Consider the following 51,082-nt stretch of genomic DNA (forward strand, 5'->3'; position numbering starts at 1 on the left):
GTTCAGCCCCAGCCCAAAGCCAGCCGGTGCTGAGCCGGACGGAGCCGAGCCCACCCCAGCCCCGAAGCCGCCCCCCCGGGCCCCGCCCCGGATGCCCCTGACCCCGTACAACCGAGAGCCTCGAACCGGAGACCGTGACTACTACCGCCTCCCACCACCTCTCACCCGCCTTCCCCGGCCGCGCCCCCTGGGGCACCGCCAACAAGCTGCGTGCCTGGCAGCAGGGTGCCCTGGAGAGGTATGTCCAGGAGCAGCCGCGCGACTTCCTCGCCGTCGCGACGCCCGGCGCCGGCAAGACGACCTTCGCGCTGACGCTCGCGTCGTGGCTGCTGCACCACCACGTGGTCCAGCAGATCACCGTCGTCGCGCCGACCGAGCACCTCAAGAAGCAGTGGGCGGACGCGGCGGCCCGGGTCGGCATCAAGCTCGACCCGGACTACAGCGCCGGGCCGCTGAGCCGCGAGTACCACGGCGTCGCCGTCACCTACGCCGGTGTCGGCGTGCGCCCCATGCTGCACCGCAACCGCTGCGAGCAGCGCAAGACCCTGGTGATTCTGGACGAGATCCACCATGCCGGGGACAGCAAGTCGTGGGGCGAGGCTTGCCTCGAAGCCTTCGATCCGGCCACCCGGCGGCTCGCGCTCACCGGTACGCCCTTCCGGTCCGACACCAACCCCATCCCCTTCGTCACGTACGAGGAGGGGAACGACGGCATCCGCCGGTCCTCCGCCGACTACACGTACGGATACGGCAACGCGCTCGCCGACGGAGTCGTGCGGCCCGTCATATTCATGAGCTACAGCGGCAACATGCGCTGGCGCACCAAGGCCGGTGACGAGATCGCCGCCCGGCTCGGCGAGCCCATGACCAAGGACGCCATCTCGCAGGCCTGGCGCACCGCGCTCGACGCCCGCGGCGACTGGATGCCCAATGTGCTGCGCGCCGCCGACCAGCGGTTGACCGAAGTCAGGAAGGCCATCCCGGACGCCGGGGCGCTCGTCATCGCCTCCGATCAGGATTCCGCCCGCGCCTACGCCAAGCTGATCCGCGAGATCACCGGCACCAAGGCCACCGTCGTGCTCTCCGACGACACCGGCGCCTCCAAGCGGATCGACGAGTTCAGCGAGGGCGACTCCCGGTGGATGGTCGCCGTCCGCATGGTGTCGGAAGGCGTCGACGTGCCGCGCCTGGCCGTCGGCGTGTACGCCACCACCATTTCCACCCCCCTCTTCTTCGCCCAGGCAGTCGGCCGTTTCGTGCGGTCGAGGCGGCGCGGCGAGACCGCTTCCGTTTTCCTGCCCACCATTCCGATGCTCCTCGGCTTCGCCAATGAGATGGAGGTCGAGCGCGACCACGTGCTCGACAAGCCGAAGAAGGACGGCGAGGAAGAAGACCCGTACGCCGACTCCGAACAGGAAATGGACGACGCGAACAAGCAGCAGGACGAGGACACCGGGGACGACATGCTCCCCTTCGAGGCCCTCGAATCCGATGCCGTCTTCGACCGGGTCATGTACAACGGCGCCGAATTCGGCATGCAGGCCCACCCGGGAAGCGAGGAGGAGCAGGACTATCTCGGCATTCCCGGGCTCCTCGAACCGGACCAGGTGCAGATGCTGCTGCAGAAGCGGCAGGCCCGGCAGATCGCGCACAGCCGGCAGAAGCCGGCCGAGCAGGCCGATCTGCTCGAAATGCCCGCCGAGCGGCGCCCCGTCGTCTCGCACAAGGAGTTGCTCGAACTCCGCAAGTCGCTGAATACGATGGTCGGCGCGTACGTCCACCAGAGCGGCAAGCCGCACGGCGTCATCCACACCGAGCTGCGCCGGGTGTGCGGCGGCCCGCCGAGCGCCGAGGCCACGGCCGGCCAGCTCCGCGAGCGGATCAAGAAGGTCCAGGAGTGGGCGACCCGCATGAAGTAGCGGGTGCACACGGCGAACGGGGCCCGGCGTGCGATGCCGGGCCCCGTTCGATCCCATGGGTACGGGATGCGTACGAGGACCGGCCCCCACGGACGCCCCTCGGACGACTGCCACAGTAATGTCCCGGTAAATCCATTCCGGTCGCCCAAGGTCCTCGCTAAGACGGACTTAGGTCCCGAACCTGAGCGAACGGGGATCAAATTCGTCGCCCATGGACATTATTTGTCCATCCGTTGGGGTCGGTTCGCCCATTCCATGGGGCTCGGAATTCTGCTCGCGCCCGGATTCTGGACGAGGTCTTCCGCTGAGCGGTGTCCGCTCGCTACTGTCCCGGCCATGCAAACGCCCCGTGGCAGCGTCGCCGCGGAGCGCAGCCGGTGCCTTGGCCTCGCCGGCGGGCTCTGCGCGCGATGCCGATGGGACCGGTGCCGCGAACCACGGAGAGTGCCGCCGCGACTCACCACTTAAGGAGTGGGTGTCGTGACCGCGGAGACCTCCCAGACGCTCGACCGGGGACTACGCGTCCTCAAGCTGCTCGCCGACACCGACCACGGTCTGACGGTCACCGAGTTGTCCAACAAACTCGGCGTCAACCGCACGGTCGTCTACCGCCTGCTCGCGACCCTGGAGCAGCACGCCCTCGTACGACGTGATCTGGGCGGCCGCGCCCGGGTCGGGCTCGGGGTGCTGCGCCTGGGCCGCCAGGTGCATCCGCTGGTCCGCGAGGCCGCGCTGCCCGCGCTGCGCTCGCTCGCCGAGGACATAGGCGCGACCGCCCACCTCACCCTGGTCGACGGTTCGGACGCGCTCGCGGTCGCCGTGGTCGAGCCGACCTGGACCGACTACCACGTCGCCTACCGGGCCGGGTTCCGCCACCCCCTGGACAAGGGCGCGGCCGGCCGGGCGATCCTCGCCGCCCGCCAGGCCGGGGGCCTCGCGGAGCCCGGCTTCACCCTCACCCACGGCGAGCTGGAGGCCGGCGCGAGCGGGGCCGCGGCGCCGCTCGTCGGGGTCACCGGGATAGAGGGGAGCGTCGGCGTGGTGATGCTCGCCGACGCCGTACCCGAACGGGTCGGGCCCCGGGTCGTGGACGCGGCCAGGGAGGTCTCCGACGCCCTGCGCTGAGCCGGAGCCCCGAGCCGATGCGGCCGCCGCCCGGATCCCGCCCGGGCCCGTGCCCCGGGCGGCCGGGTGCGTACGGATAGATTGGAGCCGTGCTCACTCGTCACCCCCGCCTCCGTAACCTCGCCATCGGCGCCGCTCCGGTCGTGGCGCTGCTCGCCGTCGCCTGCTTCGCGCCGCTGCCGTTCGCGGTGGCGCAGCCGGGGCCGACCGCGAACGTCCTGGGCGACGACGAGGGCAAGCCGGTGATCACCATCTCCGGCGCGCCCACCCGCCCCACCAGCGGGCAGCTGCGGATGACCACCATCGTGGCGACCGGGCCCAACGCGGACGTCGGCATCTCCGACGTCGTCGACGGCTGGTTCCGCACCGACCGGGCCGTGATGCCCCGCGACTCGGTCTATCCGGGCGGCGGCAGCGAGAAGGAGATCTCCGCGCACAACCAGGCGGAGATGAAGCAGTCGCAGGACTCCGCGACGGTCGCGGCCCTCGGCTATCTCGGCCTCAGCCCCGACAAGGTCAAGGTCGATCTGCACCTCGCCGACGTCGGCGGCCCGAGCGCCGGGCTGCTCTTCACCCTCGGCATCATCGACAAGCTGAACGGCAACGGCTCCGGCGGCGACCTCACCGGCGGCCGCAACATCGCCGGTACGGGGACGATCACCGGCGGCGGTGACGTCGGCGCGGTCGGCGGGGTCGCGCTCAAGACGCAGGCCGCGGCCCGGGACGGGGCGACCGTATTCCTCGTGCCGAAGGCGGAGTGCTCGGACGCCCAGTCCGAACTGCCCAGGGGGTTGCGCCTGATCCCCGTCACTACGCTGAAGGGTGCGGTGTCCGCGCTCCAGGCGTTGCAGAAGGGCGCCCCGGTTCCGTCCTGCTGACGGCGCCCGCGTCCATGTCCTTCCAGGCCGGGAGGACCAGCGGGCTCAGCGTGGCGAGCAGATAGACCCCGCCGACCGAGAGCAGTGCGCCGCGCACCCCGGCGGCCTCCACGAGGAAGCCGGCCGCGAGCCCGCCGAGCGGCATCGCCAGTTCGCAGCCCGCCGTGAGCACCCCGGCGACCCGGCTGCGCAGCTCGTCCGGCACCTTTTCGTAGATCACCGTCGTGAGGATCGGGTTGAGCGCGCCGCTCGCGAGCCCGGCGATCAGCATCGTGACGGCCAGGGGCAGCGTGCTGCCGGTCAGCGCGGCGACCGCGTACCGGGGCGCCCCGCACAGCAGCACGCAGACCGTGAAGACCGTACGGCGCGAGAAGCGGTGGCCGACCACGCCGTACAGGAGCGCACCCGACAGGCCGCCCGCCCCGAACAGGGAGGCGAGCAGGCCGAGTTGGGTCGCGCCGCCGAGCTCCTGCTCGGCGTGGACGGGGAGCAGTACGGCGTTCCAGCCCTGGTCGGTGCCGTTCATCAGCATCACCATCGTGACCACCGCGAGCAGCAGCCGGGTGCGCGCCAAGTAGCCGTATCCCTCGCGGAGTTCGGCCTTGTAGGTGCGCGCCGAGACCGGTGGCGCGTCACGCCGGGGGCGGGCCGCGCGGACGTCGCGCAGGCCGACCGCGACGAGCACCGCCGAGACTGCGAAGGTCGCGCCGTCGACGAGGAGTACGTTGCCGGCGCCGGTCAGCGCGATGAGCACGCCGGCCAGGGCCGCGCCGGTCATCCGGGCGCCGCGCGAGACGGCGTCGTACACGCTGGCCGCCCGCGCCAGGGTCGTACCGGACTGGCGGGCGAGGTCCGGCAGGAGGACGTAGCGGGCGGTGACGCCCGGGGTGTGGGCGAGGCCGCCCAGCGCCATCAGGGCGCACAGCAGCCAGAATGCGAGGAGCCCGGTGCGGTGCAGGAGCGGGATCGCGGCGACCGCGAGCCCGCAGACGACGTCGGAGCCGACCGAGACCCGGCGGCGGCCGACGCGGTCGATGACCGGGCCGCCGATCAGGGCCGAGACCACGATCGGCAGCGTCGCACAGAAGGCGACGACCCCGGCCCGGCCCGCGCTGCCGGTGGTCTCAAGGACGAACCACGGCACCCCGATCAGGGTGAGTGAACTGCCGCTCGCCGAAACGGCGTTGGCGGCCAGCACGGCCGCGAGCGGCCTCCTGTCGCGGTGTCCCCCCGGCCCGCTCATGCGAGGCGGGCTTGCCGGTGCGGTGGCTGCTGCGTCAGGCGGAGGCCCAACTCGACCAATATCCAGCCCAGTTGGGTGCGCAGCGCGCGGGGCTCGCGGGGGAGTGCGGCGCGGGCCTCCGACTCCAGCTCGGCGGCGCGCAGGTGGTGCAGCGCGAGGTGGGTGTCGCTGTGCATGGCAGCGGTCCTTTCAGTGGGACGGGTGGGAGCGCGGGAAGGAGTGCAGGTGGACGCGGACCTGGGCGCCGTCGCCCGCCTCGTCCGGGGCGATCGTGCGGTACGTCTCGACGACCGCGTGCAGCTTCTCGTTGAGCTCGTGCAACTGGGCCGCGGAGAGGTTGAGCGTGAAGTCGCTCAGGTCGCCGCTGGTGGACCAGGGCTCGGGCCAGTCGTGCCTGGTGGCGAGCCAGGTCGAGAGCTCCTGGGTGTGGATGTTCGCGATCTCGTGCAGGAACAGGTTGGCCGCGCCCCGCACCTCGGGATCGGTGCTGGTGTGCAGGTCGTCGGCGAACGAAGTGCCGTTGTGCATCGCCTTCCACCAGCGCTCGCGGCCCTTGCCGCGGCCCGGGTCGTCCTCGACGAAGCCGTGCGCGGCGAGCTGGCGCAGGTGGTAGCTGGTCGCACCGCTCGACTCGCCGAGGCGTTCGCCGAGTTGGGAGGCGGTGGCCGGGCCGTCGTGGCGCAGTGACTTCAGGATCCGGATGCGCAGGGGGTGGGCGAGGCCGCGCAGGGAGCGGGCGTCGAGGATGCGCTCTCCGGCCGCGTTCTGGGGGTGCTTGCCGGGGGGCCGCTCGGTGTCGGGCTTCTTGCTCTCGGGCATGGCCCAAAGGTAGCGATGCAAAGAGAGTGTTGCAACACTTTCTTTGCATCAACTTCTTTGCATGAGGTTCTTCGCAAGTCGTGCCGGACCGGCCCGCTCACCCCTTCTTGACGAACCCCTCCTGGATCAGCCAGTCCAGCGCCACGTCGTGCGGGTCCTGGCCCTCCACGTCGACCTTGGCGTTCAGCTCCCGGGCCACCTGCGTGGTGAGCCTGGCGCTGAGCGGGTCGAGGAGGCCCGCGATCGCCGGGTACTTCTCGTACGTCTTGCTGTGCAGCTCGGGCGCCGCGTTGTAGTTGGGGAAGAAGTGCTTGTCGTCCTGGAGGGTCGCCAGGTTCATCGCCTTGATGCGGCCGTCGGTGGTGAACACCTCGCCGAGCAGGCAGGAGCTGGACTTGGACACCTGCGTGTAGATGATCCCGGCGTCCATCTTCTGGATGTTGGAGGCGGGGATCGACATTCCGTACGCCTTCTCCATGCCGGGCAGCCCGTCCTCGCGGGACGCGAACTCGTTCTCCACGCAGATCGTCACCGCCGACGGGTCCTTCTTCGACAGGGCGGCCACGTCGGACATCGTCCTGAGGCGGTACTTGGCGTTGTTGGCCTGGCTGATGCCGAGGGAGTAGGTGTTGTTGAGGGTCGACTGGGGGAGCCACGTCACGCCGTTCTTCAGGTCGGCGTCGCGCACCGCCGCCCACTGCGCCCGCGGATCGGTGATCGGCTTGGCGTTGCCCTGGTAGGTGATCCACGCCGTGCCCGTGTACTCGTACATCGCGTCCGCGTCGCCCTTCACGATCGCCTCGCGGGCGCTGATCGAGCCGGGCAGGTTCGTACGGTCGAGGACCTCGGCGCCGGCCGCCTTGAAGACCAGGCCGACCATCTGGCCCAGGATGATGTTCTCGCTGAAGTTCTTCGAAGTGACCGTCAGGGACGCCCCCTTGAGGGGCAGGCCCTTGCCGACCGAGCCGGGCACCACGTCGTCCACCATCGGCGAGCCGGACTTGAGCCCGCAGCCGGACACCGCGGCGAGCAGCGCCAGGCTGCCCCCGGCGGCGGCCAGCGCCGTACGGAGGTGCCGCATCACCGGGCCTCCAGTCCGCGCGGGGTCAGCGCCACCTCGGCCAGCGAGGCCAGCCAGTCCACGAGCAGGGCGAGCGCCACCGTCAGGATCGAGCCGAGGACCAGGACCGGCATGCGCTGGGTCTGGATGCCGGAGGTGATCAGGTCGCCGAGGCCGCCCCCGCCGCCGAAGGTGGCGAGCGTCGCGGTGCCGACGTTCAGGACGAGCGCGGTGCGCACCCCGGCGAGGATCAGCGGTACCGCGAGCGGCAGTTCGACCTTGCCGAGGGTGCCGAGCGCCGACATGCCGATGCCGCGCGAGGCCTCCACCAGCTGCGGATCGATCGCCTTGAGCCCGGCCACCGTGTTGGACAGCACCGGCAGCACGGCGTAGACCACCATGCCGATGACGGCCGTGCCGGGCCCGATGCCCAGCCAGATCACCAGGAGCGCGAGGAGGCCGATGGCCGGGGTGGCCTGGCCGATGTTGGCGATCGCGGTGACCAGCGGCGCCGCCCGGCTCACTCCGCGCCGGGTCAGCGCGATGCCCAGCGGGATCGCGATGACCAGCACCCAGAACGTGGAGATCGCGGTCAGCTTCACGTGCTGCCACAGCCGCAGTTGGACGTTGCCGTTGTCGAGGGAGTTCTTCGCGATCGAGTCCAGGTGGACGTTGGTGATCCAGAAGTACGTGATCACCAGGACCACCGCGATGACGAGCGGCAGGAACACCAGCTTCTGCCAGGTGATCCGGCGGGCCGGCTTCCCCGGCGCCGGGCTCGCCTCCTCCTCGGGCTCGGCGAGCGCGTCGGTCAGCTCGTCGCGGAAGGCGTGCCCCTTGACCTCGTGCTCGCCGGGCGGGCGCTCGGCCGGTGCGGGGCTCTTGGGCGTCATGACTCCTCCGCACCGCCCTCCAGCTCCTGTTCGGTCTGGTGGTGGCGGAGCTCTTCGAGGTCGTGCTGGTGCTCGATGGCCGCGAGCCGGTCGGCCTCCAGGAGCTCGTGCACGGAGTTCATCAGCGTCTCCATGTCGACGACGCCGATGTACTCGCCGCGCCGCCCGGTCACCGCGACCCGGCCGCCCGAGTCGATGAGCACGGCCTCCAGGGCGTCGTGCAGCGTCGCGTCCCGGGTCACCGTGTCGTGCACCAGCTGCCCGGCCCGCGCGAGCGAGCCCTTGGCGCGCATCAGGTCGCCGCGCCGCAGCCACTTGTAGGGCCGGTTCCTGCGGTCCAGCATGAGCAGCTCGTTGTGCGGGCCGCTGCGCAGCTTGTTGAAGATCGACTGGAGCGGGTCGTCGACGGTGACCGTGGGGAACTCGGCCATCTCCACATCCCGTACGCGGGTGAGGTTGAGCCGCTTGAGGGCGGCGCCCGCGCCCACGAACCCGGACACGAAGTCGTCGGCCGGGTTGGTCAGGATGGCCTCGGGCGTATCGAATTGAGCGATGTGTGATCGTTCGCGCAGAACGGCGATTCGATCGCCCAGTTTGATCGCTTCGTCGAAGTCGTGCGTGACGAAGACGATCGTCTTGTGCAGCTCGTGCTGGAGGCGGATCAGCTCGTCCTGGAGGTGGTCGCGGGTGATCGGGTCGACCGCGCCGAACGGCTCGTCCATGAGCAGGACCGGCGGGTCGGCCGCCAACGCCCTTGCCACGCCCACCCGTTGCTGCTGTCCGCCGGAGAGCTGACGCGGATAGCGGCCGTGGAACTCGCGCGGGTCGAGCCCGACCAGGTCGAGCATCTCCTCCACCCGGTCCTTCACCTTCGACTTGGACCAGCCGACCATCTTCGGTACGAGCGCGATGTTCTCGGCGACCGTCATGTGCGGGAAGAGCCCGGACGACTGGATCGCGTACCCGACCTTGCGGCGCAGCTTCACCGGGTCGATGTCGGTGACGTCCTCGTCGTTGATCCGGATCCGGCCGGAGGTCGGCTCGATCAGCCGGTTGATCATCTTGAGGGTGGTCGACTTCCCGCAGCCCGACGGGCCGACGAAGATCACGGTCTCGCCCGCCTTGATCTCCATGTTGACGCTGTCCACCGACGGGTTGGGGTTGCCCGGGTACCGCTTGGTGAGGTTCTCCAACTGGATGGAGGCGCCCGAGGCGGCGGCGCCGCCCGGCTCGGGCTCCGTCCGCTCGGGCGCGGATCGTTCGGGCGCGGATCGTTCGTGCTCGGATCGAGCGCCCGCGTTTCGTTCGTACTCGGATCGTTCGTGCTCGGATCGCTCAGACACGGATCCCCCTCGGGATGGTGAGACGGCCGACCAGTACGTACGCCGCGTCGAAGAGCAGGGCGAGCACCACGATGCCGAGGGTGCCCGCGAGCACCTGGTTGATGGCGTTGGCGCTGCCGAGCGAGGCGATCCCGCGGAAGATCTCGTTGCCGAGCCCGGGGCCCGAGGCGTACGCCGCGATCGCCGCGATGCCCATCAGCATCTGCGTCGAGACCCGGATGCCGGTGAGGATCGGCGGCCAGGCCAGCGGGAGTTCGACCCGCAACAGGCGGGCGATGCGCGACATCCCGATGCCCTTGGCCGCGTCCACGAGCGAGGGATCGACGCCGCGCAGGCCCACGATGGAGTTCCGGACGATCGGAAGCAGCCCGTACAGCGTCAGGGTCACGACGGTGGGCGCCACGCCCAGGCCCACCAGCGGGATCAGCAGACCGATCATGGCGAGCGAGGGGATCGTGAGGATCGACGAGGTCGAGGTGATGGCCAGGCCCGCCGCCCAGCCGCTGCGGTACGTCACCACGCCGATCACGATGCCGAGCACGGTCGCGATCACCATGCACTGGAACACCGCGCTCGCGTGCTGGAGGGCGTCGGTGAGCAGTTGCTGGTGCCTGCTGGACAGGTAGTCCCAGAAACCCACGCGTGCTCACCCCTGTCGGTCCCCGGTCAGGCACCGCCGGGGACGGAGTCCTGAGCCGCCTGCTCCACCAGCGGGATGATCCGCAGCGGGACCGGGTTCTCCATGACGATCGCCGTGGAGGCCCGGACGATGCCATCAAAACCGACAACCCGGTCGATCACACGCTGGAGATCGGCGTTGGAGCGGGCCACCAGGCGGCACAGCATGTCGCCGTGCCCGGTGGTCGTGTGCAGCTCCAGGACCTCGGGCACGGTCGTCAAATGGGCCCGTACGTCCGCCCCCTGGCCCTGTTTGATCTCCAGGGTGGCGAAGGCGGTGACCGGGTAGCCGAGCGCGGCCGGATCGACGTCCGGGCCGAAGCCCCGGATGACTCCATTCGACTGAAGCCGGTCGAGCCGCGCCTGGACCGTGCCGCGTGCGACCCCGAGCCGCCGCGACGCCTCCAGGACCCCGATCCGGGGCTCCCGCGCGAGCAGCACGATCAGCCGCCCGTCCAGATGATCGATCGACATCGCCGCCTCCGGATGGTCATCATGTACAGAACGCCTCCCCATACTGGCCAGTCGCTGTACGGATTGCCCAGTGAAAACGCGAACTATTGCGCAGCTTGCCGGACCGAGGGACTCTGCCGCCATGACTGAGACCATCCACCACACCCCCGAATCCGCGCGGCAGGCCGACCCCTTCCCGGTGAAGGGCATGGACGCGGTCGTCTTCGCCGTGGGCAACGCCAAGCAGGCCGCGCACTACTACTCGACGGCCTTCGGCATGAAGCTGGTCGCCTACTCCGGACCGGAGAACGGCAGCCGCGAGACCGCCAGCTACGTGCTGACCAGCGGCGCCGCCCGCTTCGTGTTCACCTCCGTCATCAAGACCGCCACCGACCGCGGCCGCTTCCTCGCCGAGCACGTCGCCGAGCACGGCGACGGCGTGGTGGACCTCGCCATCGAGGTGCCGGACGCGCGGGCCGCGTACAAGTACGCCACCGAGCACGGTGCCACCGGCCTGGAGGAGCCGCACGAGGTCTCCGACGAGCACGGCACCGTCGTCCTGGCCGCGATCGCCACGTACGGCAAGACCCGGCACACCCTGGTCGAGCGCTCCGGCTACACCGGCCCCTACCTGCCGGGCTTCGTCGAGGCCGCGCCGATGGTCGAGACCCCGAAGAGGTATTTCCAGGCGATCGACCACTGTGTGGGAAACGTCGAGCTCGGCAAGATGAACGAGTGGGTGGCGTTCTACAACAACGTCATGGGCTTCACCAACATGAAGGAGTTCGTGGGCGACGACATTGCCACCGAGTACTCCGCGCTCATGTCGAAGGTCGTCGCCGACGGCACCCTCAAGGTGAAGTTCCCGCTCAACGAGCCGGCCATCGCCAAGAAGAAGTCGCAGATCGACGAGTACCTGGAGTTCTACGGCGGCCCCGGCGTCCAGCACATCGCGCTCGCCACCAACGACATCGTCGCCTCGGTGAAGGCCATGCGGGCCGCGGGCGTGCAGTTCCTGGACACCCCCGACTCGTACTACGACACCCTCGGCGAGTGGGCCGGCGAGACCCGGGTGCCGGTCGAGACACTGCGCGAGCTGAAGATCCTGGTCGACCGCGACGAGGACGGCTACCTCCTGCAGATCTTCACCAAGCCGGTCCAGGACCGCCCCACCGTGTTCTTCGAGATGATCGAGCGGCACGGTTCGATGGGCTTCGGCAAGGGCAACTTCAAGGCGCTCTTCGAGGCGATCGAGCGCGAGCAGGAGAAGCGCGGCAACCTCTGACCTGCAACTGGTCACGTTCGTACGGTAATTGAGTTACCGTCATCAGCCTGCGGCCCCACGGACCTGACCCGTGGGGCCGCGACTCTTGTTCGCCCGCCGCCCCGCCCGCCCTCGCGAAACTCAGTGGCGCCGCTTCGAGGGCTTGCGCGGCTTGGTCGGTCGCTTCGGCCCCGAGTTCGCGCTCGTCCCCGAATCCGAGGACGAGGAGCCCGCGCTGGAAGAACCGGAGCCCGAGCCGGAGCCGGAGCTCGATCCCGAGCCGGAGCCGGATCCCGATCCCGAACCCGATCCCGAGTCGGAGTCCGAACCCGCCTGGGCCGCGGCCGCCACATAGCCGTACATGTCCCTCGGGCCGCCCTCCGGCGGCTCGCCGAGCGCCGCCAGCGCCTCCTTCGCCTTCGGCGCGAGCAGCGGCGAGAAGTACGGGTTGGTGCGCAGCGCGTCCTGGAGGTGGCGGCGGGCCGCGCCCGACTGGCCGAGCTCCCGCTCGATGATGGCCTGGTGGTAGGAGAACAGGGCGTCGCGCACCCCGGAGTCGGTCGCCTTGCGCGCGTGGACCAGCGCCTCCTCCGTCTCGCCCGACCGGTACATCGCCCAGCCGAGCGCGTCCTCGCTCGCCGCGCTCGGATGCGCCCGCCACTCGGCTTCGAGCCGGTCGAGCGCGAGGTGCGTGGCGCCGTGGTCGGTTTCGAACCGGCCGAGCACCAAGGCGTCGTCCACCCCGTTGGCGCCGTCTTGCGCGGCGAGCTCGCGCAGCTTCTCGAACCAGGTGTGCGCGTCGCCGTCCAGGCCCTGGGACTCGTACAACTCGCCCAGTTCCAGGAGGTATTCGGGGCGCGGCAGAACGGCGATCGCCGCCAGGTAGTCGCGCTGGGCGTCCGCTTTTTGGCCGAGCGCGGCCTTGGCGCGGGCCCGGCCCGCGAGCGCCGCGTGCGTGCTCGGATCGGTGCGCAGCGCCGCGTCGTAGTGGGTGATCGCCGCCTGCGGCTCGCCCCGCTCCCACGCGAGATCGCCCACCGCCACCAGCGCGGCCGCCTTCTGCAGGGGCGACGTGGCGTGCCCGACCGCCTCGTCGAGGGCGGCCGAGGCGTCCTCGCGCCAGCCGTGCTCGCGGTAGACCTCGGCCGCCTGGGCCAACGCGGCCGAACCGCCCCGGAGTTCGAGCAGCTGCTCCACCGCCTTCGCCGCGGCCTTCGCGTCACCGAGCCCGTTGTACGCCTCGATCAGCGGGGGGTACAGCGTCCACCGGCCCGCCCTGCGGGCGCGTACGCCCTCGGCCAGGGTGCGCGCCGCGGCGTAGTCGTGCCGGGCGTTGGCGAGCGCCGCGAGACCGATCTCGGCGTCCAGGTTGTCCTTCGGCCGCACCTGGAGCGAGCGCTTCAGGGCCGACTCGGCGCGCGGGTAGAACGAGGAGTCGGCGGCCCGCACGCCCCGCTCCAGATAGGCGGAGCCGAGCACCGCCCACGACGCGTCGTCCGTGGGATGGGTGCGCACCCAGTCGGCCCGGTCGGTGATCAGCGCCGTCAGATCGCCCACCGAGGCGGGTGCCCCGGCGGCCACCGCCGTCAGGGCCCGCGCGGCCGGGCCCAGGGCGGGCGGCGGAGCCTTCGGTGCCTCGCCCTCCGGCCTGATCAGCAGCACGCCCCCGACCAGCACGGCCGCCGCCATCGCCACCAGGACGGCCCGCTTCAGGGCCCGCGGCGGCCCGGACGGCGGCGAGGTCCGCTGGGCCGCGGCCGAGGCGGCCAGCCAGGCCGCCCGGCGTGCCGCGTCCGCATCCTGTTCGGTCTTCGCGATCTCCATGGCGCTCACTGTGCGTCAATAGGAAGAGCGCACCGGTCCCGCCCGACCGACCGGGGAAAGGGTTCACACCGATGGCCCCGGGTGCCAGGCTGAAGGCATGGACGATCTTCTCGAACGGCTGCGCGAGGAACTCCCGGCGGACGCCGTCATCACCGACCCCGACATCACCGGTTCCTACGCCCACGACATGGCGAGCTTCTGCGCCGCGGGCAGCCCGGCCGTCGTCGTGCTGCCCCGCACCGTCGAGCAGGTCCAGCACGTGATGCGCACGGCGACGGCGCTGCGCGTGCCCGTCGTGCCGCAGGGCGCGCGCACCGGCCTGTCCGGCGCGGCCAACGCGAGCGAGGGCTGCATCGTCCTGTCCCTGGTCAAGATGGACCGCATCCTGGAGATCAACCCGGTCGACCGGGTCGCGGTCGTCGAACCCGGCGTCGTCAACGCCGTACTGTCGCGCCAAGTCCAAGAGCACGGGCTCTACTACCCGCCGGATCCCTCCAGTTGGGAGATGTGCACCATCGGCGGGAACATCGGCACCGCGTCCGGCGGCCTGTGCTGTGTGAAGTACGGGGTGACCGCGGAGTACGTCCTCGGCCTCGAAGTCGTGCTCGCCGACGGGCGGTTCATGAGCACCGGGCGGCGCACCGCCAAGGGCGTCGCCGGGTACGACCTGACCCGGCTCTTCGTCGGCTCCGAGGGCAGCCTCGGCATCGTCGTGAAGGCGGTCCTCGCGCTGCGCCCCGCGCCGCCGCCGCAGCTCGCGCTCGCCGCCGAGTTCCCGTCCGCCGCGGCCGCCTGCGACGCCGTCGTACGGATCATGGAGCGCGGCCACACCCCGTCGCTGCTCGAACTCATGGACCGCACCACCATCCGGGCCGTCAACCGCATGGCCAACATGGGTCTGCCCGACAGCACCGAGGCACTGCTCCTCGCCGCCTTCGACAGCCCCGACCCGGCCGCCGACCTCGCCGCAGTCGGCGAGCTGTGCACGGCCGCGGGCGCCACCCAGGTCGTCCCGGCCGAGGACGTCGCCGAGTCAGAACTCCTGCTCCAGGCAAGGCGGTTGTCGCTCACCGCGCTCGAAACGATCAAATCCGCCACGATGATCGACGACGTGTGCGTGCCGCGCTCCAAGCTCGCCGCGATGCTCGACGGCACCTCCGCGATCGCCGCCAAGTACGAGCTGACCATCGGCGTCTGCGCGCACGCCGGCGACGGCAACACCCACCCCGTGGTCTGCTTCGACGCCGCCGACGAGGACGAGTCGCGGCGCGCCCGCGAGTCGTTCGACGAGATCATGGCGCTCGGTCTGGAACTGGGCGGCACCATCACCGGCGAACACGGCGTCGGCGTACTCAAGAAGGAATGGCTGGCCCGCGAGCTCGGTCCGGTGGGTATCGAGATGCAGCGCGCGGTGAAGCACGCCTTCGACCCGCTCGGCCTGCTGAATCCGGGCAAGCTGTTCTGAACGCGGGCCCTCACGCACCCTCCTCCGGCCGGGACTCGTCGGAGGGCCACGGGTCGCGCAGCCACAGCTCGTCCGCGCGGCCGGTGGCCGGCGCGAGCAGCTCGGCCAGGCCGTCGTCGATGCCGAGCTGTTCGGTCTCGGAGCCGGGCGGCACCACCCGGAGCGTCCGCTCCAGCCACGCCGAGACCTGCGCGGACGGCGCTTCGAGCAGCGCGTCGCCGTCCGGCGAACTGAGCGCCATCAGAACCACGCTGCGGCCCTCGACCTTGGTCGGCCAGATCCGCACGTCGCCGTGCCCGCACGCCCGGAACACCCCCTCGACCAGGAGCTCGCGCGCGAACGTCCAGTTGACGGGGGTCTCCGAGCCGATGTGGAAGGTGATGTGCACGGCGTACGGGTCGTTGGTGCGGTAGGTGAGCCGGGCCGGCACGGGGATGCTGCGCTCGGGCGACAGCACCAGTTTGAGCTCCAGTTCGCGTTCCACCACGGTGTGCATGAGGGGTCTCTCTTCCTTTTCCCTGTACGGGGCCCGGGAGTGGGCCGTACAGGGTGAGAGCGCGTTCCCCCGCGGTCATTACGCGACTTCGGGAAGTTTTTTCCGAAGAGCTTTTTTGAGCGCTGTGGCGTTCCTCGGGGCGCCGGCCCGTCCTACGGCGGGCCCGAGCCGTTGAGCCAGCTCGCGCCGTACACCGCCGAGCCGAGCGCGAGGACGGCGACCACCCCCGCCGCCCGCGCCGCGCGCACCCGGGACAGCGCGAGCGCCACCGGAAGCAGCAGCGGGAACGCGGGCAGGAGCAGGCGGGGCTTGGAGCCGAAGTAGCCCGAGGAGCACAGCGCGAGGGCCATCACGATGCCGGTGTAGACGAGCAGCGGGAGCGGCTGTCGCCCGCGCACGCAGGCCCAGTACGCCCAGAGCGCGAGCGCCGTGCCCGCGATCAGGCCGATTCCGGCGAGCACGACGGGCCAGCCGCCGAGGTGCGCCACGATGAACTTCCCGTACGCCAGGCCCCCGTCGAAGCCGTTGCCCCACTCGGCCTGGACGTCGAGGTAGGCGAGCGGGCCGTCCCGGCGCAGGCCCACCCACAGGATGTAGCCCGCGGCACCGAGCGGGGCGATCAGCGCCCCGGCGAGCAGCCGCGCCCCGATGTGCCGGGTGCGCCGCGCCTCGACGGCGGCCCCCGCCCACAGCGCGGCCGCGACCGCGAGCCCCACCGGGCGGGTGAGCCCCGCGAGCGACGCGAGGAGCCCGGCCTCGATCCACCGGCGCCCGAGGACCGCGTACAGGGCCCAGGCGGCGAGCGCGACGAAGAGGGCCTCGCTGTACGCCATCGACTCGACGATCCCGACCGGGACCGCCGCCCACAGCGTCACCAGGAGGAGCCCGGCCCGATGCCCGTAGAGCTGATGGCCCATCAGATACATGCCCCAGGCGGCGGCGAGTCCCGCGAGGCCGCTGACGAGCAGGCCCGCGTCACCCGGGCCGAGCGGGCTCACCGCGGCGACGGCCTGCTCCAGCCAGGGGAGCAGCGGGAAGAACGCCATGTCGGACAGGACGCGGCCGTCGGGCGCGGTCAGCGTGAAGTCGTAGCCGGACTCGGCGACCCGCACGTACCAGAGCGAGTCCCAGCGCGCGGAGAGCAGCTCGTGGGCGTCGCTGTCGTTGACGCGGGACCAGATGGCGAGGACCAGCAGGCCGAGCACGCGGATCGCCGCGAACGCCGCGACGGCCGTCCAGGCCCGCCGTAACGCGGACGGCTGCGCCAGAGAACCGTCGGCCGGTTCGTCGTGACCGGTTCGGCCGGGCCCCACGCGCATTGCTCACTCACTTTCCTGACCGGCCGGGCCGGGTGCACCAGTTCGATCCGCCACGACTGTACGCACTGGTGGGACCCCGAAGCGCGGCCCGGTCCCCGGGTGCGGCGCGGCGCGGCGCCGTAGCCCGTACGCGGGCTTCCTCCCCGGCTTCTTCCTACCGACCCCGGGTTCTTCGTTAATGTCCTCCTGGAACAAGCGGAAGCGGCCGGTCGGTGTCAGGGCCGGGCGGCGTACCGCGGCAGAGATCAAGCGTGCTGGATCGGAACGGAGTTGGGGACATGGCGGCGGTTCCTCCTGACAGCGGCGGGAGCGTAGCCCGGGAAGGGTATTACCCGGACCCCTCCATTCCCGGATATGTCCGGTACTGGAACGGGGTCTCCTGGGTGCCCGGCACGAGCCGGCCCGCCCCCGCCCCGGGCGAGGCGCAGCCCACCCCGCCGCCGGGCGCCGCTCCCGCGCCGGCCCCCTCCCTCGCCGCCGCGCCGCCGGTCGGGCCGGCGCCCGTGGAGGAGACGGGCCCCGTCTTCCTCGACGAGCCAGAGGCCTCGCCCGCGCCCGCCGCGCAGGGCCCCGGCGCCCGGCCGCAGCCCGCCTGGCACGCGGACGCCGCCCATCAGTCCGGCTTCGGCGGCGACCAGGACCACCGGGTCTCCTGGGGGCAGCCGGTCGATCCGCGCGGGCTGCCCGAGGCGGCCGACCCGCGCCGCCTTCCCGACCCCCGGCGGCCCGAACCCGTACGGCCGACACCCCCGGCGGCCCCCGCGCGGCCCGGCGGCTCGGTGCCGCAGCAGCAGTCCGGGCGGCTCGCGGGGGCGATGCCGCCCGCCGCCGTCGAACCGCCGCCCGCGCGGGCCCAACTGCCGGCCCCGGCCGACCCGGTCCGCCCCGCGCCGCCGACCGGCCGCGCGGACGGCCCGTACGCCGCTCCCGCCCAGGCTCAGCCGCAGCAGCCGCCGCAGGCCCGGCTCATGCAGCCGGGCGCCGCGCAGCCCGCTCCCGCACCGCCGTATCCCGCGCAGCCGCATCCCGCCGTGCCCGGTTCGCCCATGACGGCGGGGCCCGGAGGAGGGGCCGCGTCCTGGGCGCAGCAGGTGCACCAGCTCGCTCAGCCCGACCCGCAGGCGGCCGAGCCGGTCGTGCCGTGGAAGCCGCCGGTCGCCGACCCGTTCCTCGCGGCCGCCCAGGCGCAGGCCTCGGCCAGGCCCGCCGGGCTCGGCAGGCGCCTGATCGCGCGGCTCGTCGACACCGTGCTGCTCGGCGGCGCCGTCGCGGGTCTCGCCGTACCGCTGGTCTCGGGGGTCGTCGACCACATCCAGGACAAGATCGACGCGGCGAAGCTGTCGGGGCGGACGGTCACCGTCTACCTCCTCGACGGCACCACCGCGGGCTTCCTCGGCATCGTGCTCGGCGCCTTCCTCGTCCTCGGCCTGCTGTACGAGGCGCTGCCCACCGCCAAGTGGGGCCGCACGCTCGGCAAGAAGCTGTGCGGGGTGCAGGTGCGCGGCATCGAGTCGTACGAGCCGCCGACGTTCGGTCAGGCGGTGCGCCGCTGGCTGGTCTACGGGGTGCTCGGGCTGCTCGCGGTGGGCGTGGTCAACGTGGCGTGGTGCCTGTTCGACCGTCCGTGGCGCCAGTGCTGGCACGACAAGGCGGCCCGTACGTTCGTCGCGCAGGGCTGAGGGAGCACTTCTGGCGGGATCCGCTCGGACCCGTACCCCGAACGGCGTCCGTACCGTTGCGGGGGCCCCGCGCGCGCGGTGCACTACCGGCATGAGCACCGATCAGCCGCCGCCCGGTCAGCCGCCCGAGGACGACCCGTTCCGCAAGAAGCCGTCAGAGCCTCCGCAGAGCGGTTCTCCCTACGGCACGCCGCCGCCCCCGGTCGGCGGAGGTGGGGGTGGTCCGTACGGCGGGCCGCCTCCCCCCGGTGGCGGCTCGCCATACGGCAGCGCCCCGCCACCGCCCTCCGACCCCTACGGGGGCGGGTACGGCGGTGTCGACCCGCTGGCCGGAATGCCGCCGCTCGCCGACTACGGCAAGCGGTTCCTGGCCCGCTTCATCGACTTCCTGATCATCGCGGTCCCGCTCGGCCTGATCGAGTGGGGGGCCAGCAACCGGTTCGTCATCTCCACGAGCAACAGCGACTCCGGCACCGACGTGGTCAGCAAGGCGTACTCCGGCAGCGGGCTGCTCTGGCTGCTGATCTCGCTGGTCGCCTACATCGGCTACGACACCCTGATGGTGTCCAAGTCCGGTCAGACGCTCGGCAAGAAGTGGCTGGGGCTGCGGGTCGCGATGCTCAACGACGGCAGTGTGCCCACCACCAACGCGGCGCTCGCCCGGGCCGCTGTGCTGTGGGCGCCGTTCGTGATCTGCTGTTACTGCCTGTGGGACATCATCCTGATCATCACGATCGTGGCGGACAAGCCGTACCGGCAGGGCTGGCACGACAAGGCCGGCAAGACGGTGGTGGTCTCAACCACGCAGTGAGTGCTCGCGCGCGGGCCGTTCAGAGGTGACGGGAACGCGCAGGGCGGCGGAAGTCTCCACGACGGCCGCACGGTTCACCGGTGCCGCACCAGCGGCCAGGACCGTGCGGTCGTTGGCGTTCGCGTCCGCCCGCGCCCGGCGGGGCAGCGGCATGGGGACCGTGACGGCGACGAGCAGGCCGAGCAGCAGGGCCGCGAGGACTATGACGGCCACTCCGACCCCGGACTCGGTGCGCGAGAGCAGCAGCATGGCGACGGTCGAGAAGACGACGGTGGCCGAACCGTAGGAGAGCTGTGCGGCAGTGGGACGCGGCATGGCGGTATCCGTCCTCATGGTTCGGATAGGGGTGGGCCTCTCAACCGTTCTCAACCGGCGGACCTGGCAGCCGGATCGCACTGTCAAGCGACTCTACGACGGTCCATGCCCGAGCGGAACTGTTGGTAAGCGTGACCTAACCCACGGTGCCGTTGCACAGGGGGCGCACGGAGTCATTCGGCGATGCGGCACCGTCCGAATGGCGAGACGTGCGCACCGGTTGTCCCGGTCTGTTAGCACAAATGTCACGTTCGGATAGCGGAACTCGCTTTCTGCATAATGTACTTGGCACGAACAAGTCAAGATCTGTCTTTTCTTTGGTAACTCCGGTCCAATGTCGTCACTTGAGACGCGTGTCGTGCACCGGAACCAGCCCCTCACCCCCCGGTTCCTGCCGGCCGCGGGGGAGGAAAACATCAAGTGACCAGCAGCAGGAAGGCGGCAAGAGCCGCCGCCGTGCTCGTGGCTCTCGCCACGGCCGGCGCCACGGGCTCGGCATACGCCACGGCCCAGGCGGACTCGAAGGCTCCGGCACCCGTCGTCCGCCAAGACCCGTCCACGGCCAAGGGTCAGGAGCACAACCTCAAGGGCCCGTTCAGCGACCAGCAGGCCCAGCAGCGCCAGGCGGCGCTGGAGCAGGTGATCTCCGGCAAGAAGAAGGTCGAGAAGAAGGACGGCTCCGACGTCGTCAAGCTCGACGACAACAAGTACGTCGAGCTCGGCCGTCAGAAGACGGACAAGATCTTCACGATCCTGGTGGAGTTCGGCGACCAGGTCGACAACACCACGATGTACGACCCGGACGGCCCCGACGGCCCCAAGCCGCCGCAGCCGAAGTACGGGGGCACCCCCGGCCCGGCGCACAACCAGATAGCCAAGCCCGACCGGGCGAAGGACAACTCCACGGCCTGGCAGGCCGATTACAACCAGAAGCACTTCCAGGACCTGTACTTCGGTACCGGCCAGGGCGTCAACTCGCTGAAGACGTACTACGAGAAGACCTCCTCAGGGCGCTACTCGGTCGACGGCCAGGTCACCGACTGGGTCAAGATCCCGTACAACGAGGCCCGCTACGGCTCCAACTACTGCGGCCAGACCAACTGCGCCAACGTGTGGGACACCGTCCGCGACGGCGTCAACGCCTGGGTCGCCGACCAGAAGGCCAAGGGCCAGACGGACGCGGAGATCAAGGCGACCCTGAGTCAGTACGACCAGTGGGACCGCAACGACTACAACAACAACGGCAACTTCAACGAGCCCGACGGCTACATCGACCACTTCCAGATCGTGCACGCGGGCGAGGACGAGTCGGCGGGCGGCGGCGCCCAGGGCACCAACGCCCTGTGGGCGCACCGCTGGTACGCGTACGGCACGGACGCCGGCAAGACCGGCCCGGCGAACAACAAGGCCGGCGGTACGCAGATCGGCGACACCGGGATGTGGGTCGGCGACTACACGATGCAGCCGGAGAACGGCGGCCTCGGCGTCTTCGCCCACGAGTACGGCCACGACCTCGGTCTGCCGGACCTCTACGACACCACCAACACCGCCGAGAACTCGGTCGGTTTCTGGTCGCTGATGTCGGCGGGGTCCTGGCTCGGCACCGGCAAGGACTCCATCGGAGACATGCCCGGCGACATGACCGCCTGGGACAAGCTCCAGCTCGGCTGGCTCAACGCCGAGACGGTGAAGGCCGGTACGGACAAGACGGTCAAACTGGGTGTCTCCGAGTACAACACCAACGACAAGCAGGCGCTTGTCGTGGAGCTGCCCAAGAAGGAAGTCACCACCACCGTCGTGAAGCCCGCCGAGGGCTCCAAGCAGTGGTGGAGCGGCATGGGTGACAACCTCAACAACACCCTGACCCGCAGCCTCGACCTGACCGGCAAGTCCAAGGCGTCCCTGGACCTTTCGGGCTGGTGGGACATCGAGAAGGACTACGACTTCCTGTACACCGAGGTCTCCACGGACAACGGCGCCAGCTGGAACGCGATCGACGGCACCGCCGACGGCAAGGCCATCACCCGCGACTCCAGCGACAAGCCGGCCCTGACCGACGCCTCGGGCGCGTACAAGAAGCTGTCGTTCCCGCTCGACAAGTACGCGGGCCAGAAGATCCAGCTCCGCTTCCGCTACCAGACGGACGGCGGCGCGGGCGGCAAGGGCTTCACGGCCGACGCGATCACCGTCAGCGCGGACGGCGCGGCCGTCGTGACCGACGGCGCCGAGGGCGACGACAACGGCTGGACGTCGAAGAACTTCACCCGCATCGGCGGGTCGTTCACCAACGACTACCCGCAGTACTACATCGCGGAGAACCGCCAGTACGTCTCGTTCGACCAGACCCTCAAGGTCGGCCCGTACAACTTCGGCTTCTCGGGCACCCGCCCGAGCTGGGTCGAGCACTACCCATACCAGAAGGGTCTGCTCATCTGGCTCTGGGACACCTCCCAGAAGGACAACAACGTCTCGGCCCACCCGGGCCAGGGTCTGATCCTGCCGATCGACGCGCACGCCAAGCCCCTCAAGTGGGCCGACGGCACGCTGCTCCGCAACAAGGTCCAGCCCTTCGACGCGCCCTTCAGCTGGTACCCGACGGACAGCTTCACGCTGCACAAGGCGGACGTCGCCACGAAGATCAACTCCCAGATGGGCGTGCCGATCTTCGACGACCACCACGGCACCTACTGGTACGCCGAGAACCCGACCGGGAGCGTCAAGGTTCCTGACACCAAGACCCGGATCTCGATCGTCAACCAGCCGCTGGACGGCTCGACGGTCACCGTGAAGGTCGGCTCCTCGATCAAGTAATTTTAAAAACCGCAGGTCAAACCATGATCGGCCGTCGCCCTCTAGCGGGGCGGCGGCCGATCGTGTTTAGGTGCGTCCTACGAGTCCTTATTGACAGCGGGTCCAACGCGTCGTCTTACAGGGGGAGTGGTCCGGCATGCCCGGCGGAGGTTTCTGCAAGCTGCCAGGGGGCAGCGTGGTCGTCGCGCTCACGCTGCCGAACCCGGCCGCGCCCGGCACCAACGTGCGCGTCCTGGTGCACGCCGTCAACCGAGCCCGCGCCCTGACCAGGCTGCGGAACCTCGGTCTGCGGGCGGTCTACCTGCGCGGCCAGACCGAGCCGCCGACGCTGGACGAGATCACGGCCGTCCTGCACCATCCGGACGGCCTGCTGTGGCGCACGGCCCCGGAGACGACGGAAGAGCTCTGGCACCCGATACGCGCCCTGCTCAGGTAGGCGGGCTCGCCTAGACGACGGGCTTGCCCGACAGCTCGACCCCGGCCGCCCGCATCTCGTCCAGCGCCAGCGAGGTGGTGTGCTCCGCCACCCCCGCCGTCAGGTCGAGCAGCACGTGCGTGGCGAATCCGGCCCGCACCGCGTCCAGGGCGGTCGCCCGCACGCAGTGGTCGGTGGCGATGCCCACCACGTCGACCTCGGTGACCTGCCGGGCCCGCAGCCAGTCGGCCAGCGAGACGCCGTTCTCGTCGAGCCCCTCGAAGCCGCTGTACGCGGCCGCGTACGCGCCCTTGTCGAAGACCGCGTCGATCGCCCCGCAGGCGACCGCCGGCGCGAAGTTGGGGTGGAAGCCCACGCCCTCCGTGCCGGCGACGCAGTGCGCGGGCCAGGAGTGCTCGAAGTCGGGGGCGTCCGAGAAGTGCGCACCCGGGTCGATGTGGTGGTCGCGGGTCGCCACCACGTGGCGGTAGGCGGACCCGGCCGCCTGGCCCACCAGGTCGGTGATCGCGGCGGCGACGTCCGAGCCGCCCGCGACCGCGAGGGAGCCGCCCTCGCAGAAGTCGTTCTGGACGTCCACGACGATCAAGGCGCGGTGCATGTCGGCTGTCCTTCGGTCTGCGGGCCCGGGGGTCTGCGGGCTGTTCCTTGAGCGTAGAGACTTCGTTCGGCGCGCGGCAGGGGGCAAACGGGGGCGGAAACCCTGCCGCGCGCGGGAGCCGTCGGGCTCCGACTTACGGCTCAGACGTACTCGGTCGGGATGACCGGCTCGCCGCGCGACAGCTGGCTCGCCGACATCGGCAGGGCGGCCAGCGCGTCGATGTGCCGCTCACGGGCGCTGTCCAGCGGCTCGCGGGCCACCACCGAGCCGCCCTTGACCAGCTCGACCAGGAGCTGGCGGTCGGCGAGCGCGGTCGGTACCGCACCGGTGCCGATGACCTCGGCCTCGGCGATCCCGTACGCGTCCGAGCGGCGCGCGGCCCACTTGCGGCCGCCGATCGAGGTCTTGGCGCCGAGCGACTTCTTGGCGACGGGGACCAGCGGGGCCTTCGGGTCGGCGGACTGGGCGCGGGCGACCAGCTTGTAGACCATGGAGCAGGTCGGGTGCCCGGAGCCGGTGACCAGCTGGGTGCCCACGCCGTACGCGTCCACCGGGGCCGCGGCGAGCGAGGCGATGGCGTACTCGTCGAGGTCGGAGGTGACCACGATCTTGGTGTTGGTCGCGCCGAGCTCGTCGAGCTGCTGGCGCACCCGGTGGGCGACCAGGAGCAGGTCGCCGGAGTCGATGCGGACCGCGCCGAGCTCGGGCCCGGCGATCTCGACGGCGGTGCGCACCGCCTCGGCGACGTCGTACGTGTCGACCAGCAGGGTCGTGCCGCGGCCGAGCGAGTCGACCTGGGCCCGGAAGGCGTCCCGCTCGCTGTCGTGGAGCAGGGTGAAGGCGTGCGCGCTGGTGCCGACGGTCGGGATGCCGTAGCGGAAGCCTGCCGCGAGGTCCGAGGTGGAGCTGAAGCCGCCGACGTAGGCGGCCCGCGAGGAGGCGACCGCGGACAGCTCGTGGGTGCGGCGCGCGCCCATCTCGATGAGCGGGCGCCCGCCGGCCGCGGCCGACATCCGCGAGGCCGCCGCCGCGATCGCCGAGTCGTGGTTGAGGATCGACAGGATCACGGTTTCGAGCAGCACGCACTCGGCGAAGGACCCCTCGACGCGCAGGATCGGCGAGCCCGGGAAGTAGACCTCGCCCTCGGGGTAGCCCCAGATGTCACCGCTGAAGCGGTACGAGGAGAGCCAGTGCAGGGTGGGCTCGTCGACGATCCCGTTCTCGCGCAGGAAGCCAAGCACGCCCGCGTCGAAGCGGAAGTTCTCGACGGCGTCCAGGACACGCCCGGTGCCGCCGACCACGCCGTACCGGCGGCCCTCGGGCAGCCGGCGGGTGAAGACCTCGAAGACCGAGCGCCGCCCGGCCGTGCCGGCCTTCAGGGCGGCCTGGAGCATCGTGAACTCGTACTGGTCGGTGAAGAGCGCGGTCGACGGCACGTCCACCGGCAGCCCGAGGTCCGGGGCATTCACAGCGAGCCACCTCGCACTTTCGTCCGGGCCGGGCACACGCCGGCCGGGGTTTGGGGATCGCCCCCGAAAGAGGGGGCATGTGGGGGATGCTACCCCGAATACTCGTCACTCTGACGATTTCTAGGGGCCCGTTTGTGCGATGACCCGTTCCGGGTGGCAGCATGGAGGCCGTGGCTGTGATGTCCGGGGCGCCCCGGACCCCCGGCAGGCTGTGATTCCCGGGGGTCGGCCCCCGGACCCCCGGCAGAAGAGACGAAGGTCGCCCAGAGTCGTGAGTGTTGCCCCCGTAGAGATCGAACGCCCCGAGTCGGCGGAGTCGAGCCGGCCCGTCGCCGAACCCGACGTGCCCTGGGTGACGCTCGTGCACAACGACCCCGTCAACCTGATGAGCTACGTGCAGTACGTCTTCCAGTCCTACTTCGGCTACTCGAAGGACAAGGCCCACAAGCTGATGCTCGACGTGCACCACAAGGGACGGGCCGTGGTCTCCAGCGGCAGCCGCGAGGAGATGGAGCGGGACGTGCAGGCGATGCACGGCTACGGGCTCTGGGCGACGCTCACCCAGGACCGCGGCTGATGGCCGGGCACTTCGAGGCCCTGCCCCGCGGCGGCGCCGCCGTCGCGCTCGACGAGGTCGAGATCGCCATCCTGCGCTCGCTCGCCGTCCAGCTGCTCGAACTCATCGGGCCCGGCGACGAACCGGCCGAGGACGCGGACCCGCTGGCCGCCCTGTTCGCCGAGGGCCCGAGCGAGCCGCCCGCCGACCCCGCGCTCGCCCGCCTCTTCCCCGAGGCGTACGCGAGCGAGGAGAGCGATGAACTGCGCGCCAAATCGGCCGAGTTCAGGCGCTTCACCGAGAACGACCTGCGCGCGCGCAAGCGCACCGACGCCCTCGCGGTCGTGCACGGCCTCGACGCGCTGAGCCCGAAGGGCGACGGCGGAGCCGTCCTCAAGCTGACCGCCGAGGACTCCCAGCACTGGCTCGGCGCGCTCAACGACCTGCGCCTGACCATCGGCACCCGCCTGGAGATCACCGACGAGGACGAGAGCGGCGAGCTGTACCGGCTGCCGGACGACGACCCGCGCAAGCCGATGGTGATGGCCTATTTGTGGCTGGGTGTGCTGCAGGAAACACTCATCGAAACGCTCATGCCCTGACTGATCGACCGGAAGATGGCTGTTCGCTCAGCGGACGCTCAAATCCGTATAACGATCCTGTCACCACATCGACCCCCTTTGTCATATTGCGGGACCTTTGTCCGCTTCTTCCTGTGGTGTGCGCCACAGTGGCCGATAGGGATCACCCATAAGGCCGTGATAAATCTTCACGACCACCCGGGGACGCCACCCATGTACCCGGGGGCGCTTCGGCCGGCTGACCGCCGGTGGCACTCCATCCACATCCGGGGGGATCAGGACCTGATCCGTCGCTTCGTGACCGAAGCGCGCGGGTCAGCATGGAGAAAGGCGCACCACCATGACCTCAGCGCAGGTCGACAAGCACGACGACCGTCCTGCCGGCAATGAGGCCGCGGGGACCGCCCACGGTCCGGGCGAAGGCTCGGGCGAGGGATACCAGCGGGGCCTCGGGGCCCGGCAGATCCAGATGATCGCGATCGGCGGTGCCATCGGCACCGGCCTCTTCCTCGGCGCGGGCAAGGCCATCTCGAAGGCCGGCCCCAGCCTCATCCTGGCCTACGCCATCGCGGGCCTGGTCATCTTCTTCATCATGCGCGCCCTCGGCGAGCTGCTCATGTACCGCCCGGTGTCGGGCTCCTTCTCGGAGTACGCCCGGGAGTTCGTCGGCCCGTTCTGGGGCTTCGTCACCGGCTGGACGTACTGGCTCTTCTGGGTCGTCACCGGCATCACCGAGGTGACCGCGGCCGCCCAGTACATGTCCTTCTGGACCCACGGCAGCATCCCGCAATGGGCCTACGCGCTGATCTTCACGCTCATCCTGTACGCCGTGAACCTCATCTCCGTGAAGCTCTTCGGTGAGCTGGAGTTCTGGTTCTCCATGGTCAAGGTCACCGCGATCGTCGGCATGATCCTGATCTGCGCCGGCATCCTCACCGTCGGCTTCTCGGACGCCGCGGACACCGCCACCGTCGCCAACCTGTGGAACGACGGCGGGTTCTTCCCCAAGGGCATCGGCGGCACGCTGATGACCCTGCAGATCGTGATGTTCGCCTTCCTCGCCGTCGAGCTGGTCGGTGTGACCGCGGGCGAGTCCAAGGACCCCGAGAAGACCCTGCCCAAGGCCATCAACACCGTGCCGTGGCGCATCGCCGTCTTCTACATCGGCGCCCTGATCATGATCCTCTCGGTCGTCCCGTGGCACGAGTTCCAGCCGGGCGTCAGCCCCTTCGTCGCCGCCTTCCAGAAGATGGGCCTCGGCATCGGCGCCGGGATCGTCAACTTCGTCGTGCTGACCGCCGCGCTCTCCTCCTGCAACTCGGGCATGTACTCCACCGGCCGCATGCTGCGCGACCTCGCGCTCAACGGCCAGGGCCCGAAGGCCTTCACCAAGCTGACCAAGAGCGGCACCCCGCTGATCGGCACCACGGTCTCCGCGGCGCTCATGCTGGTCGGCGTGTGGATCAACTACGTGGCGCCCGGCAAGGCCTTCGACTACGTGGTCTCCTTCGCCACCATCTCCGGCATGTGGGCCTGGATCATGATCCTGGTCTGCCAGATCCGCTACCGCCGCCTGGCGAACATCGGCGCCCTGCCGCAGTCCAGCTTCCGCGCCCCCGGCGCCCCGTACACCAGCTGGTTCGCGCTGCTCTTCATCTTCATGGTCATCGTGATGATGGGCATCGACAAGGACTCCCGCGTCTCGCTGTACTGCGCGCCGCTGTGGGCCCTGATCCTGGGCGTCTCCTACCTCGTCCTGAAGGCCAAGAACCCCGAGAACAAGGCGTTCGCCAAGCGCAGCTGATCCGCTGACCAGCACGTTCTCACCATGCGGGCCGTCTCGTATCGCACCTCGATACGGGACGGCCCGTCTGCTTATCCTTGCCGACATGCTGACCATCACCCAGGCCCTGTACGACCAGCTCGTGGCGCACGCCCGCGCCGACCACCCCGACGAGGCGTGCGGTGTGGTCGCGGGCCCGGCGGGCACCGGCCGCGCCGAGCGCTTCATCCCGATGCTGAACGCGGCCCGCTCGCCCACGTTCTACGAGTTCGACTCGCAGGACCTCCTGAAGCTGTACCGCGAGATGGACGACCGCGACGAGGAGCCGGTGATCGTCTACCACTCGCACACCGCGACCGAGGCGTACCCGTCCCGTACGGACGTGACGTACGCGAACGAGCCGGGCGCGCACTACGTCCTGGTGTCGACGGCGGACACGGACGGGGCGGGGGAGTTCCAGTTCCGCTCGTACCGGATCGTGGACGGCGTGATCACGGAAGAAGACGTGAAGGTCGTCGAGGCGTACTGACGCGTACCGCCGCGCGCCGACGCGCACGGACCGACACGTACTATCTGTACGCAATCTTGATTATTCGGGCGGCAGGACCCAGGAAGCCGGTGTGAATCCGGCACGGTCCCGCCACTGTGACCGGCCCCGTGGACACCCCGCGGCGCCGGAAGCCAGGAACTGACCTGCCGCCTTCTCCCGACGACAGGGGACGTGGAAATCCCCTTGGAGGAGCTCAGTCATGCTCTGGCGCCGCGCGGCCCTGGCCGCCGCCCTGCTGTTCCCGCTCGCCGCGTGCACGACACAGGCGCGGCCCGAGGCCCGGGGCGGCCCGGCCCCCGGCTTCCCGTACACGGTCACCAACTGCGGGGTGACGACGACGTTCACGGCGCCGCCGAAGCGGGCGGTGACGATGAACCAGCACGCCACGGAGGTGATGCTGGAGCTGGGCCTCGCCAAGTCCCTTGTGGGGACTGCCTACTTGGACGACAAGGTGCTGCCGAAGTACGCGGCGGACTACCGCTCGGTCCCGGTCCTGGCCGCCGAGTACCCCTCGTACGAGAAGCTCCTGTCGGCCGCGCCCGACTACGTGTACGGCGGCTACGCAACCGCCTTCGCGGCGAACGAGGGGCGCGGGCGCGAGGCCCTCGCCAAGAGCGGCATCAAGTCCCGCCTGAATGTGGAGAACTGCCCCAAGGGCGCCTCGACGACGATGGACGAGGTGTACGAGGAGGTCCGCGAGGTCGGCCGGACGTTCGGGGTGCCCGAGCGGGCGGAGTCGTGGGTGAAGTCGGCCGAGGCCACGAACGCGAGGACGGCGGCGGCCCGGAAGGGGCGGGCGCCGGTCTCGGTCTTCGTCTACGACAGCGGGGACAAGACGGCGTTCACGGTGGGCGGCAAGGGCATCGGCAACGACATCGTGACGAGGGCGGGCGGCCGCAACGTCTTCGCGGACGACCTGAAGGACAAGTCCTTCGGCGACGCGGGCTGGGAAAGCGTGGTGGCCCGCGGGCCGGAGCTGATCCTGATCCTGGACTACGGCGGCACGAGCGTGGAGGCCAAGAAGCAACGCCTGCGCGACGACCCGGCGCTGGCGTCCGTCCCGGCCGTCAAGAACAACCGCTTCGCGGTCCTGCCGTTGTCGGACATGGTGACGGGGGTCAGAGCACCGGACGCGGTGGCGAAGCTGGCGGGGCAGCTCCGCCCGGGGGCGGGGGAGTGAGCGGGGTGACCCCGCGTTGGCGGTACCCCCTCGTGCTCGGGGGGCTCGCAGCCGTTCTGGCCGCCGGCGTCGTCGCCGGGCTCGCGCTCGGCTCGGTGCGGATACCGGCTCACCAAGTGCTCGGGATCGTCACCGGTTCGGCGGAGCCCGGCCCGTACCGGACCATCGTGCTCGACGTGCGGCTGCCCCGCGTCGTGCTCGGGGCCGTCACCGGGGCCGGGCTCGCCGTCATCGGGACCGTGCTGCAGGCCCTCGTGCGCAACCCCCTCGCCGACCCCTTCCTGCTCGGAGTGTCCAGCGGGGCCTCCGCCGGCGCCGTCGCCGTGATCGTGCTCGGGGTGGGGGCCGGGGTGGCCACCACCGTCGCGCTGCCCGCCGCCGCCTTCGCGGGGGCGCTCGCGGCCCTGGTCCTCGTGTACGCACTGGCCAGGCGCGGCGGTTCCATGACGGGCGGCCGCCTGGTCCTCGCCGGGGTCGCCGTCTCGTACGTCCTGTCCGCGCTGACCAGCCTGATCCTGGTGACCTCGGCCAGCGCCGAACACGTGACCGAAGTCCTGCACTGGACGCTCGGCGGACTCGGCGGCGCCCGCTGGGACATGCTCGCCCTGCCCGCCGGCGCCCTCGGCGTCGGCACCCTCGCCCTGATCGCCCTGGCCCGCCCCCTGGACCTGCTGCTCGTCGGCGAGGAGGGCGCCACCGTCCTCGGCCTCGACACCGGCCGCTTCCGCGCGGCCGTCTTCGTGCTCGCCTCCCTGCTCACCGGGATCCTCGTCGCGTACAGCGGAGCCATCGGCTTCGTCGGCCTGATGGTTCCGCACGCCGCGCGCATGGCCGTCGGCGCCGCCCACCGCACCCTGCTCCCGGTCGCGGCCCTCGGCGGCGCCGCCTTCCTGGTCCTCGCCGACCTCGCGGCCCGCACCGTCGCCGCCCCGCAGGACATCCCCGTCGGCGTGCTCACCGCGCTCACCGGCGGCCCGTTCTTCCTCTGGATGCTGCGCGGCCGCGGGGCCGGCGCGGAAGGCAGCCCCGCATGACGACCCTGCGCACCGAATCGCTCTCGTACACCACACCCCAGGGCCGCGAACTGCTCTGTGGCATCACCCTGGACGCCGCCGACGGCGAGACCGTCGCCCTGGTCGGCCCCAACGGCAGCGGCAAGACGACCCTGCTGCGCTGCGTCTACGCGACCCTGCGTCCCACCACCGGCCGCGTCCTGCTCGACGGCGCCGACCTGCACGCGATGCCGGTGAAGGCCCGCGCCCGCCGCATCGCGACCGTCCCGCAGGACGCCGACGCCGGCGGCATCGAGCTGACCGTCCGCGAGATCGTCGCCATGGGCCGCTCCCCGCACCACCGCTTCTGGGAGGCCGACACCGCCGCCGACGACACCCTCGTACGCGAGGCGCTGGCCCGCGTCGGCATCGCGGACCTCGCCGCCCGCCCCTTCCCCTCGCTCTCCGGCGGCGAACGCCAGCGCGCCCTGGTCGCCCGGGCCCTCGTACAGCAGCCGGACGTCGTCGTCCTGGACGAGCCGACCAACCACCTGGACATCCGCTACCAGCTCGAAGTCCTGTCCCTGGTAAGGGAGTTGGGCACGGTCAACCTGCTCGCCCTGCACGACCTGAACCTCGCCGCGTACTACTGCGACCGCATCTGCGTCCTGGCGGCCGGCCGCATCGTCGCCGCGGGCCCGCCCGCCGACGTCCTCACCGCGGAACTCCTGCGCGAGGTGTACGGAGTGAACGCCGAGGTGAGCCGCCACCCCGTCACCGGCGCGCCCACCGTCGTCTACCTGCCGCCCGCAAGGGCCGCGACCACACCCTGACCGCATCCTGAGCGGAATCCGTCCAGGATGCGAGATCACATTCCGGGAAGCGGACCGGGAATCTATACGATGACCCCATGGTTTCGAACGACGTGAGCGACAAGACGCCGAGCAGCGGCCCCGCCCTGCTGCTCGTGGCGCGGCTGCACGTCGACCTGTGCCGCCTCGCCAGCGCGATCTGTACGGCCCGCGCAGCCGCCGTCTGACGCCGCGCGCCCCCGCATCAACGCACCACCGCACGCCCGACGGCGTGCGGCGCGCGGACCCGAGCCCGAGCCGCGCCCACCTGCCTCTCCCTTTAGATCAGGAGCCCACGCCATGGCCATCGAGGTCCGCATCCCGACCATCCTCCGCACCTACACCGACGGCGCCAAGGCCGTCGAAGGCAGCGGCGCCACCCTCGCCGACCTGTTCAACGACCTCGACGCCCGGCACACCGGCATCCGCGAGCGCATCGTGGACGGCGACAACCTCCGCCGCTTCGTGAACGTGTACCTCAACGACGAGGACGTCCGCTTCCTCGACGGCATCAACACCAAGCTCGCCGACGGCGACAACGTGACGATCCTGCCCGCGGTCGCGGGCGGTTCCGTCTGACATGCGCTACGACTCCGCCCTCGCCGCGGTCGGCGACACCCCGCTGGTCCGCCTCCCGCGCCTGTCCCCCTCGGACGACGTACGGATCTGGGCCAAGCTGGAGGACCGCAACCCGACCGGTTCGATCAAGGACCGGCCGGCTCTCCACATGGTCGAACAGGCCGAGAAGGACGGCCGGTTGACGCCGGGCTGCACCATTCTCGAACCCACCAGCGGCAACACCGGCATCTCGCTCGCGATGGCCGCGAAGCTCAAGGGCTACCGCATCGTGTGCGTGATGCCGGAGAACACCTCCCAGGAGCGCCGCGACCTGCTCGCGATGTGGGGCGCGGAGATCGTCTCGTCCCCGGCGGCGGGCGGCTCCAACACGGCCGTACGGGTCGCCAAGGAGCTGGCCGCCGAGAACCCGTCCTGGGTGATGCTCTACCAGTACGGAAACCCGGACAACGCGGGTGCCCACTACGCCACCACGGGCCCCGAGATCCTCACCGACCTGCCCTCCATCACCCACTTCGTGGCGGGCCTCGGCACCACCGGAACGCTGATGGGCGTCGGCCGCTACCTGCGCGAGAACGTCCCCGGCATCCAGATCGTCGCGGCCGAACCCCGCTACGACGACCTGGTCTACGGCCTGCGCAACCTCGACGAGGGCTTCGTGCCCGAGCTGTACGACGCCTCCGTGCTGACCACCCGCTTCTCGGTCGGCTCGGCCGACGCGGTCACCCGCACCCGCGAGCTCCTCAAGGAGGAGGGCATCTTCGCGGGCGTCTCCACGGGCGCCGCGCTGCACGCGGCGATCGGCGTCGGCAAGAAGGCCGTCAAGGCGGGCACGCCGGCGGACATCGTCTTCGTCGTCGCCGACGGCGGCTGGAAGTACCTGTCGACCGGCGTCTACACCGCGCCCACGACCGAGGCCGCGATCGAGACCCTGCACGGCCAGCTCTGGGCGTGACGGCCCGCAGGAAAGGGACCGGGGGCCGTCACCCCGCCAGGTGGCGGACCTGGTCCCACAGGGTCGGGTCCACCACGCCCACCCGGCGGCGGAACGCCCACACCCCGACCTCGCGCAGCTCGTCGGTCTCCAGGAAGCTGGGCCGTCCGTGCGCGTCGGCCACCGTGCCGGGCGGCAGCGGAATGACCCCGGCCCGCTCGTCGTGGTACTTGCTGGTGATCTTCGCGACGGTCACCGCGTCGCCCCGCACCCGCAGCACCAGACACGGACGGTCCTTGCCGCCCGGAACATCCTCGTAGGGCACCTCGGCCCACCAGATCTCCCCGGCCTTCGGCAGCCGCCCCGTGCCCCGGCCCGTCCCCGCCGGGCGGCCCGGCGGCCGGGTGCGCCCACCGGGCCTGCGCGCGGAACGCCCGCGCCCGTCCATGGCGGCCGCGACCAACGCGAGAGCCACCACGGCTCCCAGCGCCAGCCACCACGACGTGTCCATATCCCAGACGTTACCGGCGCACCACCCACCGCGCGCGCTCCATGCCAACGCCATCCGAACCGGTGACAGCGCAGGTGAGTTCCCCCACAACGGCCCGCTCCAAAGGAGCGAGGGGCCTTGTGGCGCCTTACGCTCGACGAACCGCAGCCCTTCCCCGCGGCCGCCCCGCAAGCCCCGTCCGCCCCGTCGGCCCCCCTCAACGACAGGCTTCGCCTGGCCCCGCTGATTCCGGAGGTTCACGCTCCATGAAGCTCACCGTCGTCGGCTGTTCCGGGTCGTTCCCGTCCGCGGAATCGGCCTGCTCCAGCTACCTCGTCGAGGCAGACGGCTTCCGGCTGCTCCTCGACATGGGCAACGGAGCCCTCGGTGAGCTGCAGCGCCACATCGGCCTGTACGACCTCGACGCGATCTTCCTGTCGCACCTGCACGCCGACCACTGCATCGACATGTGCGGCTACTTCGTCGCCCGCTACTACCGCCACGAGGGCGGCCGCTGCGCGCCGATGCCGGTGTACGCGCCGGAGGGCGCCGAGCAGCGCCTGACCACCGCGTACGCGGACACGCCCTCCGCGTCCTCGATGAGTGAGGTCTTCGACTTCCACACCCTGAAGCCGGGCACCTTCGACATCGGCCCCTTCTCGGTGCGTACGGAGCGGGTGTGCCACCCCGTCGAGGCGTACGGCATCCGCATCGAGCACGGCGGCAGCACGCTGGTGTACTCCGGCGACACCGGGGTCTGCGCCGCCCTCGACGAACTGGCCGAGGGCGCCGACCTGTTCCTGTGCGAGGCCTCCTTCACGTACGGCAAGGAGGACATCCCGGCGCTGCACCTCAACGGCCGCGAGGCGGGCCAGAGCGCGGCGCGCGCCGACGTGGGGCGCCTGGTCCTCACCCACATCCCGCCGTGGACGGACGGCGAGGTCAACCTGGCGGACGCCCGAGCGGTCTACTCCGGCCCGACGGAACTGGCCGCGCCGGGCGCGGCGTACGAGGTCTGAGCTCCTCTTCTGCGCATGCGAAAGGCCCCCGGAACCTTGCGGTTCCGGGGGCCTTCGTGCGAGGTGGTGAGGGCTACGCCTTCGTGAGGTCCTCGACCTCTTCCTCGGGCTCACGGCCCGGGGTGGGAATGTTGAACTTCGTGATCGCGAACCGGAAGACCACGTAGTAGATCGCCGCGAAGACCAGGCCGATCGGGATGATCATCCAGGCGTTGGTGGCGAACTTCCAGTTGAGCACGTAGTCGATCGCACCGGCCGAGAAGGTGAAGCCGTGGTGCACGCCGAGCGCCCAGGTCACAGCCATCGACACGGCGGTCAGGACCGCGTGGATCACGTAGAGGACCGGCGCGATGAACATGAACGCGAACTCGATCGGCTCGGTGATGCCGGTGACGAACGAGGTCAGCGCGAGCGACATCATCATGCCGCCGACGGCCTTGCGGCGCTCGGGACGGGCGCAGTGCGTGATGGCCAGGGCCACGGCCGGGAGGGCGAACATCATGATCGGGAAGAAGCCCGTCATGAACTGACCGGCCGTCGGGTCACCGTGCATGAAGCGCTGCACGTCACCGTGCCAGACAGCACCGGAGGAGTCCGTGTAGCTGCCGATCTCCTGCCAGGCGACCGTGTTCACGAACTGGTGCATGCCGACCGGCAGCAGGGCGCGGTTGACCACACCGAAGATGCCGGCGCCAACGGCACCCAGACCCGTCATCCACTCGCCGAACGAGGTGATGGCGTCGCCGATCGGGCCCCAGATCAGGCCGAACAGCACACCCATGGCGGTGCCGATGAAGGCCATGAGGATCGGGACGAGGCGGCGGCCGTTGAAGAAGCCGAGCCAGTCCACCAGCTTGGTGCGGTGGAAGCGCTGCCACACCACGGCCGATATCAGGCCCATGATGATGCCGCCGAGGACCTTCGGGTCGTTGTAGACCGCCGGAACGTCGACGCCCTTGTTCTGCGTGGTGTTGATGACGGCGTCGTGCACGGGGAACGCGGTCAGCACGTTCTTGTAGACCAGGAAGCCGACGAGGGCCGCCAGCGCGGTGGAGCCGTCGGCCTTCTTCGCGAAGCCGATCGCGACACCGATGCAGAACAGCAGCGGCATGTTGGAGAAGACCGCGTCACCGGCGGTCATGAAGACCTTGGCGACCGTGTTCCAGCCCAGGCCGTCCTTGCCGAAGACATCGTCCTGGCCGAGCCGGAGCAGAATGCCAGCAGCGGGCAGCACGGCGATCGGCAGCTGCAAGCTGCGCCCGATCTTCTGCAGACCCTGGAACAGGCCGGAGCCCCGCTTCTTCGCGGGCGCCGCCGTAGCGGTGGCCGTACTCATCAACATCCTCCAGTAGGCAAGGCGCCGCCCGGGGGCATGGGAAACTACGGGGGGACGGCGGCGTCTCGGGGGAACGCGGTCAAGCCCGCGTGGTCTACACCATTGAGTGGTGTAGACCAGTTGTAGCACGGTGAGGGTTAGATAAGGAACCTTCGTTTTTTGTGGCCTGAGCCATACCCGGCAATACGGGCAAGACCGACTCCGCGCCGTCTCCCCGCCGTGACCTTTCCGTAGCCCCGCCGCGCCCGAACGGCCCGCGAAACGACACACCAAAGCCCCCGGACCGGGCGGGTCCGAGGGCCTTGCTGAATAGAGCGGAGAGGGGATTGCGGAGAAGGGCTACGCCTTGATGTTCTCCTTCTCCAGCTCGTCCTCCTCCGGCTCCCGCCCCGGCGTCGGCAGGTTGAACTTGGTGATCGCGAAGCGGAACACCACGTAATAGACGGCGGCGAAGCACGCTCCGATCGGAATGATCATCCAAGGCTTCGTCGCCAAGCCCCAGTTGATGACGTAGTCGATCAACCCGGCCGAGAAACTGAAGCCGTCCTTGACGCCGAGCCCCCAGCTCACCGCCATGGAAACGCCGGTGAGCACCGCGTGGATCACGTACAGCAGCGGCGCGATGAAGACGAAGGAGTACTCGATCGGCTCGGTGATGCCGGTGACGAGCGAGGTCAGGCCGACCGAGAGCATCATGCCGCTCACCTCCTTGCGGCGGTGCGGCTTGGCGCAGTGCGCGATCGCCAGGGCCGCCGCGGGCAGCGCGAACATCATGATCGGGAAGAATCCGGTCTGGAACTGGCCGGCCGTCGGGTCGCCCGCCAGGAAGCGCGGGATGTCGCCGTGCACGACCGTCCCGTCCGGCTTGGTGAAGTCGCCGAACTGGAACCAGATGAAGGTGTTCAGGAACTGGTGCAGGCCGATCACCAGCAACGCACGGTTGGCGACACCGAAGATGCCGGAACCGGCGGCTCCCAGGTCGACGAGCCACTTGCTGAAGCTGGTCAGCGCGTCACCGACCGGCGGCCAGACCCACAGACACAGCACCGAGAACACGATCGCGACCCCGGCCATGATGATCGGCACGAGCCGACGCCCGTTGAAGAACCCCAGCCAGTCCACCAGCTTCGTACGGTGGAAGCGCTGCCAGAAGTACGCGGTCAGCAGGCCCATCACGATGCCGCCGAAGACCCCCGGATTCTGGTACGTGGCCAGAACGGCCGAGCCGTCCTTCGCGACACAGGCGCCCGCCGCGAGCTTCGCACCGGCGGCGCAGTCCTTCGGGAACTGCTGGAGTACCCCGTAATAGACGAGGAATCCGGCCACCGCCGCGAGCGCGGTCGAGCCGTCGGCCTTCTTCGCCATGCCGATCGCGACGCCCACGCAGAACAGCAGCGGCAGCCCGAGCGCGCCGTTGAGCAGAGCGCCGCCCGCGCCGTTGAACACCTTGGCGACGTCGTTCCAGCCGAGTCCGGTCTTGCCGAACACGTCGTCCTGGCCCAGCCGGTTGAGGATGCCCGCCGCGGGCAGCACGGCGATCGGCAGCTGGAGGCTGCGGCCCATCTTCTGCAGCCCCTGGAACAGCCCGTTCCACCACTTGGGCTGCGGTACTGCGGCCGCGCTGCTCGCACTCATCGGCAACCTCCAGGCTTGCGGAACAAGCCGTCTCGGACGGTCGTTGCACACTGGTGTAGACCAGTTGCGGTATCGTCCGGAGAGGCCCCTCGCGGGACATGGCTCCGGTGATCGCCATCCTTGGCCAGGCAGAATGCGCTCGCGCGCATAGCTGGGCCAAACGTGGGTTAACGTGACAAAGCGGACCTACCGTGGGCCGACACAGCGTTCTTCAAGAACCAGGAGAGACACATGGCCAGCAAGGCTGAGAAGATCGTCGCCGGCCTCGGCGGTATCGAGAACATCGAAGAAGTCGAAGGCTGCATCACGCGCCTGCGCACCGAGGTCATCGACCCGAGCAAGGTCGACGAGGCCGCCCTCAAGGCCGCCGGCGCCCACGGCGTCGTCAAGATGGGCACCGCCGTCCAGGTCGTCATCGGCACCGACGCCGACCCCATCGCCGCGGACATCGAAGACATGATGTGAGCGACCCGCTCAACGAAAGGCCCCTCCCGAACCGGTAGGGGCCTTTCGCGTACGCACGGGAACCCACCCCCAGCCCATCACCTAGGCTCATAGCCATGTCTCGTATCGACGGCCGCACCCCCGAACAGCTCCGCCCCGTCACCATCGAACGCGGATGGAGCAAGCACGCCGAGGGCTCCGTCCTCATCTCCTTCGGCGACACCAAAGTCTTCTGCACCGCCTCCGTCACCGAAGGCGTTCCGCGCTGGCGCAAGGGCAGCGGCGAAGGCTGGGTCACCGCCGAGTACTCCATGCTGCCCCGCTCCACCAACACCCGCGGCGACCGCGAATCCGTCCGCGGCAAGATCGGCGGCCGCACCCACGAGATCTCCCGCCTCATCGGCCGCTCCCTGCGCGCTGTCATCGACTACAAGGCCCTCGGCGAGAACACCATCGTCCTGGACTGCGACGTCCTCCAGGCCGACGGCGGCACCCGCACCGCCGCCATCACCGGCGCCTACGTCGCCCTCGCCGACGCCATCACCTGGGCCCAGGGCAAGAAGCTCGTCAAGCACGGCCGCCAGCCGCTCACCGGCACCGTCAGCGCCGTCTCCGTCGGCATCGTCGACGGCGCACCCCTCCTCGACCTCTGCTACGAGGAGGACGTACGCGCCGAGACCGACATGAACGTCGTCTGCACCGGCGACGGCCGCTTCGTCGAGGTCCAGGGCACCGCCGAGGCCGAGCCCTTCGACCGCAAGGAGCTCAATGCGCTCCTCGACCTGGCCACCGGCGGCTGCGCCGACCTCACCGCCCTCCAACTCCGCGCCCTGGCCGCGGTGTCCGGAGAGTAAAGAAGCAACCAAGGGGCACGCTTCCCGCGTCACCACGAGTACGGGCGCACGGGCCAACCGTGCGCCCGTCCGTCACTTCCGGAACCCCTTCCGGAACTCTTGGGGGAGGACCCGACCGATGCGCCGAACCGTGCTCGCCGTCGCCACCGCAGCCCTGGCCGTCACCGTCACCGCCGGATGCGGCGCGGTCGACAAGGCGATCGACTGCGTCAAGACCGCGGACGCCATCGGCAACAGCGTCGACAACCTCGGCAAGGCCGTCGGCAACGCCACGGACAACCCCACCCAGGCCGACCAGGCGCTCAACGACATCGACAAAGAACTGTCGTCCCTGAAGAACAAGACGGACAACGCCGACCTCTCCAAGGCCGTCGACGACCTCAACAAGGCCGTCGGCAACGTCCGTACGGCCATCAAGAACGGCGACAACACCCCCGACATCAGCGGCGTCACCAGCGCCGCCAAGGAAATCGGCAAGGTCTGCACGCCGTAGGGCTCAGGTCGGCCGGATTCCTCGCTCCCCCGATACTGGGAGCATGACGCGCCTGATCCTCGCCACCCGCAACGCCGGCAAAATCACCGAACTCCACGCCATCCTCGCCGCGGCCGGGCTGCCCCACGAACTCGTGGGCGCCGACGCGTACCCCGAGATCCCCGACGTCAAGGAGACCGGCGTCACCTTCGCGGAGAACGCCCTCCTCAAAGCGCACGCCCTGGCCCGGGCCACCGGCCTGCCCGCCGTCGCCGACGACTCGGGCCTCTGCGTGGACGTGCTGAACGGCGCCCCCGGCATCTTCTCGGCCCGCTGGTCCGGCACCCACGGCGACGACCAGGCCAACCTGGACCTCCTCCTGGCCCAGCTCTCCGACATCGCCGACGAACACCGAGCCGCCCACTTCGCCTGCGCCGCGGCCCTCGCCCTCCCGGACGGCACGGAACGCGTGGTAGAGGGCCGCCTCCTGGGCACCCTGCGCCACACCCCCGCCGGATCGGGCGGCTTCGGCTACGACCCGATCCTCCAGCCGGAGGGCGAGACGCGCACGTGCGCGGAGCTGTCGGCGGAAGAGAAAAACGCGATCAGCCACCGGGGACAGGCGTTCAGGGCGCTGGTGCCGGTGGTGCGGGAGTTGTTGGGCTGAGGCAACAGAAAGGCCCGACACCTTTGATTCGAAGGTGTCGGGCCTTAATTTCTTGTGGGCCCGGTGGGACTCGAACCCACGACACACCGGACCTAAACCGGCGCCCTCTTGGCCAGCTGGGGTACGGACCCGCGCGGTCTACTGTACTGTGCCGTGCCCCCGCGGTTCGAAAAGGTTCCTGTCTGGCTGTGACAGGACGGGCAGAGATACCGCAGGTTCTCCCGCCGGTTGTCGAGGCGGTCGCCGTTGACGTGGTCGATCTCCAGGACGAGCCGTTTGCCCTGCCACGTGTCGCCCACTCCGCAGGCATCGCAGACGTGCGCGACCTCCAGGTCGTCGAGTGCGCGCCGAAGGTGGGCCGTCTTCGTACGGGCGGAACCGGGCGCGAGTCGCACCAGGATCTCGTTCGCGGACTTGCGCTCGGTGGACCGGACGCCACGGCGGTGGCCCTGGCCGACGAAATGGTCGGTGCGGATGCCGTGTAAGTCCAGGCTGCGCTTCAGGCGAGCCCGGCCCGCGCCGTTGTTGGCGATGCCGAGCTGCTCCAGCACCCCAGCAAGGCTCCGGGAGGAGGCCACGGCAGATTCGAGTTGGTCGCGGGGCATGTTTTTGGGCCCGTATCTGCGCCCGGCGACGAAATGCGAGGTGTCGATGCCGAACTGGTCGAGCTTCTTGCGTATGTGTCCGTACGGGCAGTCGCGCGGAGAGAAGCCCATGTACTGGATCATCTCCCGGATGCTGTGCGAATGAGCCGCCGCCTCCGCGAGCAACTCCTTCGGATAGGAGCGGCGGGCTCGTTCGGGCAGCGGCTCCTCTTCGAAGTGCGAGGTGTCGATGCCGTAGTGCCTGAGCCGCCTGTCGAGGTAGCTGAGAGGGCGGCAACCCATTGGAGCGTCGAGCCTTCTCAGCATGTCGACCAGGCTGGTGGACATCTGCGCCGTGCGCGCGAGCAGGTCGCGGGTGTACTTCGGCGAGGTCACGAGGCCCGCCCCCGACGCTTGCGGCCACGGTAAGTGTCGGTCACCGCATGGCAGTTGGGGCAGAGGAGCTGAAGGTTCTCCGGGCGGTTGTCCCACCAGTCGCCGTTGATGTGGTCGACTTCGAGCCGGAGTGGTTTGCCGTTCCACTCCGGTCCGGTGCCGCACATCGTGCAGTGCTCCTCGACTCCGTTGCCGAAGAGCCCGCGGCGCAGACGCTCGCCTGGGATCCTGCCTTCCTCGGGATCACGCAAGCTGAGGAGTGCGCCGAGTGAGCCCTTCGGGCGGCCCCGGCGCGTGCGGGTGAAGTGGCTCGTGTCGATGCCGAGCACGGCTATGCGCCGACTGATGTGGGTCTGATTGCCGCCGACCTGGCTGATGCCCAAGTGGCGTACGACATCTTTGATGTTGGACGACGCCGCGACGGCTGCACGCAGGCGCTCCTCGGTGTGGCGGACCTGGTTCGTGGTGAAGTGCGAGATGTCGATGCCCGCCTCGGTCATCCGCTGCCGCAGATAGCGCCTGCTGCCGGGCGTAGGTATGCCTCCACACCAGCGGACCGCGTCGTCTATGTGCCGTGTTTCCCGGGCCGCCTCCGCCAGGCGCTCGGGGGTGTACCTGACCGTCATGCCTTCCTCCGCCCCGGCCACGCGTTCGCAGCCTCGTACGGAGTAACGAACCGCATTCCGGACAGTCACACCCGGAATGCGGAACGGCCCCTGCCGGTTGGGCGGGGGCCGTTCCGGCGGAGCGGGGTGTCAGATCCCGAGGTCCTTGATGATCTTGGCGACATGGCCCGTCGCCTTCACGTTGTACAAGGCGCGCTCCACCTTGCCCGCCTCGTCGACGACCACCGTCGAGCGGATGACGCCCGTGACCGTCTTGCCGTACAGCTTCTTCTCGCCGTACGCGCCGTACGCCTCCAGGACCTCCTTCGAGGGGTCGCCGACCAGGGTGACCTTCAGGGACTCCTTCTCGCGGAACTTCGCCAGCTTCTCCGGCTTGTCGGGGGAGACGCCGATGACGTCGTACCCGGCGCCCGCGAGCAGCTCCAGGTTGTCCGTGAAGTCGCAGGCCTGCTTGGTGCAGCCGGGGGTCAGGGCGGCCGGGTAGAAGTAGACGATGACCTTGCGGCCCTTGTGTGCGGCGAGCGAGACGTCGTTGCCGTCGGCGTCGGGCAGGGTGAAGGCGGGGGCGGTGTCGCCGGGCTGAAGTCGCTCGCTCATGGGATTCCTCCGGAAAGGCCGAGGGTGTGGCGTACAACGACAGAGCCTAATGGGGGCCTGTGACAGTGCATCGGCGACGGAGCTGACAGACTGTGGATGACGGATGACCCCATACGACCACCGGAGGCGGCGCAGTGTCGGATGCCAGGACCCCTGCGCAGATCGAGGCGGACATCAGGAGCAGGCGGGACCAGCTCGCGGTGACCCTCGACGAGATCGGGGTGCGGCTGCACCCGTCCACGATCGTCGGCGATGCCAAGGCGAGGTTCGCCTCGGCCGTGGACCACACGGCGGGCCGGGCGTATGTGGCGGTGAACCGTACGGTGAACGACGTGAAGGCGCAGTTCGTGTCCGAGGACGGGTCGCCCCGGGTGGAGCGGATCGTGCCGGTCGCGCTGGTCGCTGTGGGCCTGGTGGGGCTGCTCGCGCTTTCGGCGAAGAAGAGGCGGGCCTGACCCTTCGGCGTACGCCCGGCGCCGGGGCGGGTAGGTTCGACCCCGTGAGCGAGAACACCCACGACAAGCTGCCCATCCGGATGCTGCACGACCGCGTGCTGGTCCGGTCAGACTCTCCCGAGGGCGAGCGGCGTTCGGGCGGCGGCATCCTGATTCCGGCGACCGCCGCCGTAGGCAAACGGCTGGCCTGGGCCGAGGTGGTCGCGGTCGGTCAGAACGTGCGCACCGTCGAGCCGGGCGACCGGGTCCTGTACGACCCCGAGGACCGTGCCGAGGTCGAGGTGCGGGGCGTGGCGTACGTGCTGATGCGCGAGCGCGATCTGCATGCCGTCGCCTCCGAGCGGGTGTCGGTGGACGCCACCGGGCTGTATCTGTAATCCCTGGTTCAAGGGCTGGTGACCGGTGTCACCAGCCCTTTTGCATGCCCTTTGCTATCGTGGTGGGACCCCGACGAGACGCGTCGTACCGGGTCAGGACAAGACGACGCACCCCGTATGTGTTCGCGTCTTTCGGAGGTGCCGTCATGGCATGGGTCCTGCTCGTCGTCGCCGGTCTGCTCGAAGTGGGCTGGTCGATCGGGATGAAGTACACCGACGGATTCACCCGCCTCGTGCCCAGTGTGCTCACGGGCGCGGGGATTGTCGCTTCGATGCTGCTGCTTTCGCAGGCCGCCAAGACGCTGCCCATTGGTACGGCGTACGGCGTGTGGGTCGGTATCGGCGCGGCCGGTGCGGCGGTGCTCGGCATGGTGGTGCTCGGTGAGCCGGCCACCGCCGCCCGGATCTTCTTCGTGTGCCTGCTGCTCGTCGCGGTGGTGGGTCTGAAGGCGACGAGCGGTCACTAGCGCTCCGGCCTTACGGGCTTCTTGATCCGCGGGGCCGGTCGGCGAGGCCTGTTGTGGTGCCGGCCGTCCCTGCGGTCGCGCCGCCGTTGTCGGTGCCGCCGGTGTTGGTGCCTCCGTCCGTGGCGCCGCCCTGTGTCTGGCCCTGTGTCTGCCCCTGCGTCGCGCCCTGGGTCTGCCCCTGCGTCGATCCTTGGGTCTGGCCCTGGTTCTGGCCTTGGGTCTGTCCCTGTGTCGTGCCTTGGTTCTGGCCCTGCGTCTGGCCTTGGTTCTGGCCTTGGGTCTGGCCCTGGTTGCGGCCGCCGGTCGTGCCCTGGTTCTGGCCCTGGTTCTGCCCCTGCGTCTGGCCTTGGTCCTGGCCCTGTGTCTGGCCCTGGTTGCTGCCGGGGGGCTGGGGCTGGGACGAGTTCGGGGGCGGCGGCTCGACCGGGACGCTCGCGCCGTCCTGGAGTTCCAGGTCGAAGTCCTTGGCCTCGCTGCCCTGGAGGGCGCCCTTGGTGTACTGGGCCCAGATCTGCGCGGGCGGTCCGCCGCCGTTCATGCGGGCGAAGCCGAGCGCTCCGTACAGCGGCTGCTGGACCGCCGTTTCGGGGTCGGCGCCCATCAGCGCGACGACGGTGGCCAGGTCCGGGGTGTAGCCCGCGAACCAGGCGGCCTTGTCCTGTTCGGCGGTGCCGGTCTTGCCGGCGGCGGGCCGCCCCGAGGCCTGGGCCGCCGTGCCCGTGCCGCCTTCGACGACGCTCTGCAGCATCGACGTCGTGGTGTCGGCGGCCTCGCGGCTGACGGCCTGCTTGGTGTCCTGCGAGGGCAGGTCGGTCTTCGTGCCGTCCTTGATGACGGATTCGACCATCGTGTACGTGCCGTGGCGGCCGTGCCCGGCGAGCGTGGCGTACGCCTGCGTCATGTCGAGGACGCTGGCGGTGGCGGTGCCGAGCGCGATGGAGGGGCCGTTGGGCATGTCCGGGGTGTCGGCGGGGATGCCGAGGTCGATCGCGGTCTGTTTGACCTTGGAGGGCCCGACGTCGACGGCCATCTGTGCGTACACCGCGTTGACGGACTTGTCGGTGGCGGTGCGGACGGTGATCTGCCCGTACGAGGTGTCGTCCTCGTTGGCGGGGTTGTACGGGGTGCCCTTCCAGCCCTGCACATAGCGCTTGTTGGTGCCGTCGTAGACGGTGTTCGGGGTGATGGTGCGCCCGTCCTGGGTGGTCGATTCGTTGACGACGGCCGAGGTGAAGACGAACGGCTTGAAGGTGGAGCCGACTTGGAAGTCGTGCCGGGTCGCGTTGTTGACGTACTGCTTGGTGTAGTCGATGCCCCCGTACATCGCGAGGACCTTGCCGGTCGACGGGTCGATGGAGGCGCCGCCGACGCGGACGTTGCGGTCGGCCTTGCGGTCGGTGCTGAGCTTGGAGTTGACCTTGTCGTCGACGGCTTTGACGAAGGCGTCCTGCTTGTCCTTCTCGATGGTGGTGGTGATGCGGTAGCCGCCGGTCGCGAGGGTGTTCTCCTCGATGATCTTGTTGCTGGTGAGGTAGTCCTTGACGGCCTCGACGAGATAGCCGCGCTGGCCCGCGAGACCGGCCCGGGGCTTGACCTTTCCGGGGACGGGGAAGGTGGTCGCGGCCCGCTCGGTGGCGCCGAGCCACTTCTTCTTGACCATGCCGTCGAGTACGTAGTTCCAGCGGGCCAGCGCCCGGGGCTTGTTCTCGGGGTGGGCGATCACGTCGTACGCGCTGGGGGAGTTGAGCAGGGAGGCGAGGTAGGCGCCCTCGGCGGTGGTGAGTTTCTCGACGTCCTTGCTGTAGTACGCCTGGGAGGCGGCCTGGATGCCGTAGGCGTTGCGGCCGAAGTAGCTGGTGTTCAGATACCCGGCGAGAATGTCCTCTTTGGTCTCCTCGCGGTTGAGTTTGATCGCGATGAAGAACTCCTTCACCTTGCGGGTAACCGTCTGCTCCTGGCCCAGGTAGTAGTTCTTGACGTACTGCTGGGTGATGGTGGAGCCGCCCTGGGTGCCCTTGCCGGTGAGGGTGTTCCACGCGGCGCGGACCATGGCCTTGGGGTCGACGGCGCGCTCGGAGTAGAAGTCCCGGTCCTCGGCGGCCAGTACGGCGCGCTGCACGTTGAGCGGGACCTGGGCGAGCTGTACGTTCTCGCGGTTGATCTCGCCGTCCGAGGCGAGCTGGGTGCCGTCGGCGTAGAGGAAGACGTTGGACTGGGCGGTGGCCCCGGCGTTGGCGGCCGGGATCGACACGAGCGTGTAGCCGGTGATGAAGCCGCCGATGAGCAGCAGGGCGGCGAGCAGGAAGAGGCCGAGCACGATGCGCCAGCGGGGGACGAAGCGGCGCCATCCGGTCCGCTTGGGCCGCTTGCCCGGTTTGGCCGGGTCGCCCGGGGTCCCGGGGCCCTGGCGCGGGGCGCCCGCTGCCGCGGCGGGCGCGGGCTCGGGTCCGCCGGCGGTGGGATCCCGGGGCGTCCACTTCTGCGGCGCCTCGTGTCCGGGCTTCGGGGGCTCCGGCTGCTCGTCGTCGCTCATGTCTCTCCGGCCGTTGCATCTCGGGTCGTTTGCGCAATGTATGGGGCGATATGCGGTGTAAGGACATCTTGCACGCCGCACCGCGGAAATTCCGTCGCGAAGGGCCGTGGGGCTGGGCTAGGCTCCCGCGCTTTGGTGTCCATGACGGTGAGGGGGCGTTCGTGCGGCTGTACGGGGTCGTGGCCGCGGGTGGGTTCCGGCGCTATACGACGTACCGGGTCGCCACCGCGGCCGGGATTTTCACCAACACTGTCTTCGGCGTGATCGTGGCCTACACCTATATAGCCCTGTGGGACCAGCGCCCCAACCTCGGCGGCTACGACCAGTCCCAGGCGCTCACCTATGTGTGGATCAGCCAGGCCATGCTCATGACGGTCAACCTGTTCGGCGGCGGCTTCGCGGACGAACTCGTGGAACGCATCCGTACGGGTGACATCGCGATCGACCTGTACCGTCCGGCCGACCTCCAGCTGTGGTGGCTGTCCGCCGATCTGGGCCGGGCGCTGTTCCACTTCCTGGGGCGCGGGGTGGCCCCGCTGGCCTTCGGCGCGCTGTTCTTCGACCTCGCGCTGCCGACGAACCCGCTGACCTGGCTCGCCTTCCTCCTCGCGGTCCTGCTCGGCGTGGTGGTGAGTTTCGCGCTGCGCTTCCTGGTGGCGCTCTCGGCGTTCTGGCTGCTCGACGGGGCCGGCGTCGCCTCCCTCGTGTCGATCGCGGGCCTGTTCTTCTCCGGGATGCTGCTGCCCCTCAACGCCTTCCCCGGCCTGCTCGGCGAGGTGGCCCGCGCGCTGCCGTGGTCCTCGCTGCTCCAGATCCCGGCGGACGTCCTGATGGGCCGGCACCGGGGCTGGGGTCTGCTCGGCGCGTACGGCTTCCAGCTCGGCTGGGCGGCTGCGCTGCTCGGCGTCGGTCGAATGCTCCAGTCCGCGGCGGTACGGAGAGTGGTGGTGCAGGGTGGCTGAGACGGTGACCGAGCGTCGGCCGGCGCCGGGTGTGTGGGCCACGTACAGGATGATCGCCGGAATGTGGATCCGCTCCACACTCGCCTATCGGGCGTCGTTCGTGATGATGCTGGTCGGGAACTTCCTGGTGACCGCGTTCGACTTCGTGGTGATCGCCCTGATGTTCTCGCGGGTCCGCTCGCTCGGCGGGTACTCCTTCGCCGAAGTGGCGTTCCTGTACGGGACGTCGACGACCGCGTTCGGGCTCGCGAACGCGGTGCTCGGCTCGATCGACAAGCTGGGCGCGCGCATCCGCGACGGCACGCTCGACACGCTGCTCGTGCGCCCGGCGCCGGTGCTCGCCCAGGTCGCCGCCGATCGCTTCGGCCTCCAGCGCCTGGGCCGGCTCCTCCAGGGCGTGCTGGTCCTGGCGGGTTCGCTGCTGTCCCTGCACGTGCACTGGACGGTACTGAAGGTGCTCCTGGTGCCGGTGATGCTGCTCAGCGGCACCGCGATCTTCTGCGCGGTGTTCGTGGCGGGCGCGGCCTTCCAGTTCTGGGCGCAGGACGCGGCGGAGGTGCAGAGCGCGTTCACGTACGGCGGCCAGACGCTGCTCCAGTACCCGCCGACGGTGTTCGCGAAGGACATGGTGCGCGGGGTCACCTTCATTCTGCCGCTGGCCTTCGTGAACTGGCTGCCCGCGCTGTACATCCTGGGCCGCCCGTACCCGCTGGCCCTGCCGACCTGGCTCGCGTTCACACCGCCGCTGGTGGCGGCAGTGTGCCTGACGCTGGCGGGGCAGGCGTGGCGGGTAGGGATTCGTTCGTACCGCAGCACGGGGAGTTGAAGTGAGCGACTTGATCGAACTCGACGGCGTGGAGAAGGTCTTCGAAGTACGCCGCAAGACGGGCCGCCTGCGTCGCGAGAAGCGAGAGGTCAGGGCGGTCGACGGGATCAGCTTCCGGGTGCCGCGGGGCGAGATGGTCGGCTACATCGGCCCGAACGGCGCCGGAAAGTCCACCACGATCAAGATGCTGACGGGCATCCTCACCCCGAGCGCGGGCCGCCTCAGGGTGGCGGGCCTTGACCCGTCCCGGGAACGTACGAAACTGGCGCAGCGCATCGGCGTGGTCTTCGGCCAACGCACGACTCTCTGGTGGGACTTGCCGTTGTACGACTCGTACAAGCTGGCTCACCGCATGTACCGCATCCCGGATGCCCGCTTCCGCGAAAACCTGGACAGATGCGTCGAACTCCTGGATCTGTCAAGCCTGTTGGACGTACCCGTTCGGCAACTCTCCCTGGGTCAGCGAATGCGAGGCGACATCGCGGCAGCACTCCTCCACGACCCGGACGTCCTGTACCTGGACGAGCCGACGATCGGCCTGGACGTCATCAGCAAGGCAAAAGTCCGGCAATTTCTGCGCGACCTGAACGCGGAACGCGCCACCACGATCCTGCTCACCACGCACGACCTGACCGACATCGAGCAGCTCTGCAAGCGGGTGATGGTCATCGACCACGGGCGCCTGATGTACGACGGCGCGCTGGCCGGACTGCACGAGGCGGGCGAGAGCGAACGCACCCTGGTGGTCGACCTGGAGCGCGAACTCCCGCCGGTACGGGCGGAAGGCGCCCGTGTGGTGAAGGTCGAGGGCCCCCGCCAGTGGCTCGCCTTCCCGGCCTCTGCGTCGGCGGCGCCGCTGGTGGCGCACATCGCGCAGGCGTACCCGTTGGTGGACCTGTCGGTACGCGAACCGGACATCGAGGCAGTGATCGCGAGAATGCTGTATTCAATGGGGGCGAGCCCCCAAACCCCCAAGGGGTAAGCCCTTCACCGGGTTCCTCCGAGGATGCCCCGTTCTTTAGGGCGGAGAGGAATCGGACTCCTACGGAGCGGGGCAGGGATAGCCGTTTCGCCGCCAGGGCGAAACGGCGTCCACCCTCCGGCGAAGCGAAGAAGCCCACCGAGATCGACTGCTCTCAACTGTCAGTCCTGCCGGATAGGTTGATGTGCATGACGGCAGAAGCGAAGGCAGAGGAGGCCGGGCACGCCCGGTGGACCTTCCGGCTGCGCGTGTCGTCTACGGCCCGAACTGCCCTGATGGGTGAGTGGGACCGGTGCCGGTGGATCTGGAACGAGTCCGTCGCCAAGTCCAGGGACGTGCATCTGCACAACAAGGCCACCGGCGAGAAGCGAACATGCGGCCCGGCTCGGCTCGACAAGATGCTGACCGAGGCCCGCAAGCGCACGGCGTGGCTGCGTGGGGGCTCCAGCGTTCCGCAACAGCAGTTGATACGCGACTTCGGCAAGTCCCGTGCCAAGGCGCAGAAGGACATCAAAGACCGGCTGCCCATGGCACGCCGGGCGGGTATGCCGCGCTGGAAGAAGAAGCGCGAGGCGCGCCCGAGCCTCAGCTACACCCGGCGCGGGTTCCGCCTCAAAGACGGCCGTCTGCACCTGGCCGGGGCATCGTGCTGAGCGTTGTGTGGTCGCGGGACCTTGAGGCCGACCCGTCCAGCGTCCGCGTTTACCAGGACAGCACCGGGGCGTGGTACGCCTCCTTCGTCGTCCCCGCGACCGTCGAACCGCTTCCGGAAACCGGGCGTGTGATCGGTATCGACTGGGGCGTCAAGGAGACCGCGACCACCACCAGCGGCGACCACGACCTTCCCCACGCTCAGCACGGGAAGACGGCCGCGCAACGCTTGGCCCGCTATCAGCGGGTGATGGCCCGCCGTAAGCCGAAGAAGGGCCGGCCCGGTTCGAAGGGCTACCGCGTCGCGAAGCGGCGGGCGGCGAAGCTGCACAAGAAGGTGGCCCGGCAGCGTGCGGACACCGGCCGGAAGTGGGCGAAGCGGGTGGTCCGTGACCATGACCGGTTGGCGGTCGAGGACTTCCGACCGAAGTTCCTCGCCAAGTCGACCATGGCCAGGAAGGCGGCCGACGCGGCAATTGGCGCCACCAAGCAGGCCTTGATCCACATGGCCCGCAAGCACGGCCGTGAGCTCTACCTTGTCCACCCCGCGCACACCACGATGGACTGCGCACAGTGCGGAGCGAGAACCAAGCACGCACTGCCTCTGTCGGAACGAACGTATGCCTGCACCGCGTGCGGAGCCGTGTCCCCCAGGGACAAGAACTCCGCCCGCGTGATGCTGGTCCGGGCTGGTCTCAACCCGGCTGGTGCTGAGGGCGTAAGACCACCAGGGCCGCTGGCCTCGGTGGCAGCCTGAGCTAGAAATCCCCGATCAGCCCTGGAGGGTGACGAATCCCTCCCTTCAGGGAGGGGAGGATTCAATAGTCTTCACACCATGACGAGTGAACCAACGGGTGGGCTGCCGGAGATGCGGGCTTCGGACGCCGAGCGGGAGCGGGTCGCCGAGTCGCTGAGGGACGCGGTGGCCGAGGGCCGGCTCGACATGGAGGAGTTCGAGCAGCGCCTGGAGGCGGCCTACAAGGCGCGTACGCACGGGGAGTTGGAGCCGCTCGTCCGCGACCTGCCCGCGCCGGGCACGGTGGGTCCGGCGACCCCGGTGGCCCGCCGCACGGAGGACGAGAGCGAGGTCCACTGGCCGTCCCGCATCGGCCACCCGCCCACCTCCAAAGGAGGCTTCGCCCTGTGGGGCGGCTTCAGCCGCAAGGGCAACTGGACGGTGGCCAAGAAGTTCACCGCGTTCGCGATGTGGGGCGGCGGTGACATCGACCTGCGCGAGGCCCGGTTCGAGGACCGCGAGACAACGCTCCGCCTCTTCACGATCATGGGCGGCATCGGCGTGACGGTCCCGCCCGAGCTGAACGTCCAGGTCAAGGGCTTCGGAATCATGGGCGGGGTGGGCGGCAGCAAGGCCAACGGCGAAGGCACGCCGGGCTCGCCCCACGTCACGATCATCGCGTTCGCCCTGATGGGCGGAATCGGGGTGGACCGGAAGCTGCGGAAGGTGCAGAAGGAGCGGTTGCGGTTGGAGAAGCGGGAGGGGAAGGGGGAGGGGAAGGAGCTGGGGTGAGGGTGCGAGCTTGGCTGCGGGGCGTGGGCGGCTGGTCGCGCAGTTCCCCGCGCCCCTAGCAGGGTGGATGCGGGCATACCCAGCCCGTCCGGCGTTTGAGGACGAGCGCCCTTCAGGCGCGAACGGGGTCTGGGGCGGAGCCCCAGGGGACGACCACCGGGCCGCAGCCAAATGAACCCCCCCGGAGGGTCTCGGGAAGGGGCGGGGCGGGGAAATGCCCGCCGCACGCGCCCACCCACCCGCACTCGCCCCCCGCCGAGCACTACCTCACAACACCCCC

At 70.0% G+C, this 51,082-nt stretch carries 53 protein-coding genes, 1 tRNA gene, 1 pseudogene and 2 riboswitches; of the genes and pseudogenes, 33 read left to right on the top strand and 22 right to left on the bottom strand.

Annotated features, from left to right (window positions below; genetic code table 11):
- The first annotated feature begins 134 nt into the window (after positions 1-134).
- From ADK54_RS32915 to ADK54_RS32925, 3 genes are all read left to right on the top strand, one after another.
- Entirely contained in the window at positions 135-1,919 is a 1,785-nt protein-coding gene (locus tag ADK54_RS32915; protein WP_053729454.1) for a DEAD/DEAH box helicase, read from the top strand.
- 480 nt (positions 1,920-2,399) lie between these two features.
- Positions 2,400-3,044 carry an IclR family transcriptional regulator gene (locus ADK54_RS32920; RefSeq protein ID WP_053729455.1) on the top strand — a complete coding sequence of 215 codons (645 nt, stop codon included), beginning with the start codon at positions 2,400-2,402 and terminating at the stop codon, positions 3,042-3,044.
- 89 nt (positions 3,045-3,133) lie between these two features.
- Positions 3,134-3,922, top strand: coding sequence for a S16 family serine protease (locus ADK54_RS32925; protein WP_053729456.1), 789 nt, complete (start codon positions 3,134-3,136; stop codon positions 3,920-3,922).
- Here ADK54_RS32925 and ADK54_RS32930 read toward each other — a convergent pair.
- The 8 genes from ADK54_RS32930 to ADK54_RS32965 all read right to left on the bottom strand — a co-directional run bounded on the left by ADK54_RS32930 (position 3,855) and on the right by ADK54_RS32965 (position 10,432).
- On the bottom strand, positions 3,855-5,165 hold the full coding sequence (locus tag ADK54_RS32930) for an MFS transporter (protein ID WP_053729457.1): 1,311 nt from the start codon (positions 5,163-5,165) through the stop codon (positions 3,855-3,857). The genes ADK54_RS32925 and ADK54_RS32930 overlap by 68 nt on opposite strands.
- The gene (locus ADK54_RS32935; protein WP_053729458.1) at positions 5,162-5,341 is read right to left on the bottom strand and encodes a hypothetical protein; all 180 of its coding nucleotides are present in this window, start codon (positions 5,339-5,341) and stop codon (positions 5,162-5,164) included. The genes ADK54_RS32930 and ADK54_RS32935 overlap by 4 nt, the downstream gene beginning before the upstream one ends.
- A 13-nt stretch (positions 5,342-5,354) precedes the next feature.
- Positions 5,355-5,984, bottom strand: a complete 630-nt coding sequence (locus ADK54_RS32940; RefSeq protein WP_053729499.1) for an ArsR/SmtB family transcription factor — start codon at positions 5,982-5,984, stop codon at positions 5,355-5,357.
- 97 nt (positions 5,985-6,081) lie between these two features.
- The gene (locus ADK54_RS32945) at positions 6,082-7,065 is read right to left on the bottom strand and encodes a glycine betaine ABC transporter substrate-binding protein (protein ID WP_053729459.1); all 984 of its coding nucleotides are present in this window, start codon (positions 7,063-7,065) and stop codon (positions 6,082-6,084) included.
- Positions 7,065-7,937 (bottom strand): ABC transporter permease, encoded by an 873-nt coding sequence (locus ADK54_RS32950; RefSeq protein WP_053729460.1) that lies wholly within the window; start codon positions 7,935-7,937, stop codon positions 7,065-7,067. Before ADK54_RS32950 ends, ADK54_RS32945 begins: the two co-directional genes overlap by 1 nt.
- On the bottom strand, positions 7,934-9,136 hold the full coding sequence (locus tag ADK54_RS32955; protein WP_053729500.1) for an ABC transporter ATP-binding protein: 1,203 nt from the start codon (positions 9,134-9,136) through the stop codon (positions 7,934-7,936). Before ADK54_RS32955 ends, ADK54_RS32950 begins: the two co-directional genes overlap by 4 nt.
- Before the next feature lie 136 nt (positions 9,137-9,272).
- Positions 9,273-9,920 (bottom strand): ABC transporter permease, encoded by a 648-nt coding sequence (locus tag ADK54_RS32960; protein ID WP_053729461.1) that lies wholly within the window; start codon positions 9,918-9,920, stop codon positions 9,273-9,275.
- A gap of 26 nt (positions 9,921-9,946) precedes the next feature.
- Positions 9,947-10,432 (bottom strand): Lrp/AsnC family transcriptional regulator, encoded by a 486-nt coding sequence (locus ADK54_RS32965; RefSeq protein WP_053729462.1) that lies wholly within the window; start codon positions 10,430-10,432, stop codon positions 9,947-9,949.
- Positions 10,433-10,553: 121 nt separating this feature from the next.
- Between ADK54_RS32965 and hppD the strand changes: the two genes are divergently transcribed.
- Positions 10,554-11,696 (top strand): 4-hydroxyphenylpyruvate dioxygenase, encoded by a 1,143-nt coding sequence (hppD, locus tag ADK54_RS32970; protein ID WP_053729463.1) that lies wholly within the window; start codon positions 10,554-10,556, stop codon positions 11,694-11,696.
- A 120-nt stretch (positions 11,697-11,816) separates the two neighbouring features.
- Here hppD and ADK54_RS45255 read toward each other — a convergent pair whose 3' ends face one another.
- Positions 11,817-13,499 (bottom strand): tetratricopeptide repeat protein, encoded by a 1,683-nt coding sequence (locus ADK54_RS45255; RefSeq protein ID WP_107090677.1) that lies wholly within the window; start codon positions 13,497-13,499, stop codon positions 11,817-11,819.
- 97 nt (positions 13,500-13,596) lie between these two features.
- On the opposite strand from ADK54_RS45255, the gene ADK54_RS32980 reads away from it, so the two are divergent.
- Positions 13,597-14,964, top strand: a complete 1,368-nt coding sequence (locus tag ADK54_RS32980; protein WP_053729464.1) for an FAD-binding oxidoreductase — start codon at positions 13,597-13,599, stop codon at positions 14,962-14,964.
- Between the two features lie 10 nt (positions 14,965-14,974).
- Here the strand turns inward: ADK54_RS32980 and ADK54_RS32985 are convergent, their stop codons facing one another.
- Both ADK54_RS32985 and ADK54_RS32990 read right to left on the bottom strand, forming a co-directional pair.
- A complete protein-coding gene (locus tag ADK54_RS32985) occupies positions 14,975-15,460 on the bottom strand; it encodes an SsgA family sporulation/cell division regulator (protein ID WP_053729465.1) in 486 nt (161 codons plus the stop codon).
- Positions 15,461-15,612: 152 nt separating this feature from the next.
- Positions 15,613-16,779, bottom strand: a complete 1,167-nt coding sequence (locus ADK54_RS32990) for a glycosyltransferase family 39 protein (protein WP_078966807.1) — start codon at positions 16,777-16,779, stop codon at positions 15,613-15,615.
- A gap of 278 nt (positions 16,780-17,057) precedes the next feature.
- On the opposite strand from ADK54_RS32990, the gene ADK54_RS32995 reads away from it, so the two are divergent.
- Together ADK54_RS32995 and ADK54_RS33000 are read left to right on the top strand one after the other, a co-directional pair.
- Complete coding sequence (locus ADK54_RS32995; protein ID WP_053729466.1) at positions 17,058-18,458, top strand: RDD family protein; 1,401 nt, start codon at positions 17,058-17,060, stop codon at positions 18,456-18,458.
- A 91-nt stretch (positions 18,459-18,549) separates the two neighbouring features.
- The gene (locus tag ADK54_RS33000; RefSeq protein WP_053729467.1) at positions 18,550-19,269 is read left to right on the top strand and encodes an RDD family protein; all 720 of its coding nucleotides are present in this window, start codon (positions 18,550-18,552) and stop codon (positions 19,267-19,269) included.
- Here the strand turns inward: ADK54_RS33000 and ADK54_RS44010 are convergent.
- The gene (locus ADK54_RS44010) at positions 19,255-19,584 is read right to left on the bottom strand and encodes a hypothetical protein (RefSeq protein WP_078966808.1); all 330 of its coding nucleotides are present in this window, start codon (positions 19,582-19,584) and stop codon (positions 19,255-19,257) included. The two genes, ADK54_RS33000 and ADK54_RS44010, sit on opposite strands and share 15 nt — an antisense overlap.
- 420 nt (positions 19,585-20,004) lie before the next feature.
- Between ADK54_RS44010 and ADK54_RS33010 the strand changes: the two genes are divergently transcribed.
- The gene (locus ADK54_RS33010) at positions 20,005-22,395 is read left to right on the top strand and encodes an immune inhibitor A domain-containing protein (RefSeq protein ID WP_053729468.1); all 2,391 of its coding nucleotides are present in this window, start codon (positions 20,005-20,007) and stop codon (positions 22,393-22,395) included.
- A 136-nt stretch (positions 22,396-22,531) separates the two neighbouring features.
- The gene (locus ADK54_RS33015) at positions 22,532-22,831 is read left to right on the top strand and encodes a hypothetical protein (protein ID WP_053729469.1); all 300 of its coding nucleotides are present in this window, start codon (positions 22,532-22,534) and stop codon (positions 22,829-22,831) included.
- A gap of 10 nt (positions 22,832-22,841) precedes the next feature.
- Here ADK54_RS33015 and ADK54_RS33020 read toward each other — a convergent pair whose 3' ends face one another.
- Together ADK54_RS33020 and ADK54_RS33025 are read right to left on the bottom strand one after the other, a co-directional pair.
- Positions 22,842-23,429 (bottom strand): isochorismatase family protein, encoded by a 588-nt coding sequence (locus ADK54_RS33020; protein WP_053729470.1) that lies wholly within the window; start codon positions 23,427-23,429, stop codon positions 22,842-22,844.
- A gap of 140 nt (positions 23,430-23,569) precedes the next feature.
- Entirely contained in the window at positions 23,570-24,898 is a 1,329-nt protein-coding gene (locus tag ADK54_RS33025) for a nicotinate phosphoribosyltransferase (RefSeq protein ID WP_053729471.1), read from the bottom strand.
- A 271-nt stretch (positions 24,899-25,169) separates the two neighbouring features.
- Here ADK54_RS33025 and clpS point away from each other — a divergent pair, with 271 nt between their 5' ends.
- From clpS to ADK54_RS33070, 10 genes are all read left to right on the top strand, one after another.
- Positions 25,170-25,475: an ATP-dependent Clp protease adapter ClpS gene (gene clpS / locus ADK54_RS33030; protein ID WP_053729472.1), complete on the top strand. Its 306-nt coding sequence runs from the start codon at positions 25,170-25,172 to the stop codon at positions 25,473-25,475.
- Positions 25,475-26,056, top strand: a complete 582-nt coding sequence (locus tag ADK54_RS33035) for a DUF2017 domain-containing protein (protein WP_053729473.1) — start codon at positions 25,475-25,477, stop codon at positions 26,054-26,056. Before clpS ends, ADK54_RS33035 begins: the two co-directional genes overlap by 1 nt.
- A 319-nt stretch (positions 26,057-26,375) precedes the next feature.
- Entirely contained in the window at positions 26,376-27,839 is a 1,464-nt protein-coding gene (locus ADK54_RS33040) for an amino acid permease (protein WP_053729474.1), read from the top strand.
- An 85-nt stretch (positions 27,840-27,924) separates the two neighbouring features.
- Entirely contained in the window at positions 27,925-28,347 is a 423-nt protein-coding gene (locus ADK54_RS33045) for a Mov34/MPN/PAD-1 family protein (RefSeq protein ID WP_053729475.1), read from the top strand.
- 49 nt (positions 28,348-28,396) lie between these two features.
- A riboswitch (cobalamin riboswitch) is annotated at positions 28,397-28,530 on the top strand.
- 37 nt (positions 28,531-28,567) lie between these two features.
- Positions 28,568-29,548, top strand: a complete 981-nt coding sequence (locus tag ADK54_RS33050) for an ABC transporter substrate-binding protein (protein ID WP_053729476.1) — start codon at positions 28,568-28,570, stop codon at positions 29,546-29,548.
- Positions 29,545-30,582 carry an iron ABC transporter permease gene (locus ADK54_RS33055; protein WP_053729477.1) on the top strand — a complete coding sequence of 346 codons (1,038 nt, stop codon included), beginning with the start codon at positions 29,545-29,547 and terminating at the stop codon, positions 30,580-30,582. Before ADK54_RS33050 ends, ADK54_RS33055 begins: the two co-directional genes overlap by 4 nt.
- Positions 30,579-31,373, top strand: coding sequence for an ABC transporter ATP-binding protein (locus ADK54_RS33060; RefSeq protein ID WP_053729478.1), 795 nt, complete (start codon positions 30,579-30,581; stop codon positions 31,371-31,373). Before ADK54_RS33055 ends, ADK54_RS33060 begins: the two co-directional genes overlap by 4 nt.
- Positions 31,374-31,450: 77 nt before the next feature.
- Positions 31,451-31,579, top strand: coding sequence for a putative leader peptide (locus tag ADK54_RS48385; protein ID WP_264198279.1), 129 nt, complete (start codon positions 31,451-31,453; stop codon positions 31,577-31,579).
- A gap of 112 nt (positions 31,580-31,691) precedes the next feature.
- Entirely contained in the window at positions 31,692-31,970 is a 279-nt protein-coding gene (locus tag ADK54_RS33065; protein WP_053729479.1) for a MoaD/ThiS family protein, read from the top strand.
- Between the two features lies 1 nt (position 31,971).
- Complete coding sequence (locus tag ADK54_RS33070) at positions 31,972-32,922, top strand: PLP-dependent cysteine synthase family protein (protein ID WP_053729480.1); 951 nt, start codon at positions 31,972-31,974, stop codon at positions 32,920-32,922.
- Positions 32,923-32,950: 28 nt separating this feature from the next.
- Here the strand turns inward: ADK54_RS33070 and ADK54_RS33075 are convergent, their stop codons facing one another.
- On the bottom strand, positions 32,951-33,412 hold the full coding sequence (locus tag ADK54_RS33075) for a type II toxin-antitoxin system PemK/MazF family toxin (RefSeq protein WP_053729481.1): 462 nt from the start codon (positions 33,410-33,412) through the stop codon (positions 32,951-32,953).
- A gap of 245 nt (positions 33,413-33,657) precedes the next feature.
- On the opposite strand from ADK54_RS33075, the gene ADK54_RS33080 reads away from it, so the two are divergent.
- Entirely contained in the window at positions 33,658-34,410 is a 753-nt protein-coding gene (locus tag ADK54_RS33080; protein ID WP_053729482.1) for an MBL fold metallo-hydrolase, read from the top strand.
- 73 nt (positions 34,411-34,483) lie between these two features.
- Here ADK54_RS33080 and ADK54_RS33085 read toward each other — a convergent pair whose 3' ends face one another.
- Both ADK54_RS33085 and ADK54_RS33090 read right to left on the bottom strand, forming a co-directional pair.
- Positions 34,484-35,746, bottom strand: coding sequence for a PTS transporter subunit EIIC (locus ADK54_RS33085; RefSeq protein WP_053729483.1), 1,263 nt, complete (start codon positions 35,744-35,746; stop codon positions 34,484-34,486).
- A gap of 339 nt (positions 35,747-36,085) precedes the next feature.
- Positions 36,086-37,381: a PTS transporter subunit EIIC gene (locus ADK54_RS33090; protein ID WP_053729484.1), complete on the bottom strand. Its 1,296-nt coding sequence runs from the start codon at positions 37,379-37,381 to the stop codon at positions 36,086-36,088.
- A gap of 231 nt (positions 37,382-37,612) precedes the next feature.
- Here ADK54_RS33090 and ADK54_RS33095 point away from each other — a divergent pair, with 231 nt between their 5' ends.
- The 4 genes from ADK54_RS33095 (at position 37,613) to rdgB (ending at position 39,818) form a co-directional block, all read left to right on the top strand.
- Positions 37,613-37,846 (top strand): glucose PTS transporter subunit EIIB, encoded by a 234-nt coding sequence (locus tag ADK54_RS33095; RefSeq protein ID WP_053729485.1) that lies wholly within the window; start codon positions 37,613-37,615, stop codon positions 37,844-37,846.
- A gap of 95 nt (positions 37,847-37,941) precedes the next feature.
- Positions 37,942-38,679, top strand: a complete 738-nt coding sequence (gene rph, locus ADK54_RS33100; protein WP_053729486.1) for a ribonuclease PH — start codon at positions 37,942-37,944, stop codon at positions 38,677-38,679.
- 118 nt (positions 38,680-38,797) lie between these two features.
- Positions 38,798-39,172: a hypothetical protein gene (locus ADK54_RS33105; RefSeq protein ID WP_053729487.1), complete on the top strand. Its 375-nt coding sequence runs from the start codon at positions 38,798-38,800 to the stop codon at positions 39,170-39,172.
- Positions 39,173-39,215: 43 nt separating this feature from the next.
- The gene (rdgB, locus tag ADK54_RS33110) at positions 39,216-39,818 is read left to right on the top strand and encodes an RdgB/HAM1 family non-canonical purine NTP pyrophosphatase (protein ID WP_053729488.1); all 603 of its coding nucleotides are present in this window, start codon (positions 39,216-39,218) and stop codon (positions 39,816-39,818) included.
- Positions 39,819-39,873: 55 nt separating this feature from the next.
- On the opposite strand, the gene ADK54_RS33115 is transcribed toward rdgB, so the two are convergent.
- Positions 39,874-39,949: transfer RNA gene (locus tag ADK54_RS33115), tRNA-Leu, on the bottom strand.
- Complete coding sequence (locus tag ADK54_RS48945; RefSeq protein WP_420717446.1) at positions 39,911-40,084, bottom strand: HNH endonuclease; 174 nt, start codon at positions 40,082-40,084, stop codon at positions 39,911-39,913. Before ADK54_RS48945 ends, ADK54_RS33115 begins: the two co-directional genes overlap by 39 nt.
- Here ADK54_RS48945 and ADK54_RS47840 point away from each other — a divergent pair.
- A complete protein-coding gene (locus ADK54_RS47840) occupies positions 40,007-40,303 on the top strand; it encodes a hypothetical protein (protein WP_234392294.1) in 297 nt (98 codons plus the stop codon). The two genes, ADK54_RS48945 and ADK54_RS47840, sit on opposite strands and share 78 nt — an antisense overlap.
- 491 nt (positions 40,304-40,794) lie before the next feature.
- Here ADK54_RS47840 and ADK54_RS33125 read toward each other — a convergent pair whose 3' ends face one another.
- Entirely contained in the window at positions 40,795-41,424 is a 630-nt protein-coding gene (locus ADK54_RS33125) for an HNH endonuclease (protein ID WP_053729489.1), read from the bottom strand.
- 129 nt (positions 41,425-41,553) lie between these two features.
- Positions 41,554-42,021 carry a thioredoxin-dependent thiol peroxidase gene (gene bcp / locus ADK54_RS33130; protein WP_053729490.1) on the bottom strand — a complete coding sequence of 156 codons (468 nt, stop codon included), beginning with the start codon at positions 42,019-42,021 and terminating at the stop codon, positions 41,554-41,556.
- Positions 42,022-42,155: 134 nt separating this feature from the next.
- On the opposite strand from bcp, the gene ADK54_RS33135 reads away from it, so the two are divergent.
- The 3 genes from ADK54_RS33135 (at position 42,156) to ADK54_RS33145 (ending at position 43,320) form a co-directional block, all read left to right on the top strand.
- Positions 42,156-42,476 carry a DUF3618 domain-containing protein gene (locus ADK54_RS33135; protein WP_053729491.1) on the top strand — a complete coding sequence of 107 codons (321 nt, stop codon included), beginning with the start codon at positions 42,156-42,158 and terminating at the stop codon, positions 42,474-42,476.
- Between the two features lie 44 nt (positions 42,477-42,520).
- Positions 42,521-42,853 (top strand): GroES family chaperonin, encoded by a 333-nt coding sequence (locus tag ADK54_RS33140; RefSeq protein WP_053729492.1) that lies wholly within the window; start codon positions 42,521-42,523, stop codon positions 42,851-42,853.
- A gap of 42 nt (positions 42,854-42,895) precedes the next feature.
- Positions 42,896-42,966: riboswitch (guanidine-III (ykkC-III) riboswitch) on the top strand.
- 33 nt (positions 42,967-42,999) lie between these two features.
- A complete protein-coding gene (locus tag ADK54_RS33145) occupies positions 43,000-43,320 on the top strand; it encodes a DMT family transporter (RefSeq protein WP_053729493.1) in 321 nt (106 codons plus the stop codon).
- 10 nt (positions 43,321-43,330) lie between these two features.
- On the opposite strand, the gene ADK54_RS33150 is transcribed toward ADK54_RS33145, so the two are convergent.
- Complete coding sequence (locus ADK54_RS33150) at positions 43,331-45,853, bottom strand: transglycosylase domain-containing protein (protein WP_053729494.1); 2,523 nt, start codon at positions 45,851-45,853, stop codon at positions 43,331-43,333.
- A 161-nt stretch (positions 45,854-46,014) separates the two neighbouring features.
- Between ADK54_RS33150 and ADK54_RS33155 the strand changes: the two genes are divergently transcribed.
- The 5 genes and pseudogenes from ADK54_RS33155 to ADK54_RS33175 all read left to right on the top strand — a co-directional run bounded on the left by ADK54_RS33155 (position 46,015) and on the right by ADK54_RS33175 (position 50,802).
- A complete protein-coding gene (locus tag ADK54_RS33155; RefSeq protein ID WP_053729495.1) occupies positions 46,015-46,815 on the top strand; it encodes an ABC transporter permease in 801 nt (266 codons plus the stop codon).
- Between the two features lie 49 nt (positions 46,816-46,864).
- Complete coding sequence (locus ADK54_RS33160; RefSeq protein WP_078966810.1) at positions 46,865-47,641, top strand: ABC transporter permease; 777 nt, start codon at positions 46,865-46,867, stop codon at positions 47,639-47,641.
- Between the two features lies 1 nt (position 47,642).
- Positions 47,643-48,623 (top strand): ABC transporter ATP-binding protein, encoded by a 981-nt coding sequence (locus ADK54_RS33165; protein ID WP_053729497.1) that lies wholly within the window; start codon positions 47,643-47,645, stop codon positions 48,621-48,623.
- Between the two features lie 188 nt (positions 48,624-48,811).
- Positions 48,812-50,031 (top strand): annotated as a pseudogene (locus ADK54_RS33170) (RNA-guided endonuclease InsQ/TnpB family protein).
- 111 nt (positions 50,032-50,142) lie between these two features.
- Positions 50,143-50,802, top strand: coding sequence for a DUF1707 SHOCT-like domain-containing protein (locus ADK54_RS33175; RefSeq protein WP_053729498.1), 660 nt, complete (start codon positions 50,143-50,145; stop codon positions 50,800-50,802).
- The last annotated feature ends 280 nt before the right edge of the window (positions 50,803-51,082 follow it).

Origin of the sequence: Streptomyces sp. WM6378, assembly GCF_001279695.1 — a bacterium.
Taxonomy (GTDB): domain Bacteria; phylum Actinomycetota; class Actinomycetes; order Streptomycetales; family Streptomycetaceae; genus Streptomyces.

Coding starts and splice junctions, on each gene's coding strand:
- ADK54_RS32930 (WP_053729457.1), bottom strand. CDS start 5,165: ATGAGCGGGCCGGGGGGACACCGCGACAGGAGGCCGCTCGCGGCCGTG.
- ADK54_RS32935 (WP_053729458.1), bottom strand. CDS start 5,341: ATGCACAGCGACACCCACCTCGCGCTGCACCACCTGCGCGCCGCCGAG.
- ADK54_RS32940 (WP_053729499.1), bottom strand. CDS start 5,984: ATGCCCGAGAGCAAGAAGCCCGACACCGAGCGGCCCCCCGGCAAGCAC.
- ADK54_RS32945 (WP_053729459.1), bottom strand. CDS start 7,065: ATGCGGCACCTCCGTACGGCGCTGGCCGCCGCCGGGGGCAGCCTGGCG.
- ADK54_RS32950 (WP_053729460.1), bottom strand. CDS start 7,937: ATGACGCCCAAGAGCCCCGCACCGGCCGAGCGCCCGCCCGGCGAGCAC.
- ADK54_RS32965 (WP_053729462.1), bottom strand. CDS start 10,432: ATGTCGATCGATCATCTGGACGGGCGGCTGATCGTGCTGCTCGCGCGG.
- hppD (WP_053729463.1), top strand. CDS start 10,554: ATGACTGAGACCATCCACCACACCCCCGAATCCGCGCGGCAGGCCGAC.
- ADK54_RS45255 (WP_107090677.1), bottom strand. CDS start 13,499: ATGGAGATCGCGAAGACCGAACAGGATGCGGACGCGGCACGCCGGGCG.
- ADK54_RS32980 (WP_053729464.1), top strand. CDS start 13,597: ATGGACGATCTTCTCGAACGGCTGCGCGAGGAACTCCCGGCGGACGCC.
- ADK54_RS32985 (WP_053729465.1), bottom strand. CDS start 15,460: ATGCACACCGTGGTGGAACGCGAACTGGAGCTCAAACTGGTGCTGTCG.
- ADK54_RS32990 (WP_078966807.1), bottom strand. CDS start 16,779: ATGCGCGTGGGGCCCGGCCGAACCGGTCACGACGAACCGGCCGACGGT.
- ADK54_RS32995 (WP_053729466.1), top strand. CDS start 17,058: ATGGCGGCGGTTCCTCCTGACAGCGGCGGGAGCGTAGCCCGGGAAGGG.
- ADK54_RS33000 (WP_053729467.1), top strand. CDS start 18,550: ATGAGCACCGATCAGCCGCCGCCCGGTCAGCCGCCCGAGGACGACCCG.
- ADK54_RS44010 (WP_078966808.1), bottom strand. CDS start 19,584: ATGCCGCGTCCCACTGCCGCACAGCTCTCCTACGGTTCGGCCACCGTC.
- ADK54_RS33015 (WP_053729469.1), top strand. CDS start 22,532: ATGCCCGGCGGAGGTTTCTGCAAGCTGCCAGGGGGCAGCGTGGTCGTC.
- ADK54_RS33020 (WP_053729470.1), bottom strand. CDS start 23,429: ATGCACCGCGCCTTGATCGTCGTGGACGTCCAGAACGACTTCTGCGAG.
- ADK54_RS33035 (WP_053729473.1), top strand. CDS start 25,475: ATGGCCGGGCACTTCGAGGCCCTGCCCCGCGGCGGCGCCGCCGTCGCG.
- ADK54_RS33040 (WP_053729474.1), top strand. CDS start 26,376: ATGACCTCAGCGCAGGTCGACAAGCACGACGACCGTCCTGCCGGCAAT.
- ADK54_RS33045 (WP_053729475.1), top strand. CDS start 27,925: ATGCTGACCATCACCCAGGCCCTGTACGACCAGCTCGTGGCGCACGCC.
- ADK54_RS33050 (WP_053729476.1), top strand. CDS start 28,568: ATGCTCTGGCGCCGCGCGGCCCTGGCCGCCGCCCTGCTGTTCCCGCTC.
- ADK54_RS33060 (WP_053729478.1), top strand. CDS start 30,579: ATGACGACCCTGCGCACCGAATCGCTCTCGTACACCACACCCCAGGGC.
- ADK54_RS48385 (WP_264198279.1), top strand. CDS start 31,451: ATGGTTTCGAACGACGTGAGCGACAAGACGCCGAGCAGCGGCCCCGCC.
- ADK54_RS33065 (WP_053729479.1), top strand. CDS start 31,692: ATGGCCATCGAGGTCCGCATCCCGACCATCCTCCGCACCTACACCGAC.
- ADK54_RS33070 (WP_053729480.1), top strand. CDS start 31,972: ATGCGCTACGACTCCGCCCTCGCCGCGGTCGGCGACACCCCGCTGGTC.
- ADK54_RS33075 (WP_053729481.1), bottom strand. CDS start 33,412: ATGGACACGTCGTGGTGGCTGGCGCTGGGAGCCGTGGTGGCTCTCGCG.
- ADK54_RS33080 (WP_053729482.1), top strand. CDS start 33,658: ATGAAGCTCACCGTCGTCGGCTGTTCCGGGTCGTTCCCGTCCGCGGAA.
- ADK54_RS33085 (WP_053729483.1), bottom strand. CDS start 35,746: ATGAGTACGGCCACCGCTACGGCGGCGCCCGCGAAGAAGCGGGGCTCC.
- ADK54_RS33090 (WP_053729484.1), bottom strand. CDS start 37,381: ATGAGTGCGAGCAGCGCGGCCGCAGTACCGCAGCCCAAGTGGTGGAAC.
- ADK54_RS33095 (WP_053729485.1), top strand. CDS start 37,613: ATGGCCAGCAAGGCTGAGAAGATCGTCGCCGGCCTCGGCGGTATCGAG.
- rph (WP_053729486.1), top strand. CDS start 37,942: ATGTCTCGTATCGACGGCCGCACCCCCGAACAGCTCCGCCCCGTCACC.
- ADK54_RS33105 (WP_053729487.1), top strand. CDS start 38,798: ATGCGCCGAACCGTGCTCGCCGTCGCCACCGCAGCCCTGGCCGTCACC.
- rdgB (WP_053729488.1), top strand. CDS start 39,216: ATGACGCGCCTGATCCTCGCCACCCGCAACGCCGGCAAAATCACCGAA.
- ADK54_RS33125 (WP_053729489.1), bottom strand. CDS start 41,424: ATGACGGTCAGGTACACCCCCGAGCGCCTGGCGGAGGCGGCCCGGGAA.
- bcp (WP_053729490.1), bottom strand. CDS start 42,021: ATGAGCGAGCGACTTCAGCCCGGCGACACCGCCCCCGCCTTCACCCTG.
- ADK54_RS33145 (WP_053729493.1), top strand. CDS start 43,000: ATGGCATGGGTCCTGCTCGTCGTCGCCGGTCTGCTCGAAGTGGGCTGG.
- ADK54_RS33150 (WP_053729494.1), bottom strand. CDS start 45,853: ATGAGCGACGACGAGCAGCCGGAGCCCCCGAAGCCCGGACACGAGGCG.
- ADK54_RS33160 (WP_078966810.1), top strand. CDS start 46,865: ATGATCGCCGGAATGTGGATCCGCTCCACACTCGCCTATCGGGCGTCG.
- ADK54_RS33175 (WP_053729498.1), top strand. CDS start 50,143: ATGCGGGCTTCGGACGCCGAGCGGGAGCGGGTCGCCGAGTCGCTGAGG.